Origin of the sequence: Cellulosimicrobium composti (assembly GCF_009711085.1) — a bacterium.
Classification (GTDB): Bacteria; Actinomycetota; Actinomycetes; order Actinomycetales; family Cellulomonadaceae; genus Cellulosimicrobium; species Cellulosimicrobium composti.
Genome location: NZ_WMKA01000032.1, coordinates 1 through 44,938 on the forward strand (window position 1 = coordinate 1; position 44,938 = coordinate 44,938).

General features: G+C 72.7%; 46 protein-coding genes. 21 read left to right on the forward strand and 25 right to left on the reverse strand.

Annotated elements, in window-relative coordinates; genetic code table 11:
* Positions 1–335 precede the first annotated feature (335 nt).
* Positions 336–677 (forward strand): hypothetical protein, encoded by a 342-nt coding sequence (locus tag GJV82_RS13055; RefSeq protein ID WP_155099531.1) that lies wholly within the window; start codon positions 336–338, stop codon positions 675–677.
* Positions 678–1,321: 644 nt separating this feature from the next.
* Positions 1,322–1,483 (forward strand): hypothetical protein, encoded by a 162-nt coding sequence (locus GJV82_RS13060; RefSeq protein WP_155099532.1) that lies wholly within the window; start codon positions 1,322–1,324, stop codon positions 1,481–1,483.
* 54 nt (positions 1,484–1,537) lie between these two features.
* Here the strand turns inward: GJV82_RS13060 and GJV82_RS13065 are convergent, their stop codons facing one another.
* Together GJV82_RS13065 and GJV82_RS13070 are read right to left on the reverse strand one after the other, a co-directional pair.
* Entirely contained in the window at positions 1,538–2,521 is a 984-nt protein-coding gene (locus tag GJV82_RS13065) for an ATP-dependent DNA ligase (RefSeq protein WP_155099533.1), read from the reverse strand.
* 21 nt (positions 2,522–2,542) lie between these two features.
* Entirely contained in the window at positions 2,543–2,764 is a 222-nt protein-coding gene (locus GJV82_RS13070) for a DUF2188 domain-containing protein (RefSeq protein ID WP_155099534.1), read from the reverse strand.
* A gap of 307 nt (positions 2,765–3,071) precedes the next feature.
* Here GJV82_RS13070 and GJV82_RS13075 point away from each other — a divergent pair, with 307 nt between their 5' ends.
* Positions 3,072–3,557 carry a GNAT family N-acetyltransferase gene (locus tag GJV82_RS13075; RefSeq protein WP_404812981.1) on the forward strand — a complete coding sequence of 162 codons (486 nt, stop codon included), beginning with the start codon at positions 3,072–3,074 and terminating at the stop codon, positions 3,555–3,557.
* A 33-nt stretch (positions 3,558–3,590) separates the two neighbouring features.
* Here the strand turns inward: GJV82_RS13075 and GJV82_RS13080 are convergent, their stop codons facing one another.
* Positions 3,591–4,160 carry a recombinase family protein gene (locus GJV82_RS13080; protein WP_155099536.1) on the reverse strand — a complete coding sequence of 190 codons (570 nt, stop codon included), beginning with the start codon at positions 4,158–4,160 and terminating at the stop codon, positions 3,591–3,593.
* A gap of 396 nt (positions 4,161–4,556) precedes the next feature.
* Between GJV82_RS13080 and GJV82_RS13085 the strand changes: the two genes are divergently transcribed.
* Together GJV82_RS13085 and GJV82_RS13090 are read left to right on the forward strand one after the other, a co-directional pair.
* Positions 4,557–5,027 carry an Hsp20/alpha crystallin family protein gene (locus GJV82_RS13085; protein ID WP_404812979.1) on the forward strand — a complete coding sequence of 157 codons (471 nt, stop codon included), beginning with the start codon at positions 4,557–4,559 and terminating at the stop codon, positions 5,025–5,027.
* A gap of 57 nt (positions 5,028–5,084) precedes the next feature.
* Complete coding sequence (locus GJV82_RS13090) at positions 5,085–7,682, forward strand: ATP-dependent Clp protease ATP-binding subunit (RefSeq protein ID WP_155099538.1); 2,598 nt, start codon at positions 5,085–5,087, stop codon at positions 7,680–7,682.
* Positions 7,683–7,837: 155 nt separating this feature from the next.
* On the opposite strand, the gene GJV82_RS13095 is transcribed toward GJV82_RS13090, so the two are convergent.
* Positions 7,838–8,305, reverse strand: coding sequence for a general stress protein (locus tag GJV82_RS13095; RefSeq protein WP_155099539.1), 468 nt, complete (start codon positions 8,303–8,305; stop codon positions 7,838–7,840).
* Between the two features lie 250 nt (positions 8,306–8,555).
* Here GJV82_RS13095 and GJV82_RS13100 point away from each other — a divergent pair, with 250 nt between their 5' ends.
* From GJV82_RS13100 to GJV82_RS13115, 4 genes are all read left to right on the forward strand, one after another.
* Positions 8,556–9,611 (forward strand): hypothetical protein, encoded by a 1,056-nt coding sequence (locus GJV82_RS13100; RefSeq protein WP_318657614.1) that lies wholly within the window; start codon positions 8,556–8,558, stop codon positions 9,609–9,611.
* 316 nt (positions 9,612–9,927) lie between these two features.
* Positions 9,928–10,527: a recombinase family protein gene (locus GJV82_RS13105; RefSeq protein ID WP_155099540.1), complete on the forward strand. Its 600-nt coding sequence runs from the start codon at positions 9,928–9,930 to the stop codon at positions 10,525–10,527.
* A 29-nt stretch (positions 10,528–10,556) separates the two neighbouring features.
* On the forward strand, positions 10,557–11,753 hold the full coding sequence (locus GJV82_RS13110; protein ID WP_155099541.1) for an XRE family transcriptional regulator: 1,197 nt from the start codon (positions 10,557–10,559) through the stop codon (positions 11,751–11,753).
* Between the two features lie 4 nt (positions 11,754–11,757).
* Complete coding sequence (locus GJV82_RS13115; protein WP_155099542.1) at positions 11,758–12,228, forward strand: DUF4411 family protein; 471 nt, start codon at positions 11,758–11,760, stop codon at positions 12,226–12,228.
* Here GJV82_RS13115 and GJV82_RS13120 read toward each other — a convergent pair.
* Entirely contained in the window at positions 12,197–12,865 is a 669-nt protein-coding gene (locus GJV82_RS13120; protein WP_155099543.1) for a recombinase family protein, read from the reverse strand. The two genes, GJV82_RS13115 and GJV82_RS13120, sit on opposite strands and share 32 nt — an antisense overlap.
* Before the next feature lie 512 nt (positions 12,866–13,377).
* Here GJV82_RS13120 and GJV82_RS13125 point away from each other — a divergent pair.
* Positions 13,378–13,929: a hypothetical protein gene (locus GJV82_RS13125; protein ID WP_155099544.1), complete on the forward strand. Its 552-nt coding sequence runs from the start codon at positions 13,378–13,380 to the stop codon at positions 13,927–13,929.
* 377 nt (positions 13,930–14,306) lie between these two features.
* A complete protein-coding gene (locus tag GJV82_RS13130) occupies positions 14,307–14,747 on the forward strand; it encodes a hypothetical protein (protein WP_155099545.1) in 441 nt (146 codons plus the stop codon).
* A 30-nt stretch (positions 14,748–14,777) separates the two neighbouring features.
* On the opposite strand, the gene GJV82_RS13135 is transcribed toward GJV82_RS13130, so the two are convergent.
* Positions 14,778–16,070 (reverse strand): IS30 family transposase, encoded by a 1,293-nt coding sequence (locus tag GJV82_RS13135; protein WP_225873335.1) that lies wholly within the window; start codon positions 16,068–16,070, stop codon positions 14,778–14,780.
* Positions 16,071–16,232: 162 nt separating this feature from the next.
* Between GJV82_RS13135 and GJV82_RS13140 the strand changes: the two genes are divergently transcribed.
* Positions 16,233–16,493 carry a hypothetical protein gene (locus GJV82_RS13140; protein ID WP_155099546.1) on the forward strand — a complete coding sequence of 87 codons (261 nt, stop codon included), beginning with the start codon at positions 16,233–16,235 and terminating at the stop codon, positions 16,491–16,493.
* A 215-nt stretch (positions 16,494–16,708) separates the two neighbouring features.
* On the opposite strand, the gene GJV82_RS13145 is transcribed toward GJV82_RS13140, so the two are convergent.
* Positions 16,709–17,383: a TetR family transcriptional regulator gene (locus tag GJV82_RS13145; RefSeq protein WP_318657616.1), complete on the reverse strand. Its 675-nt coding sequence runs from the start codon at positions 17,381–17,383 to the stop codon at positions 16,709–16,711.
* Positions 17,384–17,386: 3 nt separating this feature from the next.
* On the opposite strand from GJV82_RS13145, the gene GJV82_RS13150 reads away from it, so the two are divergent.
* The 4 genes from GJV82_RS13150 to GJV82_RS13165 all read left to right on the forward strand — a co-directional run bounded on the left by GJV82_RS13150 (position 17,387) and on the right by GJV82_RS13165 (position 19,945).
* Complete coding sequence (locus GJV82_RS13150) at positions 17,387–18,337, forward strand: aldo/keto reductase (RefSeq protein ID WP_155099547.1); 951 nt, start codon at positions 17,387–17,389, stop codon at positions 18,335–18,337.
* Between the two features lie 287 nt (positions 18,338–18,624).
* A complete protein-coding gene (locus GJV82_RS13155) occupies positions 18,625–18,990 on the forward strand; it encodes an ArsR/SmtB family transcription factor (RefSeq protein ID WP_085951391.1) in 366 nt (121 codons plus the stop codon).
* Positions 18,984–19,595, forward strand: coding sequence for a cadmium resistance transporter (locus GJV82_RS13160; protein ID WP_318657617.1), 612 nt, complete (start codon positions 18,984–18,986; stop codon positions 19,593–19,595). Before GJV82_RS13155 ends, GJV82_RS13160 begins: the two co-directional genes overlap by 7 nt.
* Positions 19,596–19,633: 38 nt before the next feature.
* Positions 19,634–19,945 carry a DF family (seleno)protein gene (locus GJV82_RS13165; RefSeq protein WP_024841848.1) on the forward strand — a complete coding sequence of 104 codons (312 nt, stop codon included), beginning with the start codon at positions 19,634–19,636 and terminating at the stop codon, positions 19,943–19,945.
* A 15-nt stretch (positions 19,946–19,960) separates the two neighbouring features.
* On the opposite strand, the gene GJV82_RS13170 is transcribed toward GJV82_RS13165, so the two are convergent.
* The 14 genes from GJV82_RS13170 to GJV82_RS13235 form a co-directional block, all read right to left on the reverse strand.
* Positions 19,961–22,030 (reverse strand): alpha/beta-hydrolase family protein, encoded by a 2,070-nt coding sequence (locus GJV82_RS13170; RefSeq protein ID WP_155099548.1) that lies wholly within the window; start codon positions 22,028–22,030, stop codon positions 19,961–19,963.
* Between the two features lie 81 nt (positions 22,031–22,111).
* Positions 22,112–23,323, reverse strand: coding sequence for an acetyl-CoA C-acetyltransferase (locus GJV82_RS13175; protein ID WP_318657618.1), 1,212 nt, complete (start codon positions 23,321–23,323; stop codon positions 22,112–22,114).
* Positions 23,320–24,471, reverse strand: coding sequence for an alpha/beta fold hydrolase (locus GJV82_RS13180; protein ID WP_318657619.1), 1,152 nt, complete (start codon positions 24,469–24,471; stop codon positions 23,320–23,322). Before GJV82_RS13180 ends, GJV82_RS13175 begins: the two co-directional genes overlap by 4 nt.
* Positions 24,468–25,166, reverse strand: coding sequence for a CoA transferase subunit B (locus GJV82_RS13185; RefSeq protein WP_155099549.1), 699 nt, complete (start codon positions 25,164–25,166; stop codon positions 24,468–24,470). The genes GJV82_RS13180 and GJV82_RS13185 overlap by 4 nt, the downstream gene beginning before the upstream one ends.
* 3 nt (positions 25,167–25,169) lie before the next feature.
* Complete coding sequence (locus GJV82_RS13190; RefSeq protein WP_115942224.1) at positions 25,170–26,054, reverse strand: CoA transferase subunit A; 885 nt, start codon at positions 26,052–26,054, stop codon at positions 25,170–25,172.
* Positions 26,051–27,142 (reverse strand): alpha/beta fold hydrolase, encoded by a 1,092-nt coding sequence (locus GJV82_RS13195; protein ID WP_318657620.1) that lies wholly within the window; start codon positions 27,140–27,142, stop codon positions 26,051–26,053. Before GJV82_RS13195 ends, GJV82_RS13190 begins: the two co-directional genes overlap by 4 nt.
* Positions 27,109–27,867 carry a 3-hydroxybutyrate dehydrogenase gene (locus GJV82_RS13200; RefSeq protein ID WP_024841076.1) on the reverse strand — a complete coding sequence of 253 codons (759 nt, stop codon included), beginning with the start codon at positions 27,865–27,867 and terminating at the stop codon, positions 27,109–27,111. Before GJV82_RS13200 ends, GJV82_RS13195 begins: the two co-directional genes overlap by 34 nt.
* On the reverse strand, positions 27,864–28,544 hold the full coding sequence (locus tag GJV82_RS13205; RefSeq protein WP_115942225.1) for a TetR/AcrR family transcriptional regulator: 681 nt from the start codon (positions 28,542–28,544) through the stop codon (positions 27,864–27,866). Before GJV82_RS13205 ends, GJV82_RS13200 begins: the two co-directional genes overlap by 4 nt.
* Positions 28,541–30,163 (reverse strand): class I adenylate-forming enzyme family protein, encoded by a 1,623-nt coding sequence (locus GJV82_RS13210; protein WP_155099550.1) that lies wholly within the window; start codon positions 30,161–30,163, stop codon positions 28,541–28,543. The genes GJV82_RS13205 and GJV82_RS13210 overlap by 4 nt, the downstream gene beginning before the upstream one ends.
* On the reverse strand, positions 30,160–31,317 hold the full coding sequence (locus tag GJV82_RS13215; RefSeq protein WP_155099551.1) for a branched-chain amino acid ABC transporter permease: 1,158 nt from the start codon (positions 31,315–31,317) through the stop codon (positions 30,160–30,162). Before GJV82_RS13215 ends, GJV82_RS13210 begins: the two co-directional genes overlap by 4 nt.
* Positions 31,314–32,189 (reverse strand): branched-chain amino acid ABC transporter permease, encoded by an 876-nt coding sequence (locus GJV82_RS13220; RefSeq protein ID WP_024841080.1) that lies wholly within the window; start codon positions 32,187–32,189, stop codon positions 31,314–31,316. Before GJV82_RS13220 ends, GJV82_RS13215 begins: the two co-directional genes overlap by 4 nt.
* Positions 32,186–32,965, reverse strand: coding sequence for an ABC transporter ATP-binding protein (locus GJV82_RS13225; protein ID WP_155099552.1), 780 nt, complete (start codon positions 32,963–32,965; stop codon positions 32,186–32,188). The genes GJV82_RS13220 and GJV82_RS13225 overlap by 4 nt, the downstream gene beginning before the upstream one ends.
* The gene (locus GJV82_RS13230) at positions 32,962–33,738 is read right to left on the reverse strand and encodes an ABC transporter ATP-binding protein (RefSeq protein ID WP_318657621.1); all 777 of its coding nucleotides are present in this window, start codon (positions 33,736–33,738) and stop codon (positions 32,962–32,964) included. Before GJV82_RS13230 ends, GJV82_RS13225 begins: the two co-directional genes overlap by 4 nt.
* Before the next feature lies 1 nt (position 33,739).
* Positions 33,740–34,963: a substrate-binding domain-containing protein gene (locus GJV82_RS13235; protein WP_024841083.1), complete on the reverse strand. Its 1,224-nt coding sequence runs from the start codon at positions 34,961–34,963 to the stop codon at positions 33,740–33,742.
* Between the two features lie 269 nt (positions 34,964–35,232).
* Between GJV82_RS13235 and GJV82_RS13240 the strand changes: the two genes are divergently transcribed.
* A complete protein-coding gene (locus GJV82_RS13240; protein ID WP_225873332.1) occupies positions 35,233–36,711 on the forward strand; it encodes an extracellular catalytic domain type 1 short-chain-length polyhydroxyalkanoate depolymerase in 1,479 nt (492 codons plus the stop codon).
* 12 nt (positions 36,712–36,723) lie between these two features.
* Here the strand turns inward: GJV82_RS13240 and nhaA are convergent, their stop codons facing one another.
* From nhaA to GJV82_RS13260, 3 genes are all read right to left on the reverse strand, one after another.
* On the reverse strand, positions 36,724–38,046 hold the full coding sequence (gene nhaA / locus GJV82_RS13250) for a Na+/H+ antiporter NhaA (RefSeq protein WP_155099553.1): 1,323 nt from the start codon (positions 38,044–38,046) through the stop codon (positions 36,724–36,726).
* Positions 38,047–38,252: 206 nt separating this feature from the next.
* Entirely contained in the window at positions 38,253–38,807 is a 555-nt protein-coding gene (locus GJV82_RS13255) for a DUF1697 domain-containing protein (protein WP_318657623.1), read from the reverse strand.
* Positions 38,804–40,255 carry an amidase gene (locus GJV82_RS13260; protein ID WP_155099554.1) on the reverse strand — a complete coding sequence of 484 codons (1,452 nt, stop codon included), beginning with the start codon at positions 40,253–40,255 and terminating at the stop codon, positions 38,804–38,806. Before GJV82_RS13260 ends, GJV82_RS13255 begins: the two co-directional genes overlap by 4 nt.
* A 208-nt stretch (positions 40,256–40,463) precedes the next feature.
* On the opposite strand from GJV82_RS13260, the gene GJV82_RS13265 reads away from it, so the two are divergent.
* From GJV82_RS13265 to GJV82_RS13275, 4 genes are all read left to right on the forward strand, one after another.
* Positions 40,464–41,081 carry a PadR family transcriptional regulator gene (locus GJV82_RS13265; protein WP_155099555.1) on the forward strand — a complete coding sequence of 206 codons (618 nt, stop codon included), beginning with the start codon at positions 40,464–40,466 and terminating at the stop codon, positions 41,079–41,081.
* Complete coding sequence (locus GJV82_RS20505; protein WP_318657624.1) at positions 41,078–42,019, forward strand: MFS transporter; 942 nt, start codon at positions 41,078–41,080, stop codon at positions 42,017–42,019. The genes GJV82_RS13265 and GJV82_RS20505 overlap by 4 nt, the downstream gene beginning before the upstream one ends.
* 56 nt (positions 42,020–42,075) lie before the next feature.
* Positions 42,076–42,720 carry an MFS transporter gene (locus GJV82_RS20510; protein WP_263971410.1) on the forward strand — a complete coding sequence of 215 codons (645 nt, stop codon included), beginning with the start codon at positions 42,076–42,078 and terminating at the stop codon, positions 42,718–42,720.
* 259 nt (positions 42,721–42,979) lie between these two features.
* Positions 42,980–44,341 carry a PhoH family protein gene (locus GJV82_RS13275; RefSeq protein ID WP_318657625.1) on the forward strand — a complete coding sequence of 454 codons (1,362 nt, stop codon included), beginning with the start codon at positions 42,980–42,982 and terminating at the stop codon, positions 44,339–44,341.
* Here GJV82_RS13275 and GJV82_RS13280 read toward each other — a convergent pair.
* Positions 44,338–44,938 (reverse strand): FUSC family protein (locus tag GJV82_RS13280; protein WP_196217248.1); only part of this gene is annotated, 601 nt, incomplete at its 5' end. The two genes, GJV82_RS13275 and GJV82_RS13280, sit on opposite strands and share 4 nt — an antisense overlap.

A 44,938-nucleotide genomic window follows, 5' to 3' on the forward strand; every position in this document is an offset into this window, starting at 1 on the left:
CCTCGCCCGTCCCGTCGCGCGACTCGTCGAACTCCGGCTCGACGTGCACGGGGTTCTGCATCGCGTACAGCACCTCGTCACGAGTGACGCCGTGCTTGAACGCGCTGTCCCGCCACGTGATCGCCATGACAGAAGTGTAAAACAAAACCCCTAGTTCTGTCAAACAGAACCAGGGCGATCCATCGCGGTAGCGCCATCCCGAGTGGCGCGAGTAGCACTCACCGCGTCCACGGGAGCGGCGGCGTTACGCCCAGCCCGGCGCGAGGAGACCCGCGCCCGGCTCGTGCGCTCCCACCGGTCAGACACAGGTGATCCCGATGTGTTTGGGTGGGCCCGTGAGCACCTACGGGGAGCAGAAGAAGGCGTGGGCGCGTGAGTGGGCCCAGCTCCGGGCGCAGTATCTCGATGGGCGGCTCCCCGAAGTTCTGGCCAGCCCGGTCCCAGGTGATCCCGGCCTGTGGTGGTGGGAGTGTCCGGCCTGCCTCACCTACGGCCAGCCGACCATGTCTGAGGCGCAAGCGGCCAACGCGGGGCGAGGCCACGCGCAGACCCACGTCACCGACGAGGACTCCGAGTACCTGGAGGATCTGAAGGTCACACGCATGCCGCCCCAGCTGCTCACCGCCCACCAACGGCGACGTCGAGAACAGCTCGAACCCGGGCCCCCGGGGCGATGAGCTCCGCCACGCTACGTGGGCGCGCTTCCCGTTCTTGCAGGTCGGTGCGCCAGCCGACGCCGACACGCCGAGCAATGCGACACGCCGACGTGTTTGAGCCAACCCATGTCCGGTTTGGACTAGTTCTTGTGTGCGATGACGCTCGGCGCACCCGAGCTTTCGGCGTGGAATGACCCTGTCCGATCGTTCTCACAGGCTGTGGACTGACGTCCTACACACCCTGTGGACGACGGATTAAGTGTCGCGGAATTCCCGATTTGATCGGTGGGTATCCCTGTGGGCGGCACATTGGGGACGACGATTCTTGAGGGCTCGAACTTGCAGGTCTCGGGCCGATCGCTGGGTTGCTACCACGTGCGCACGGGTGAAGCTCGACCACGACATCTAGTGCGGTGGCACTGTGTCGACCACTAGGTACAGTGTGGTCACAGGAAAGGGCCGGAGGACTTCTGCCGCCGGTCCGATTCCTGTCACGGACGACGAAGGGCCGGCCAGGTTGCAGCCTGGTCCGACCCTGTCGTCCGCGATTCACGTCAACATCGAGACTCGTCGTTCACGGTTTCACGCGGTCATGCGTACAACGTCACCGTAGCAAACTTGCTCAGTGAACCGCGCGACGAGACTCCAAACAGATTGGAGCCCTCGTGGCCAAGACACCTACGGGCGAGAGCCGTCGCTCCCGCCCGGAGACTCCTCAGTCGAGTCTCCTGATCGTCCTGCTCGTGCTACTCATGTCGGGCGGGGTCCCCGCCGACGTCGCTGCCTGCGTGAGCGACACGCTCCCGCTGCTCGTCGCGAGCACCTAGCCGAACCGGCGAGCTGGGCACCGACTGAGGCGGTGCCCAGCAAGCCGGCTTGTCTCACACCGGTCTCGCCGCGGGCGGTAGGGCTTCCTCGAGCGGGACTTCGGGCCGGGCGCGCACGAAGCGGAGCGGGTGGCGCCACGACTTCCCGGACCAGGCGACGTCGGCGGAGACCTCGACGACGAACGGCTCGACGAGCGTCAGATCGATCGGCGCCGACCGCGCGTTGAACCTGCCGAACGTGCCGGGCGAGATTCGCGACGGCCACGGATGTTCCCCCGTCGGCCGGTGCAACAGTGGGACGAGCCGGCGCCGTGCGCCGGGGGTGAGCGGGGTCGTCCGCCCGACGATGCGCAGGTCACCATCGATCGGCAGGCCGGCGACGATCTCCTGAGGCTGGGACAGGGTGCCGGTCACCGCGGCGCACACGACGTCGACGGTCGCGCGGTGCTTCACCTTCAACCAGGACCGCTCTCCCCCGCGGTAGGGCTCGGCGCCGCCCTTGACGACCAGGCCCTCGACCCCGACCGCGGTGTACGTCTCGAACCACTCGCGCGCTTCGTCGACGTCGTCGGTCACGGGCGACAGGTTCAGCGGCGGCCGCCACGTCGCCGCGAGCTCGACGAGCAACGTCCGTCGGGCGTCGAACGGCTCGGCCCGCACGTCGCGGCCGTCGAGCTCGAGGACGTCGAACGCGACCAGGGACGCCGGCCGGGCACGGGCGGCGGCCGCGGCCGCGCGCGGGCCGCGTCCCATGCGCTCTTGCAGTACCTCGAACGCGAGCCGGCCGTCCTGCCAGACGACGAGCTCGCTGTCGAGGACGACGCCAGGGTCGAGCTGGGCTTCGAGTGCGGCGACGATCTCGGGGAACAGCGTGCTCAGGTCGGTCCCGCGTCGGGACCAGATGCGCGCGCCGTCGTCCCGGACCGCCGCGGTTGCGCGATAGCCGTCCCATTTCGGTTCGTAGCGGCAGCCGCCCTCGAGCGCGCTCGGCGCGGGGATCTGCTCGACGGCGCGCGCGAGGGCGACGTCGTACGGCATCGCCCTCGCGTCGGCCACGGCTCAGCCCGGGACGTTGCGCGGGTCGTGCCCGTGGGAGTCCTTCTGCGCGATCGTCCCGTCCAGGTTCTTGATCACGAGCTCAGCGCTCTCACGCTCGGCTGCCGCGCGCCCGGCGGCCACGGCATCGTCCTTCTTCGCGTGGTTCGACAACGGCTCACGCTCGCCCTGCCGGCGCACGTGCCACTGCTCGTCCTGGTGGTAGACCTCGATCGTCACGGCCACGGGGTACTCCTTCCGCTGGTGGTCAGACCACCGTGGAACGACCCCCCGGTTCTCGCACGTTCGCTGGCCGCCGCGTGAGTGCGAGACGCCGCGCCGTGCCGCCTATGGAGCCGTCGTTCCGGAAAGATCGGGCCCATGAACTGGACTGTCGTACCCCTGGACGCCCCCAACGGCACGACGAGGGCCGCGGGACTTTTCGCAAAACAGATCGACCACGTCGTGCGTTCCCGCATCGGGGTGCCGAGCCATCCCGCCCATCGCGAGCTCGCGGCCCACGTTCGAGGCGGAGCGGGAACGCCACCCGCACATCGAGTGGGTGTTGCCCGCGGACGTCTGGCTTGGCGTCGAGGACGGCGGCGCCCTCGTCGGCGCCGTGCACCTCGCCGTCCCGGTGGGACAGGCACTCGATATCGCCAGCAAGCCGGGTCACCCCATGGGCGCCGACCCCGCACGCTTCGCCAAGTACCTACGGCGCTGCGCCTTCGTTGACGAAATCGCCGTGCGAGAGACCCACCGGCGACAGGGCATAGCACTGGCACTCCTCGAGGCAGCCGAACGAAGAGGCGTCGAGGACACGGACCGTGAGCTGCACTCGATCGCGGCCTACGCCGGAAGTGAAGCCGCCGTCGCGCTGTTTCGCCGCGCGGGCTACAGCTGCGCACCTCCCGGCGCCCCCGTGCCCCGGGAGTATGCGAACGGGCTCATCACCTACTTTGACCCCCGCTACCAGGCGCTCGGGGGCTCCTACGTCTACAAGCATACCGAGAAGTTCCCCGGGGACTGGCGGCTCTAGCCGAGCGGTCCTGACGCGGGCCGCGGCCCGCGCTCACCCCTCGAGCGTCGCCAAGTGCCGATAGAGCGTGTCTCGCGAGACACCGAGCGCCCGGGCGACAGCAGCGCGGGACTGACCGCCGGCGAGGGCAACACGGGCGGCTTCGATGCGGTCGGGGGTCATGACGGTTGGCCGGCCGCCGACGCGGCCCCGGGCACGGGCGGCCGCGAGGCCGTCGAGGGTGCGTTCGCGCGCGAGGTCGGCCTCCATCTGCGCGACGGCGGCGAGCACGTGCACCATGAGTCGCCCGGCCGCGCTCGAGGTATCGAGCGTCTCCGACAGTGACCGGAGCGTGACGCCGCGCTCGTCGAGGTCGGCCACGAGGCGGGCGACGTGCGCGGCGGACCGGCCGAGCCGGTCGAGCTTCGTCACGACGAGGGCGTCCCCCTCGCGCAGCTGCGCGAGGACGCGGGCGAGCTCGGGACGGTCCTCGCGGCGCCCGGAGGCCTTCTCCACGACGACGTCGCGCACGTCGACCCCGCCGGGCCCGGTGAGCGCGTCGACCTGGGCGGTGAGGTTCTGCGCGGTGGTGGAGACCCGGGCGTACCCGTAGGTGTGTGCCATGGCGGTGACGGTAGCGAAAACCCCCGGGTCGCGTTCTGCGACAGCGGGGGTTTCCGGACACTAGTTCTGCGACATGTTCTCTCGGCGTGTCGCTGTGGCTTGCGCCGCTATATGGCGGGGTTCTGTCGGAGCTCAGTGGCGGCCTCCAAGCACGCGGGCAAGAGGACGCTGCGAGTGAGGCTCACGTTCCGCAAGCCGGTCCTTGAACGGGACACGTCTTTAAGCGCTGGACCGCGAAGCTCGAGGTTCGGTCTGAAGGGCCGGAGGGGCCACCTGTTAATTACGCCACTCAGTGGGGCGTCACCCGGCGAGCTCCGGTCGAGATGCGTGCTGCGGGGCGGTCGTGGTGCCATGGATGTCCGGCCGGGACTGTCCTGGCACCGGCACAGAGAGGTGATGATTGCGATGACCGTTCTCGATCCGTTCCGTGAGGTCGAGCGTCTGCTCGGCTCGGCGTTGCGTCAGAGCCCGTCCGCTGCGCTGATCCCGCTGGACCTGTACCGCTCCGGTGAGGAGTTTGTGGTCAAGATCGACCTGCCGGGCGTGGACCCGGGCTCGATCGACATCGACGTCGAGGACCGCACGCTGACGGTGCGTGCCGAGCGGCGCCCGCAGCAGGAGGGCGAGGCGCAGTGGCTGGTGCGGGAGCGCCCCGCGGGGACGTTCGCTCGCCAGCTGACGCTGGGTCAGGGCTTGGCGGTGGACCGCATCCAGGCCGACTACGCCGACGGTGTCCTGACGTTGACCATCCCGCTGGCGGAGGAGTCCAAGCCCCGCAAGATCCAGGTCTCCGCCTCCGGCGGGCAGAAGAGCATCGAGCAGGGCGGTCAGCAGGGTTCTGGTGAGGGGTCCGGCCATGCACAGTGACGTCGTCGTGGGCGCCGGTGCTGACCGGCGGCGCCCGTGGCAGGTTCGGAGGTAGCCATGACCAGTGGATTCGGGTTCGACTCCCCCTTCGATGACCTGATCAACCAGTTCTTCGGCGGACGGGACCCCTTCAGCTTGCTCGGCGCCCGCCAGACCACGGCGCCGTCGATGCAGCGGGTGGACCTGTCGCGGTCCTTGTCGGCGGAGGCGCGCGCTTTGATCTCGCGAGCAGCGGCGCAGGCGGCGCAGTGGGGCAACGGCGACGTCGACGCCGAGCATCTGCTGTGGGCGGCGACCCAGGAGCCTGCGACCCGGACGTTGCTCGAGCAGGCCGGGGTGGACGTCGCCGCGTTGGCCTCCCAGTTGGAGCAGGCGGTTCCGCACGGTGAGCCGGCAGCTCAGGGTGACGGGTTGTCGCTGACGCCGGCCGCGAAGCGGGCGCTGCTGGATGCGTACCGGCAGGCGCGGGGTGCGGGTTCGGCGTCGATCAACCCAGAGCACCTGCTGCTGGGGCTGGCCGCGAACACCGAGTCCGTGGCTGGGAGGGTGCTGGCCCGGGCGCTGCCGGACACGGACGCGGTTCGCCCGACCAGCCCGGCCGGCGCCGAGGGCCCGGCCCGGTCGGGCCGGGCGCAGTCGAGCACCCCGATGTTGGACGAGTACGGCCGGGACCTGACCGAGGCCGCTCGTGAGGGCCGCCTGGACCCGGTCGTGGGCCGGGACAGCGAGGTCGAGCAGACCCTGGAGGTGCTGTCCCGGCGCACGAAGAACAACCCGGTGCTCATCGGGGACCCGGGGGTGGGCAAGACGGCCATCGTCGAGGGCCTGGCCCAGCGGATCGTCAACGGCGACGTCCCGGACACCCTGAAGGACCGGCGGGTGATCGCCTTGGACCTGGCCGGGATGGTGGCGGGCAGCAAGTACCGCGGGGAGTTCGAGGAGCGCCTCAAGGGTGTCATCGATGAGGTCACGGCCGCCGAGCGGGAGGTGATCGTGTTCATCGACGAGCTCCACACGGTGGTCGGCGCGGGCGCCGCGGAAGGCTCGATGGACGCCGGCAACATGCTCAAGCCGGCCCTGGCGCGCGGTGAGCTGCAGGTCGTCGGGGCGACGACGGTCGATGAGTACCGCAAGCACATCGAGAAGGACCCGGCCTTGGAGCGCCGCTTCCAGCCGATCCTGGTGCCCGAGCCGTCGGTGGAGGACACGATCGCGATCCTGCGTGGCCTGCGCGACCGGTACGAGGCGCACCACCAGGTCCGGATCACGGACGAGGCGACCGTGGCCGCGGCCACGCTCTCGGACCGGTACATCACCAACCGGTTCCTGCCCGACAAGGCGATCGACCTGATCGACCAGGCCAGCGCCCGGGTCCGGCTCCGGGCCCGCACCGCCCCGCCCGACGTCCGGGACCTGGAGGAGAACGCCGCCCGGCTGCAGCGGGACAAGGACGCCGCCGTCGCGGCCGAGCACTACGAACGGGCCAACACCCTCAAGGCCGAGCTGGATGCCGCCCGCACCCGCCTGGAGGAAGCCCGCAGCCAGCGCGCCCCCGTGCCGGAGGTCACCGCCGAGGACATCGCCGAGGTCGTCTCGCGCACGACCGGTATCCCGGTCGCCCAGCTGACCGAGGAGGAGAAGGAGCGCCTGCTGCGGCTAGAGGAGACGCTGCACGGCCGGGTGGTGGGGCAGGAGGAGGCCGTGGAGGCGGTCGCCGAGGCGGTCCGGCGGGCCCGCGCGGGGCTGTCCGACCCCAACCGGCCCGTCGGCTCGTTCCTCTTTCTGGGCCCGACCGGCGTGGGCAAGACCGAGCTCGCCCGGGCGCTGGCCGAGGCCCTCTTCGGCGACGAGGGCCGGATGGTCCGGTTCGACATGAGCGAGTTCCAAGAACGCCACACCGTCTCCCGGCTGATGGGCGCCCCTCCGGGGTACGTCGGCTACGAGGAGGCCGGCCAGCTGACCGAGGCCGTCCGCCGCACCCCGTACACGGTGCTGCTGCTCGACGAGATCGAGAAGGCCCACCCCGACGTCTTCAACACCCTCCTGCAGCTCCTGGACGCCGGCCGGCTCACCGACGCCCAGGGCCGCACCGTGGACTTCTCGAACACGGTCGTGATCATGACCAGCAACGTGGGCGCCGAGCGCATCCTGGCGGCCACCCAGGCCGGCCGCTCCATGGAGGACCTGCGCGAGACCCTCATGAACCTGCTCGGGCAGTCCTTCCGGCCCGAGTTCCTCAACCGGATCGACGAGATCATCATCTTCCGCGGCCTGGACCGCACCCAGCTGCGCAAGATCACCACCCTGCTCCTGGAGCAGACGCGACGGCGGCTGCGCGCTCAGAACATCACCCTCGACATCACCGACCAGGCCCTGGACTGGCTCGCCAACCGCGGCTTCCAGCCGGAGTTTGGCGCCCGCCCGCTCCGGCGCACCATCCAGCGCGAGCTCGACAACCAGCTCTCTCGCCTTCTCCTGGCCGGCGACCTGAGCCCGGGTGACACCGTCACCGTCACCATCAGCGACGGACGGCTGCATTTCTCAACCACCCGGGGCACCGAGACCGACGGCGAACCGCCGCCCGGCCAGATGACGGGGTCGGAGATGAGCGCCGCCCACGAGACAGCACAGGACACCGGCGCCGGAGCCCCTTAGGAAACCGCGGGCTGACGTCCCGCTGCGGGGCGACAAGAGGCGCCCGGAAGGGCAGCTCCGCGGTGACTCGTACGAGAGGGACAGGCGCTCGGCGAGGGGCGAGAGCCGTTACCGGGCCCAGGGGAGGATCGCCGGGCCCAAGCGAGGAACGCCGCTCAGACGAGGTTCCCGAGTCGCTGCGCCTCCGCGAACTGCGTGCTCGCGACCTCGACGTGGTAGGTGCTCGCCTGGAGTGTGCTCACGCTGGTGAAGTCGCGCCGTCCACCGGTGGCCGCGTGGTCGATGAACCCGAAGATCGCGCCGAAGACGGCACCGATCAGGGCGCTGAGGAGGAGCATCCACAGCCAGAACCAGCCGCCGATGACGAAGATCGAGAACAGCAGACCGATGAGCAGGCCGAACCAGGCGCCTCCGGCGGCACCCCGCAGAGCCGCCTGAGCGTTCGTCTGCCGGCCGGTGACCTGTTCCACCGACCGCATGCCGGTCCCGACGATGCGGACGTTCTCCACAGGGAAACCGCGATCGGAGAGGAGATCGACAAGGCGCTGGGCGCCCGCGTAGTCGGGGAACTCCGCCAGTGTGCGGTAGTCCGCCTGGCCACTGGTCGCTGGGTTCTGGGTCATGGCGATCTCCAGGGAGCGGTCCGGCGCTGAGCCCGACCGATCGTACGCCCTTGGCCCGCGTCGTGCACCTCGTCAACAGGCCCACTGATCGCGTGCAGGGGCTACGGCACCGGCCCTCGGTGCTGGATGACCCTGATCGCACCTCGCCGCATCGATCTCCCCCGCGGTCATCGCGATCCCCGAGACTTGACCCGTGCCACATCCCGCTCAGCCGCCCGCCGCCCGCCCGCTCACGCTGCACCTCGGTGTCGTGCTCGAACCCCGCGCGGCCGAGCTCGTGCGCTCAGCACTCGAGACAACCCTGTCCGAGCGCCTGGCCGCCCGCTTTCCCGGGACCCGGTGGACGGTGTCCGTGGTCCACGAGGTCCTCACCCGGCCACCGGCCGGCCGCACCGAGCTCCTCGAGGAGACCCGGGACCGGATGCTCGACGCGGACTGGGACCTCGCCGTCGTCCTGACCGACTCCCCACTACGCGACGGGCACCGCACCCTCGCCGTCGTCACCAGCCCGGTGCACGGTGTCGGCCTGGTCTCCGTCCCGGCGCTAGGACCAGTGCGAGTGCAGCGGCGCGCGGAGGAGACCGTCGTCGGTGTCGTGACCACGCTGCTCGGCGCGGAGGCCGAAGGGCGCTCGCTAGATCGGCGGCTGCGTCAGCTTGCGGCCGACACCAAGGACCATCCGGGGGACAACGCGGTGGAGTTCGCGGCCCGCGTGCTCGGCGGGAACCTCTGGGTTCTGCTTGGGATGGTGCGAGCGAACCGGCCATGGCGCCTCGCCCTCCGACTGTCGCGCTCGCTCACGGTCGCCGCCGCCAGCGGCGTCGCGGCGCTCGTCACCTCCGACCTGTGGTCGCTGTCCGCCTCCTACGGGTCGCTCAGACTCACCGGCCTCGGGGTGCTGTCGGTCGGCGCCCTCACCCTCGCGCTCGTCCTCGGCGGCGGCCTGTGGGAACGCGCGCGGCACCGCCAGGAACGCGAGCAGGTGGTCCTCTTCAACCTCGCCACCCTCGCGACCGTCGTCATCGGCGTGCTGGTCTACTACCTCGCGCTGTTCGTCCTGGCATGGCTCGGCGCGCTGCTCCTCGTCTCGGAATCGGTGTATGCCACCTCGGTGGGCACGGCACTTGGCGCAGCGGAGTACGGGCGCCTTGCCTGGCTCACGGCGACGATCGCCACGGTCGGCGGCGCCCTCGGCGCGGGCCTGGAAGACTACGACGACGTGCGCGACGCCGCCTACACCCGCACCAGCGAGGCGGTCCAGCCGGTGGGCCGCGACACCAACCAGGACGGACCAACACACACCTGACCACGGCGGCTGAGCCCAGATTGGAGCCGTGCCCAGCCCGTCGCGACTCCCAACTCGCACCAGCCCCCTGCCCGATACCGCGCCAACGCGCCCTTTTCGCCGCGCGACGGCCCACATGCAATACCCGCTGGTCCGACCCTCACCCGGCTCTGAAGCGCGCGCCGTGCCATCCCGCAGCGATCGTCCCGTAAGACCAACCCCTACCGAGACACCCCGCGCCGTCACGACGCGTGAGCCGGCGCCTCGGATTCTCTGTCTCGCTAGACCCGCCCGCAAATATGCCCGATGAGGGCAGCTCATCTGCGACACTCCTGCCATGACTGCGACGCTCGTCGGCTACGCCCGGTGCTCGACCGCCGAGCAAGACCTCACCGCCCAACGGCAGGCCCTCGAGTCGATGGGCGTCGACCCGCGCCGCGTCTACGTCGACCAGGGCGTGACCGGCACCCACCGCGACCGCCCCGGCTTGCGCGAGGCCTTGGCCGCGACGCGGGCCGGGGACACACTCGTGGTAACCAAGCTCGACCGCCTCGCCCGCTCGATCCGCGACGCACGCGACATCGTCGACGAGCTCACCACCCACGGCGTCCGCCTCCAGATCGGAGGCACCGTCCACGACCCGAACGACCCCGTCGGCCGACTGCTGCTCAACGTCCTCGCGATGGTCGCCGAGTTCGAGGCCGACCTGATCCGTGCCCGCACCCGCGAAGGCATGGCCATCGCGAAGGCCAAGGGCAAGCTCAGGGGCCGTAGGCCCAAGCTCACCCCCGCCCAGGAGCGTCACCTCGTCGACCTTCACCGGGCCGGCAGCCATACCTCCGCCGAGATCGCCGAGCTCTTCGGCATCTCCCGGGCAACCGTCTATCGCGCAGTTGAGCGTCACGGTCGACTCACACAGCCCACTAGCGGCCGCTAACTCACCAACACATACGGGAGGATTCGCAGATGGCCAAGTCGATCCCCGCGCTCGTCGAGCCCTCCGTGCTGCGCTGGGCGCGAGAAACGATCGACCTGACGCCGGTGGCCGCTGCACGAAAACTCGGGATCCCCGAGGACCGCGTGGCAGCATGGGAATCCGGTGACGCGCAGCCGACGGTCGCACAACTGCGCAATGCGGCAAAGCTCTACCGACGGTCGCTGGGCGTCTTCTACCTCCCCGCCCCTCCGGAGGGCTTCGACACGCTCAGAGACTTCCGCCGACTCGACGGCGCAGCGGCAGGCCCATGGTCTCCTGCGCTTCACGCCGACTACAGGCGGGCTCACCTACAGCGGGAATACCTCCTTGAGCTCGCCGAGATTGACGACGTCGCACCGCCTTCAGCGTGGAGACTCTCGGCGCTACCTACCAACGACGAGCAGATCGCAGCAGTGGCGCGCGAGAACCTCCTTGCGCGCTCACCCCTTCCCCTCCCCCGCGGCGCAGGGACGACATACGAGCATCTCAATGCCTGGATCGCCGCTCTCGAGACAGCTGGCGTGCTCGTCATGGCCACGGCCGGTGGAAACGTAGCGACGACAGAGATGCGCGGCTTCTCGCTGTACTTCGATGAGGTCCCCGTCATCGTCGTCAACGGTGCCGACGCCGCCCGCGGACGTCTCTTCAGCCTCATCCACGAGTACGCACACCTGCTCCTTCACACAGAGGGCCTCTGCGACACCATCACGGACACTCGAGCCACCTCGCCAGATCGACAGCTTGAGGCGCGCTGCAACGCGATCGCGGCCGCCATCCTGATGCCGTCCGCGCTCGTCCTCGCCCGACCCGAAGTGATAGCTCGACAGGGCGACCCCGCCGGTTGGGACTACGACGCACTCGCTTCGGCCGCCCGACCCTTCGGCACCAGCGCAGAAGCGTTCCTTCGTCGACTGGTCACCCTGGGTCGCGTGGACCGCTCGTTCTACCGCGCACAGCGCGAGGCGTTCCTTGCCAGATACGAAGAGGAAGAAGCTCGATCGCGGCCCAAGGGCGGCAACTGGTACCGGAACACGGTTCGTGACCTCGGCAAGGGATACGTCCGGATCGTGGCTGATGCACACCGGCGCCGAGTCATCGACAGCTACACCGCCGCGACGTACCTGAACGCCAAGGTCGGCCAGATCCCACGGCTGGCCAACACCGCCGCACTGAGCGAAGCGGTCTAGAACCATGACTGGCTTCTACTCGTTCGACACCAGCACCCTCCTCAACGGGCAACGCGACTTGCTGCCGCCAACCACCTTCCCCGCTGTCTGGGAACGCATCGAGCAGATGATCGGGGCAGGCCGGATCCGAGCGATTGACCTCGTACGCGAAGAGCTCGCGGCACGAGAAGACGAGGTCCACGCGTGGTCCCGCGCGCAGCCCGACCTCTTCGTTGAGCTCACACACGAGGTGCAGCTCGCTGTGCGAAGCGTCCTGGCCCAACATCAGCGCCTCATCGGTATCGGTAGCGGGCGTAGCGGCGCAGACCCCTTCGTCATCGCCTTGGCGCTCGTACACGACGGTGTCGTCGTGACGGAGGAGAACCCGAGTCGCAATCTCGCCCGACCCAAGATCCCTGACGTCTGCCAAGCGATGGGAGTCCGGCAACTCAACCTCCTCGGTTTCATCCAGGAGCAAGGCTGGGTGTTTCGCTGATCGATGACGCGACCCGGTACCTTGCCCGTGGTGCGTTGACGGGTTGAGACCGCCTACTGGCCGGCCGCGAGGAACGCCCCATCGCGCGGTAGACGGTGGCGCGAGAGACGCCGAAGAGTTCGGCAATCTCGGCGGAGGTGTGGTTGCCGGCACGGTGGAGGTCGACGAGGTGTCGCTCCTGGGCGGGGGTGAGCTTGGGCTTGCGGCCCTTGAGCTTGCCCTTGGCCTTGGCAATGGCCATGCCTTCGCGGGTGCGGGCTCGGATGAGGTCGGCCTCGAACTCCGCGACCATCGCAAGCACGTTGAGCAGGAGTCGGCCGACGGGGTCGCTTGGGTCGTGCACCGTGGCGCCGATCTGGAGCCGGACGTCGTGGGTGGTGAGCTCGTCGACGATGTCGCGTGCGTCGCGGATCGAGCGGGCGAGGCGGTCGAGCTTGGTAACCACGAGCGTGTCCCCGGCCCTGGTCGCGGCGAGGGCCTCGCGGAGCCCCGGACGGTCGCGGTGGGTGCCGGTCACGCCCTGGTCCACGTAGACGCGGCGCGGGTCGACGCCCATCGTCTCGAGCGCTTGGCGTTGGGCGTTGAGGTCTTGTTCGGCGGTCGAGCAGCGTGCGTACCCGATGAGCGTCGCGGTCATGTTGTGAGTGTCGCAGATGAGCGGCCTTCACCGGGCACAATTCCGGGCGGGTCTACCGAGACGGCCTGGATCGCGGTGCCACCTCGGAGGGCGGCGGCGTGCAAGGTGTCTCGGTAGGGGATCCGTATGCGGACACCCGTTCGCGGGCAGAATGGCGACATGTCGAGCGCGGGGAGTGGCGATGGGTGAGCTGGCGGAACATGAGGAGCGTGCGATACGCGACTATGTGAACAGCCAGTCGCCGAAGGACGACCAGGCTGGCCTCGTTCAGCGGGTCGATTCCCGGCGAGTGCTTGGGCGGACCCACGAGATCTTCGACGTCCACTGCGCGAAGACGCGCTGGTGGGTGATCACGGATCCGACGAATCTCTACTTGCAGACCGACTTTCCGCAGGCAGAGCAGGCTCATCTTCCACGTCGGCCTCGGAGCGGTCATCGCCGAGCGCAGTCGCGGCGACGCTGAGGACGAACCGGTCTCTCCGCCGTGGCGTCGATACCGTGACGCGCTCAAGGTGATGGACAACGTCTCGGAAGCCGAGGACTTCCAGGCGGTGGGGATTAAGTGTCGCGACGCGCTCATCGCTCTGGGCAAGCAGTACCGAGACGCTGATTGGGTCGGCCAGATCGCGGAGCCCCCGAAGGCGGCGGACTTCAAGGGTTGGGGCGGGATCTACGCCGAGAGGCTCTCTGAAGGCCGACAGCGCAGCTACCTCAAGGCCATCGTCGACAAGACGTGGGACCTCACTGTCGGGCTGCAGCACGACTCAAATGCCACTCCTGACGATGCGGATCTGGTTCTCGAAGCAACGGGACACCTCATCTCGACACTGACCAGGCTCGTGAGGCGACACGACCAGGACCAGCCTGCTCGGTGCCCGCAGTGCGAGTCTTACCGGCTCGTCGACGACATCCAGGACGACGATGAAGGCGAAGGCTTCTACGAGTCGGTCGTGTGCTCTGCATGCGGCTGGCGCTCCGAGCGGGCTTTTACCTCGTGGAAGGAGCACTTCACCCCCGAGCGCGTAGAACGGATTGCCAACTACCTAGCGGGACCGGGGCTATAAGGGCGCGGGCGAGGGTCAGCCGCGCTCCGACCAGGGCCGATCTCGCTCTGCGCGTCGGCGCTCAATCCACCGCTTCAGCAGCGAGCCCAGCGTGGCGCCGACCACGGGCCCCGAGAATCCACGTCCACGTCTGCCCGGAGAGGGCTCGCATGGTCATCCAGCCGAGCAGGGCGCCTATCAGAGCGACCCATCCGACCATGAACGCGACCTCGCGACGGCTGCGAGCCATGCCGTCGAGCGTGACACAGGGCGTCGCACCTTGCCCCAGAAGCGTGAAACGGATGGGCCACCCCAGGGCCAGCATCCTCGCCCGCTCGCGCCAGACCTCGGTTGTGTGCACGCTCGGACGAGGTAGTCGACCAACGACGGGGGCGCCCATGCGGGAGGTGATCGCGCAGGAACAGCCGCGCTCACGCTGGTACTGGATCGGCCCCGTCTGCGGGTTCGCCGGGCTCGCCGGTGCGACTCACAGCCTGGCGGGCGGACGCACTGCGATGGTGCTCTTCATCGGGTTCTTCGCGGTGCTGCTCACTCTCATGCTCGTCGAGTTGTTCGCGCCAGTCGACCGGAGGCAGGTCATCGCGACTGACGAACGGCTCTTCGTCGGACGCTGGTGGCGGGTCGTGTCGATCGCGCGGCAGGACGTTCGAGCGGTTCGCGGCGACGTGCCTAATCGCCCGACGTGGTCCGACAGGGTCATCGTCGAGCATGTCGGCGGCGAACTGACGCTGGGCCGGTACGAGCAGCCGCCCGCGGTCGTGATCCAACGGTTGCAGGAATGGGCCGGGGTCGGTGAACGCCCCAACGGCCCAGCGTGATTGATCGACTCCAGACTTGGGAGACGTGCCCTAGGCATCTTCGATCGGCTCGGCCGGAGCGCAACCGAGTTCGACTGACTCAAGACTGAGATGCGGTGAGCTGCGAGCACCAGCGCCGATGACCTCCGACGTGTGGAGAGACCGAACGCTACCCAGCGGCGATCTCTGCGGCCTTAGCCGTCGAGCCGTCGCCACGAACAGTTCAGTTGGCGAGACCCAGTCCAGGACCCTGCGCGGTCGCTCGTTGAGAAGCTTCTGGATCCGCTCGAGCTCGTGGTCGGTCGTCTCGGCGAGGTTGGTGCGTCGTGGGAGGTACTGGCGTAGGAGGCGGTTGGTGTTCTCGTTGGTGCCGCGCTGCCACGGGCTGCGGGGGTCGCAGAAGTAGACCGGGGCGTCGATGAGCGCGCTGAGGAAGGCGTGGTCGGCCATCTCGCGTCCGCGGTCCCAGGTCAGGGACTTGCACATGCCGGGTGGCACGTTGAACAGCGCGCGGGCGACGGCGATGCTGACGTCCTTGGCCTTGATCCCGTCCGGCAGCGGAACGATCTTCAGGTAGCGGGTTGTGCGCTCGACGAGGGTCGCGACCGCGCTCGGTCGCTTGCCCATCACGAGGTCACCCTCCCAGTGGCCGGGCTCGAGCCGGTCCGTCACGGTGGCGGGGCGGTGATGGATCGAGACCATGTCGCGCAGGTGCCCGCGACCGTGCGAACGCTTCACGAGCCGGGATCGGCGCATCGTGCGACCAGACCGCAGCCGCCGGTGGGTGGCCTTCGGGAGGTTCCGCGACGCCGGCAGATAGACGGCGCGGTAGATCGTCTCGTGCGAGACCCACATGCCGGGCTCGTCGGGATGTTCGCGGCGCAGCCACGCCGCGATCTGCTGCGGGGACCAGTCCAGCTCGAGCCGCGAGAGCACTATCGCCCGCAGCCGCTCGTCGATCGCGAGACGCGGCGCCCGTGGCCGCCTGGCTTCGACGCGGGCGCGCTCGTCGGCGACCGTAGCGCGGTAGGCGGCGCGGCCGCCGTTGCGGGCGATCTCGCGCGAGATCGTCGACGCTGAACGGCCCAGCCCTTCGGCGACCCTCCGGGCAGAGAGACCAGCGGCGATCCCGCGCGAGATCTCTTCCCGCTCACCTGGGCTCAGGTGCCGCGGCGACCGTCTCGGCAGCACGGGTCGCACCCCGCCGTGACGGAGCAGGTACCGGCGCACGTGATGCTCCTGGAGGCCGGCGCGATCGGCGATCCGCCGTAGCGAATCGCCCTCGCCCCATGCTTGCCACACGACCTCCTGCACCGCTGCAGGCAGCGACGTCACGACACCCATCCCGACCTCCACGACCACGCATCATCCACCCTCGTGGTGCGTTGGTGGGTTGAGACCGCCAGGTGGCAAGTACCCCGTGTGCGCACCGGCGAGCACGCATCGTGGGCGGTTGCTACGTCAACCCATCCACAGGCGCGTACGCCTGCTACTCAGAAGGCAACGATGGAGATCGGGATTGGCATTGCCCTCGGACTGCTCCTTGGCGCGCTCGCCGGCACGCTGCAACCGCGCAAGCTCTCCTACTGGCAGACCCTGCTCTTCACTCTGCCGGGAGTGATCGTCGCGCTCGCGCTCTACTGGGCATTCGATGATGATCGGTATGCCTACGCGATCGCGTTCGCGGTGACGTTCGTCGCCGCAGCCGCCGCAGCGTACGCGGTAGCCCGGTCGCGTCAGAGGACCCGCCCAGACACGCGGTCCTGAGCTGACCCGCGACGAAGCGATGTGACCACGGCTCCGTCGCGTGGGCCTCTAGATCGCGCGGACAACGTCCCAACAGACTGTCGACTCCCTACAAGGTTGTCGGACACCGCAGAACCGACCGATTTTGAGGCGCACCAGAACCGGGTTCTGGAAGTTTCGAAACATCGTTCCTGTGCGTCGAATCAGCGCGCCCGCGCTGCGTCTGACTCAGGTCTTCAGCGGAGAGCCTGGAACGCGTCGTCGAGCAGCTCGGAGAGCGTGCGGGCCCGTTCCAGGGCCACCCACTCGCCGAACGCGGCGTCGAGACAGGCGAATGCCGCGTGGATCAGCGCGTGGGCGCGTAGCCGCCGAGTGGCTGCCAGGCCGCCGATCCGTTTGAGGACCTCCGGTTCGAACATCTGCCCCCAGGCCAGGTGCTTCTCCAGGTGGCGCGCCCGCAGCGAGGGCGAGCTCATCACGACCCGCATGGTGAGCATTCCGCGGTCGTTCTCGGCGTCGTCGACGAGCCGTTGCAGGGCTGCGCGCAGAGAGTCCCACGGCTGCTCGTCGGCCGGGCGGGCGGCGAGGTCGTCGGTGACCAGGCGCCCGTAGGGCATGGGGTCGCCGACGACGGCGTCCTCCTTGCTGGTGAAGTACCGGAAGAAGCTGCGGGGCGAGATGCCGACGGCCCTGGCGACGTCGTCCACGGTCGTCGCGTCGAACCCGTGCTCGTCGAACAGCCGAAGCGCGCTCTCGGCCACCTGGTCGCGCACCGCGTCCCGGGCCGCACCCCGCAGGTCCAGGCGCGGGGATCGCGTGGCTTCACTCATGTGTCCGAGCATACTGCGCCGCTTGTGGCAGTGGCTGCCACAACAGGCATACTGTGACGACAAGCGCTCGAGAGAGGACACGACATGCAGCAGCGCACACTCGGACGGCAGGGCCTGGCAGTCGGGCAGATCGGTTACGGCTCGATGGGGACCGCCATCGGCTATGGCCCGTCGGACGACCAGGAGTCGATCGCGGCCATCCGGCGGGCCCATGACCTCGGCGTCACCCACTTCGACACCGCCCGCATGTACGGCTGGGGCGAGGGCGAGAAGCTCCTCGGCACCGCGATCGCACCGTTCCGCGACGAGATCACCATCGCGACGAAGTTCGGCATCGAGACCGACACGACCGGCGCTTTCCTTCCCGACTCGCGGCCGGAGCACATCCGCAAGGTCGTCGATGACAGCCTGCGCAACCTCGGCGTCGACTCGATCGACCTGCTCTACCAGCACCTGCACGACCCTGACGTCCCCGTCGAAGAGGTCGTCGGGGTCATGCAGGAGTTCGTCGACGCCGGCAAGGTGAAGTACCTCGGCCTGTCCAACACCACGCCCGAGAACGTGCGCCGCGCGCACGCCGTGCACCCGATCACCGCCCTGCAGACGGAGTACTCGATCTTTGAACGCGGGGCCGAGGCGTTCTTCCCGGTTCTCGAAGAGCTCGGGATCGGCCTGGTCTCCTACTCACCCCTTGCCCGCGGCTTCCTCAGCGGCGTGGTCAAGCCCCGCGACCAGCACGCGGCCGACGACTTCCGCCAGTTCATCCCCTGGTGGGCGCCCGAGAACTTCGACGCCAACGTCGAGATCACCCACCGGCTCACCGAGCTCGCAGAGTCCAAGGGCGCCTCGCTGTCCCAACTGGCGCTCGCCTGGCTGCTCGCCCGCAAGGACTACATCGTGCCCATCCCCGGCTCGCGCAACCCCGACCGCGTCGCGCAGAACATCGCCGCGGCCGAGCTCGACCTCACCGCCGACGACCTCGCACGCATCGACCAGATCGCCCCGAACGGCGGCATCACCGGACCGACCGCCTGAGCGAGAGGCGGCCCGGCCCCAGCTACCCCGCATGGCGGCCCGGGGTCGTCCACGGTGGTGGTGCTTGTAGATCCACGACAAGCACCACCACCGTGTCAGAACTGACCGTTTGTCGGGCGTCCGAAAAGAGGGTTCTGCGACGTACGGCAAACGGTGGGTTCTGCGCACGGCCGCTCCGTAGGGGCGCGGCGCACAGGGACGCGGCGTGCTCGCGAGCCGCGCTGACGGCGTGCTGCGGCAACCCAGCGCGTTGATCGTCAGCGACCGGTTATTATCGCCCTGTGTCGATCATAGAACCTGAGGTGTGTGCCGCGACCACGGCCGATGTTGAGCCAGCGGTCGCGTTGTTTCGGTCGTTGGGTGACCCGGCGCGGTTGGCGATCGTGCGCCGGCTCGCGGTCGGGGAGGCGCGCGTCGCGGAGCTGACGGCTGATCTGGGGTTGGCGCAGTCGACGGTGTCCTCGCACGTGGCGTGCTTGAAGGACTGCGGCCTGGTGGCCGGGCGCATGGAGGGCCGGCGGGTGTTCTACTCGCTGGCCCGCCCGGAGCTGCTGGACATGCTCGCGGCCGCGGAGACGTTGCTCGCGGCGACGGGCAGCGCGGTCGCGCTGTGCCCGACGTACGGCGTGGACGGGCAGGTGTCGGCGTGCTGAGCACGATCGCGGCCGCAGTCGGGTTGTTCGTCGCGACCAACCTCGACGACATCGTGGTCCTGACGGTGTTGTTCGCGGTCGCTGCCCGGGGGACCTCGCGCCTGCGCGGATGGCAGATCGTGGCCGGTCAGTACCTCGGGCTGGTGACATTGATCGCGGTCAGCTTCCTCGCGGCCCTGGGGCTGACGATCGTGCCGGACGAGTGGGTGGGGCTGCTGGGTCTGATCCCGCTGGCGATCGGTGTCATGGCCCTGGTGCGCACCCTGCGGGGGCAAGACGACGATGACGAGGCCGAGTCCGCGCTCAAGGCCGTGGGGCTGTTCGGCGTCGCGGGCATCACGATCGCCAACGGTGGGGACAACATCGCGATCTACACCCCGGTGTTCCGCACCATCTCGACCACGGACGCCGTGGTCACGATCGTGGTGTTCCTCGTCCTGCTCGCGCTGTGGTGCCTGCTCGCGCGCGCGATCGGCACGAACGAGAAGGTGACCGAAGGGCTGGAGAAGGTCGAGCACTGGCTCGTGCCGGTGGTGTTCATCGGCCTCGGCGTGTTCATCCTCATCGAGTCCGGCACCCTGGCCCACATCGCCTCGCTGCTGTGAGCGCGGCAGCAACGGCGCCGGCGAGAGATGATGGACCGGTGAAGGTTGAGCTCCTGGTCGTCGACGCGTGTCCGAATGAGGCACCCGCCCGGGACGTGCTGCGCCGGGTCCTGGACCGGGTCGGGGTGAACGTGCCGATCGCGACCGTGGTCATCGCGGACGACGACCAGGCCCAGAGGTATGGCTTCCACGGGTCGCCGTCGTTCCACGTCGACGGGCAGGACGTGTTCCCCGTGCCCGGGGCTCGTCCTGGTGTGGCGTGCCGCGTCTATCCCACGAGCGCAGGTTTGCGCGGTGTTCCTGACGACGAGGCGCTTGCCGCGGCTGTCGCGGCCCGGGCCGCGCGCTGACTGAGCTCGACCGACCTACGGTGTCGGTGCGGGTTCGCGCGAGGCTGTCGGGTGGTGTGGGCGGTGTCGTCGCATCGCCCAGATCGTGAGCGGTGTCCCGATCGCCGCGGGCAGGAACCAGAACGACCAGGCGGGCAGCCGTTCCCACACCGGCAGGTGTGGTCCGTTGTCGACGTAGAACGCGGTCAGCATCGCGATGTACGCCAGACCCATCCACGCGATGTGCGCACCGTCGCTGCCGCCACGGCGCCGGTTGCGCCAGCCAAGCAGCACGGCGGCCAGGGCGACACCTCCGAGCACGGCCAGATGGACCGTGGCGGGCCAGCGGATCACCACCATGACGACCATCGACCCGAAGAGGGCGACGATCCCGCCGAGGAAGACTCGCCCTGCCGCGACGTGCCACCGCCCGCCCTTGCGCGCGAGCATCGCGACCAACCCCGCAAGGACCGACGTCACCCCCGCGGCGACGTGCACCAGCAGCGCAAGGTCGAACACCGGGCCCGCCTGCCAGAACGTGACGAACGGGTACCAGCGCACGTCGCCCAGGACGTCGGGCCCGCGCGGCTCGCGCAGCCAGTCGGGCTCCGACCACAGGGTCTCGGGACCCCACCACGTGACGCCGTCGGACGCGTGCTGGAGGTAGACGACGCGCGGCTCGTCCCACCGGGGCCCGGGACCCCACAGGTCGGCGACGCCGGGCGCGACCGGGTCGCCCCAGCGGACCTGGCGGCCGTCGTCCAGCACGGGGGCGTACTCGAGCGACCCGGGGTCGCGCGCGTCGGTGAGCCCGCGCCACAGGGGGGTGAAGCCGGGGGTCCCGGTGAACAGCGCGCCGTCGGAGCGGGCCTCGACGTCCTGCACGCCGCTGAACGCACCCTGCATGCCGAACGACCCGAGCGAGATGCCGAACGCGAGCAGGCGCGGGCGGTCGTCCTCGGGCAGCTCCGACCACCGGTCGTAGACGGCCTCGAACAGCGCCTTGCCCGCCGCGGGTGGCGTCGTGCGGTCTCCGACGAAGCTGATCCAGCTCGGCAGGTACGAGTACTGCATGCTCGCGATCGCCGTGTCGCCGCCGTGCATGAGCTCGACCGCCTCGACCATGCCGGGATCGACCCAGCCGGTGCCGGTGGTCGTCGCGACGACGAGGACGGACCGGTCCCACGCGTCGGTGCGGTCGAGCTCGTCGACGACGCGCGCGGCCGTCGCGTCGAGGTCGCCGTCGGGGTCGAGGCCCGCGTACGCGTGGATCGGCTCGCGCACGTCCGCGGGGTCGACGACGTCGCCCACCTGGGCGAACGCGCGCAGCTCGTCGAGGGTCGGCCCGGACACGACGAACTTCCGGCCCTCGGCGCCGAGCGACTCCCACGTCTCGGGCGACGCGGCCGAGCCGGACCGCTCGGGCTGCTGCGGCGGGGACAGCCGCGGGTCCATCTCGGCGTTCGCCGCGACGTAGATCGCGTTCAGCGCGTTCATCGCGCCCGACCAGACGACGCCGTTGAGCACGAGCACGACGACCACGGCGACGAGCACGCCGCTCACGAACCGCGCGAGCGGCGCGGGCACGACGTGCCCGACCAGCCGGGCCACCCAGCGCGCGACCCGGCGCAGCCCGCGCGCGGTCTGGAGCACGAGCAGGGCGACGGCCACGGCGACGGCCAGCGTGACGACCTCGCGGCCGGGGACGTCCTCGGACATGCCGAACAGGTGCCGCAGCTCGATCTGGCGCCGCGCCCCGAGCACGAGCGACAGCGGGACGAGCACGGCCGTCGCCCCGGCGAGCACCCACCACGCGACCCGGCTCGCGCGGGCCGTCCACCGGACCCGCAGACCGACCTTCACGGCGAACCACTCGACGAACGCGCCGACCGCGTACCCGCCGACGGCGCTCACGCCCGAGATCACGGCCTGGTAGTACCAGGCGCGCGGGATGAGCGACGGCGTGAGCGACAGGCAGAACCACAGCAGCGCGAGCACGAGCCCCGTGGCGGAGAACCGCCGCACCCACCGCCCCCACACGCCGTGCCGCGGGCGCTCGTCGTCGACGGGCTCGGAGGCTCGGGTCTCCGTCACGGTGGGCTGCATCTCGCGATCGTAGGTGGGTCCTCCCGAACCGTCCCGTCGAACGTCCGGGGCGCCGCCGGCCCACCCCGTCGCGGACGAGCCCTAGGCCTCCAGCAGCAGCGCCTCTCCCTGCCCGCCGCCCCCGCACAGCCCGACCGCGACGCGCCCGCCGCCGCGACGGGCGAGCTCGTGCGCGGCGTGGACGGCGAGGCGGGCGCCGGAGGCGCCGATGGGGTGGCCGAGCGAGATGCCGCCGCCGTGGACGTTGACGACGTCGGGCGAGACGCCGAGCACGCGCGTGGACACGGCGACGACGGTCGCGAAGGCTTCGTTGATCTCGACGAGGTCGAGGTCGTCGACCGTCCACCCGGCCCGGTCGAGGGCCTGGCGGATCGCACGTGCGGGCTGGGAGTGCAGCGACGTGTCCGGGCCGGCGACCTGGCCCCACGTGCGGACGGTCGCGAGCACGGGGGCGCCCGCGGACTCGGCGCGGGCGCGCGTGGTGAGCACGAGCGCGGCGGCGCCGTCGGAGATCTGCGACGCGTTGCCCGCGGTGATGGTGCCCTCGGGGTCGAACGCCGGACGCAGGCGCGCGAGGCCCTCGACGGTCGTGTCGGGGCGCACGCCCTCGTCGTCGCGGACCTCGTCGGGCTCGCCGCGGCGCTGCGGGACGCTCACGGGCGCGAGCTCGGCGTCGAACAGCCCGTCCTTCCACGCGGCGGCGGCGCGCTGGTGGGACGCGGCCGCGACGGCGTCCTGCTCCTCGCGCGAGACGAATACGTCGCCGACGTTGGTGCGCTCCGTCGAGACCCCCATGGAGGCGCGGTCGAACGCGTCGGTGAGCCCGTCGCTCGCGACGGCGTCGACGAGCGTCACGTCGCCGAACGTGAACCCGGCGCGCGAGCCGGGCAGGAGGTGCGGCGCGTTCGTCATGGACTCCTGGCCGCCGACGAGCACGACCTCGGCCTCACCGGAGCGGATCATGCGCGTGCCGTCGATGACGGCGGTGAGCCCGGACAGGCACACCTTGTTCACCGTCACGGCGGGCACGTCCCAGCCGACGCCGGCGCCCGCGGCGGTCTGTCGCGCGGGGTTCTGCCCGGCCCCGGCCTGGAGCACCTGGCCGAGCACGACCGCGTCGACGGCGTCCGCGCCGAGGCCGGAGCGCTCGATCGCGGCGCGCGCGGCGACGGCGCCGAGCTCGACGGCGGTCAGCGCGGCGAGCGAGCCCTTGAGCCGCCCCTGGGGCGTGCGGGCGGCGGCGACGACCACGACGTCGTCGGGGCGTGCGGGGGAGACGGGGGTGGTGCTCACGGCTGGACCTCCAGGGGTGCGGACGGCTCTGTCTGCGCGGGCGCCGGGGGTGTGGCGTCCGCTCGTGCGGTGGTCGTGCGGGCGACGGCGTCGTCCACGAGCCCGAGCAGGAGATCGAGGAACACGTCCGGCTCCTCGAGGTGGGGGCTGTGCCCGACGCCGGGCCGCACCTCCTCACGGTACCTGCCGCCCGCGGCGGCGTAGGCGTCGAGGACGGCGCGGGTCTGGGCGACCATCGGCTGCGGCGGGTGCGTCTCGTCGCCCGGCCACCCGGGGACGGCGCCGAGCGCGCCGAGCTGCGCGAGGTCGAACAGCGACGTGTCGGAGACGATCGCGTCGGCGTCGCCGCGCACCCACAGCACGGGCGCCGTCGCGCCGGACGTCGCGAACCCCGAGAGGTCGCAGTACTTCGCGCTGATCGCGTTGTTCATGCCGCGCGTGCCGGGCGCGACGCCGGGCCACGTGTCCGACGTCGTCCGGTCGCCCGGGTAGTTGTCGTCGCCGGTGCGGGTGGACAGGACGGAGTCGAGCAGCAGCTCTTCCAGGGCACCCAGCGGCTCGCCGAGCGAGGCCGGGTCGGCGACGTAGAACCGGCGCAGCACGTCGCGCGGCGACCCGGGGTCCTCGCTCCGGTCGCCCGCGGCGAGCGCCGCGACGAACGCCGGGTTGGCGGTCCCGCCGCCGGATCCCGCGACGTCGGGGGACAGCGGCGTGCCGTCGACGTCGCGCGTGCCGCCGAACCCGTACGGCGACATGGGCGCTTCGAGCAGGATCGCGTCGAACAGGTCGGGCCGGTCGGTCGCGAGCTGGAGCACGACGCCCGCCCCGGCGGAGTGCGCGACGGCGACGAGCGGGCGCGCGAGGTCGAGCGCGTCGAGCACGGCCGCGACGTCGTCGGCGAAGTCCCGCACGCCGCGCGTCGCGTCGACGGGCCGCACCTCGGCGTCGCCGTACCCGCGCAGGTCGACAGCGACGCCGCGCACGTCGGCGGGCAGCGCGCGCAGCAGCGGGTCGAAGAACGCCGACGACGAGCAGTTGCCGTGCACGAGGAGCACGGTCGCGCGCGCCGCGCCGTCGGGGGCGACCTCGCGCACGTGCTCGCGCCCGCGCGACGTCGTCACGTCGTGGCGCAGGACGTCGCGCGTCACGACGGCGTCCCGGCGGCTCGCGTGGACGGGCGGGCGTCGGCCACGTCGAGCGGCGCGTCGTCGAGCGCGACGGTGAGGTCGGGCTCGGTCGCGGCGCGCACGTCGTCGACGCTCACGCCGGGCGCGGTCTCGCGCAGCACGAGGCCGTCGGGCGTCACGTCGATCACCGCGAGGTCGGTGATGATCCGGTGCACGACCCCGCGTCCGGTGAGGGGCAGCGAGCACGAGCGCAGGATCTTGGGCGACCCGTCGCGCGCGACGTGCTCCATGAGGACGATCACGCGGCCCGCCCCGTGCACGAGGTCCATCGCGCCGCCGGGGCCCTTGACCATCTTGCCGGGGATCATCCAGTTGGCGAGGTCGCCCGTCTCGGAGACCTGCATGCCGCCGAGGATGGCGGCGTCGATCTTGCCGCCGCGGATCATGCCGAAGCTCAGCGCGGAGTCGAAGAACGCGGCGCCCGGCAGGACGGTGACGGTCTCCTTGCCGGCGTTGATGAGGTCGGGGTCCACGGCGTCCTCGGTCGGGTACGGCCCGACGCCGAGGATCCCGTTCTCCGACTGGAGCACGAGGTGCTTGTCCGCGGGCACGTAGTTGGGCACGAGCGTCGGCAGGCCGATGCCGAGGTTGACGTACCAGCCGTCCTGGAGCTCGCGTGCGGCGCGGGCGGCCATCTCGTCGCGGGTGAGCGCCATGTCTCAGCCCTCCTTCGTGCTGGTCGCGGTGCCCGACGACGCGGGCGCGGGCTGGTCGGTCGCGGCGGCGGGGCGCACGGTGCGGCGCTCGATGCGCTTGGGCGCGTCGGGGCCGACCTCGACGACGCGGTGCACGAACACGCCGGGCAGGTGCACCTCGTCGGGGTCGATCTCGCCGGGCTCGACGAGCTCCTCGACCTGCGCGACGCACACGCGGCCCGCCATCGCGGCGAGGGGCGAGAAGTTGCGGGCCGAGCGGTGGAACACGAGGTTGCCGTGCCGGTCGCCGCGCAGCGCGTGCACGAGCGCGAAGTCCGTCGTGATGGCGTCCTCGAGCACGAACTCGGCCTCCTCCGCGTAGGACCCGTCGCGGCCGCGCGGCCCGACGCCGAACGTGCGCACCTCCTTGGGCGCGCTCGCCTGCGCGACGCCGCCCGCGCCGTCGTACCGCTGGGGCAGGCCGCCCTCGGCGACCTGCGTGCCGACGCCCGTGCGGGTCCAGAACCCGGCGATGCCCGCGCCGCCGGCGCGCAGCTTCTCGGCGAGCGTGCCCTGGGGCGTGAGCTCGAGCTCGAGCTCGCCCGAGAGGAACTGGCGCTCGAACTCCTTGTTCTCCCCGACGTACGAGCTCGTCATCCTCCGGATGCGCCCCGCGCCCAGCAGGACCCCGAGACCCCAGTCGTCGACGCCGCAGTTGTTGCTCACCACCCACAGGTCGCGCGTGCCCTGGGCGAGCAGCGCCTCGATGAGGGCGATCGGGTTGCCGCACAGGCCGAACCCGCCGACGGCGAGCGACGCGCCGTCGGGCACGTCCGCCACCGCCTCGGCCGCGGACGCGACCACCTTGTCCAGCCCGGTCCCTCGTGGGGACGCGATCGTGGGGCTCATGCCGTGACCTCCTCGTCACTCGCGGGTCCCGGTGCGCCGCTCGTGACGGCGTCCAGGGCTCGCAGGGTCTCGCCCGCGACGGCCTCGACGCCGGGCGGGCTCATGATGATCGTGTAGTGATTGATACCCGCTACGTCGCGGGTGCGCAGCCCCGGCAGCCGCTCGCGCCACGCGGCGAGGTGCTCGGGGGAGTAGAGCGCCTCGGGCTCGTCGAGCAGGCCGCGCGGCGCGCGCAGCAGGACGAGCGGCACGTCGAGCGGGTGCTCGCCCGTGAGCGCCTCGGCGAGCGGGCCGCCCTCGTAGAGCTCGAGCGAGTCGGCGGACACCGCCGCCGCGGACGACGCCGGGCGCAGGGCCGGGGCCTCGCCGACGAGGTCGTAGTCGACGTAGCCCGCGACGACGTCGCCCCACGGCTCGTCCCACGCGCTCGCGAACGCGGGGTGCGCGCGCCAGAACGCGCGGTACTCCTCGCGGTCGGCGAACGTGCGCGCGAGGCGCTCGACCGCGGGGCCGAGCAGCGCGCGCAGCACCTCGTCGTGCGTCGCGTCGGGCGCGAGCCCGGTGGGCGGCGGGAGCGGGACGCCGCCGTCGACGAGCACGAGCCGCGCCACGCGGCCCGGGTGGCGGTGCGCGAGCACGACGGACACGAACGCGCCCATCGAGTGCCCGAGCGCGACGACGCTCTCGATCCCCAGCGCGTCGAGCACCGCCGCGAGGTCGTCGGCGTGCGCGCCCATGCCGTACGGGCCGGGCAGCGCGTTGCTCCGCCCGCGGCCGCGCAGGTCGGGTGCGACGACGCGCACGCCCGGCAGCGCCGCGACGACGGCCGGCCACGCGCGGTGCGACGCCGTGATGCCGTGCACGGCCAGGACGGTGGGGACGGCACCCGGCGCCGGGCGTGCGCCGCCGGGCCGGGCGGCCGGCTCGGGGGCGTGCGGGCCGACCGGGTCCCACACGCCGACGCGCAGCCTCCCGCCCGCGACGGGCACGTCGAGCGTCGCGTACGTGTGGGTCGCGGCGGTGACGTCGCGCGCGGTCGCCGTCGTGCCCGCGCTCACCGCGCGCTCCAGCCGCCGTCGATCGTCCACGACGCCCCGGAGACCATCGACGCGTCCGGGCCGGTGAGCCAGCCGACGAGCGACGCGACCTCCTCGGGCTCGACGAGCCGCTTGACCGCGGACTCGGCGAGGAGCACGGTCGCGAGCACCTCCGACTCGGGGATGCCGTGCACGCGCGCCTGGTCCGCGATCTGCTTCTCGACCAGGGGCGTGCGCACGTACCCGGGGTTGACGCACACGCTCGTCACGCCGTGCGGGCCGCCCTCGAGCGCCGTCACCTTGGACAGGCCCTCCAGCCCGTGCTTCGCGGACACGTACGCCGACTTGAACGGGGACGCGACGAGCCCGTGCACCGACGAGACGTTGACGACGCGACCGAAGCCCCGCGCGTACATGCCCGGCAGCGCGGCGCGCACGAGCAGGAACGGCGCCTCGAGCATGATCGCGTGCAGCAGGCGGAAGTCGTCGGGCCGGAACTCCTCGATGGGGCTCACGCGCTGCACGCCCGCGTTGTTGACGAGCACGTCCACGTCGAGCGTGAGGTCGTCGAGCGCGCGCGTGTCGGCGAGGTCGACGACCCACGCCTCGCCGCCGAGCTCGTCGGCGAGGCGCTTCGCGCCGTCCGGGTCGACGTCGGCGACCGTGACGTGCGCGCCGCGCGCGGCGAGCTCGCGCGCGCACGCGGCGCCGATGCCGCTCGCGCCGCCCGTGACGAGCGCGCGGCGCCCGGCGAGGGTGGGGGTGGGGGCGGTCATCGCTCGTCTCCTTCGGTCGGGGACGCGGGCACGGGCCCGGTCCGGGGCGCGGCGAGCGCGCGCTCGATGAACTGCATGGTCTGCTCGAAGACGTGGGGCGGGACCTCGGCGGCCGCGGTGTCGTACGACGGCGGCTCGGCGCCCTCGTCCCACCGCCCGCCCCACAGGACCCAGCGCATGCCGACGATCTCGCCGATGCCCATGAGCGCCCACGCGGCGACCTCCGGGTCGACGTCGGGACCCACCTCGCCGTTCGCGCGCGCCTTGTCGAGCCCCGTCATGTACCCCTCGACGATGCGCGAGTAGTGGCGGCGCAGCGCGCCGGGCGAGACGAACTCGGCCTGGCGCACGATCCGGTACAGCGCCGGGTGCTCGGCGGTGAAGCGGAAGAACGCCTCGAAGCCCGCGCGCTCGGCGTCCAGGCGCGTCGTGGCCTGCGAGCTCGCCTCGATCATCGCGTGCCGCACGCGCCGGTTGAGGTCGTCGACGAGCTCGTCGAACACGTCGATCTTCGACTCGAAGTACAGGTAGAACGTGCCCTGGCCGACGCCCGCGGACTCCGTGATCTTCACGATCGACGCCTCGTGGTACCCGACCTCGGCGAACACCTGCTCGGCAGCGGCGAGGATCTTCGCGCGCGTGCGGTTGCCGCGGGCGGTGCGGGGCTGGGTGCTCATGAGTCCTCCGGGACGGTCACGCGCTCGACGAGCGAGCGGCGCGACACCTTGTGCAGCGACGTGCGGGGCAGGGACGGGACGAGGTCGAAGCGGCGCGGGACCTTGAAGTGCGCGAGCTCGCGGCGGCAGAACGCCTCGAGGTCCTCGGCGTCGGTGGGGAAGCCCGGGCGCGGCACGACGAACGCCGCGCCGACCTCGCCCCACCGGTCGTCGGGGACGCCCACGACCGCGACGTCCGCGACGACCGGGTGGCGGCGCAGCACGGCCTCGACCTCCGACGGCGTGACGTTCTCGCCGCCGACGATGAACACGTCCTTGAGACGGTCGACCACGCGGTAGTAGCCGTCCGCGTCGCGCTCGACGAGGTCGCCCGTGCGCAGCCAGCCGTCGTGCAGGACGGCAGCCGTCGCGGCCGCGTCGCGGAAGTACCCGGCGAACACGCCCGGCCCGCGGACCAGGAGCTCGCCCGCCGCGGGACCGTCGAGGTGCCGCCCCGTCACGGGGTCGGCGACCGCGACCTCGACGTGCGGGTACGGCGTGCCGGCCGACCCGATGCGCTCGCGTGCCTGGTCGTCGGGCAGGCACAGCACGTTGGGGCCCGCCTCGGTGAGCCCGTACCCCTGCGAGAGGGCGACGCCGCGCCGGTGCCACGTGCGCAGCAGCGGCTCGGGCATCGGCGCGCCCCCGACCACCGCGTGCCGCAGCGACGACAGGTCGGCGTCCGCGAAGCCGGGGTGCTCGGCGAGGAGCAGGTAGTTCGTCGGGACGCCCATCATCGTCGTCACGCGGCGCTCCGCGACGAGCTGGAGCACGCGCTCGGGCTCGAACGTGCGCTCCAGGACGACCGTCGCGCCGGTCCACCACGCGAGCAGGGGCTGGATGTTCCAGCCGCCCGCGTGGAACTGCGGCAGCACGCTCAGCACGACGTCGTGGCTCGTGAGCTCGACGGTGCGCGAGAGGGACAGGTTGGTCCAGAAGCAGTTGGCGTGCGTGAGCAGCGCGCCCTTGGCCGCGCCCTGCGTGCCGGACGTGAACACGAGCAGCAGCGGGTCGTCGTCGCGCACGGGCCGGCGCTCGGGCACGGGCGCCGTCCCCGTCCCCGTCCCCGTCCCCGTGACCGCCGTGCCGGCGGTGCCGTGCGTGACCCGCGGCCGACGCGAGGGCGGCGGCACGTGCGCCTCGACGCCGCTGCGCCCGAGCTCGGTCCGCCGGGGCGGCAGCACGAGGCGGTCCAGCGCCGCGTCGGCGAGCGCCGAGAACTCCTGCTCGACGAGGACGAGCGCCGGGTCGGCCTGCTCGAGCTGCGCCGCGAGCTCCCCGGGCGACAGGCGCCAGGACAGCGGCGCGAGCACGAGCCCGGCCTGCGCGCACGCGAAGAACAGCACGACCTGGTCGGCGCTGTTGCCCGTCACCGTGGCCACGCGGTCGCCGACGCCGTACCCCGCGTCCCGGAACGCCGCCGCCAGGGCGCTCGCGCGCTCGTGCAGGTCGCGGTAGCGCAGGGTCACGCCGCGGTCGTCGACCGCGACGCGCTCGGGCGTCGCGAGCGCGCGGTCGCGCGTCCAGCGCCCGAGCGTGTGCAGGCCGTCGTGCGCGCCGGTGAGGTGCGTCGTCGTCATGCCACCTCCTCGAGGCGCTCGCGGGCTCCCTCCCGATCCTCCCGCGGGCGGCGGCGCGCGGCGAGGCGCGACGCGGCGCCCGCGATGCCCCCGGGCAGGAACATCACGACGAGGACGAACAGGGTCCCGAGCAGGAACAGCGGCTCGCTGAGCGGCACGCGGAGCACCGCGGGCAGGTCCGCGACGGCCGCGGAGCTCGCGAGCGTCCCGAGCCGCTGGTCGAGGATCGTGTAGAGCACGCCGCCGACGATCGCGCCCCACCGGGACCCGACGCCGCCGAGCACGACCATGACGAGCAGCGTGAGCGTGAAGTCGGCCGACGTCGCGCGCGGCACGGCCCCGGACTGGAGCAGGAGGTACGCCATGCCGACGACCGTCGCGAGGGTCGCGGCGAGGACGAACACGAGGAGCTTGACGAGGTACGGGCGCCCGCCGATCACGCGCACGCGGACCTCGTTCTCGCGCGTCGCCGCGGCGACGTGGCCGGCGCGCGAGCGCTCGACCCACAGCACGACGAGGTAGACGACGACGAGCACGCCGAGCGCGAGCCAGTAGAGGTTGCGCGTGTTGAGCACGCCCACGAGCGCGTCGGGGACGTTCGCAGTCGCGAGCGCGAGTCCCTCCTCGCCGCCCGTGGCGCCGCCGGGGTTGCGGCGCACGAGCACGTTGCCCGCCTGCGCGAACGCGAGCGTGACCATCGCGAACGAGATCCCCGTGACCCGCAGCGAGATCGCGCCGACGACGTGCGCGAGCACGATCCCGCCGACGAGCACGAGCGCCGCAGCGGGCAGCAGCGGGATCTCGGTCGTGTCGAGCACGATCGCGAGCCCGTAGACGCCTGCCGCGAAGTAGAGCGCGTGGCCGAAGCTCAGCAGCCCCGCGACGCCGAACAGCAGGTGGTAGCTCAGCGCGAGCGCGCCGATGAGCCAGCACAGCGCCATCATCTGCAGCGCCCCGGGCGTGTACGTGGGGCCGGGCAGGACGCCCGGCACGTGGATCGCGAGCAGGGGGAGGCACGCGAGGAGCACGACGAGCGCGAGGCCGGCGACCGTGCGGACGATCGTGCCCGACGGCGCCCGGCGGACGGTGCGCTCGGCGCGCGGCGCGTCGTCGGCCGGGGTGGCCGGGGCCGGGGGAGCGGTCTGGGTGGTCATGCGGCTGCCCTCCCGAGGAGGCCGGTGGGACGGACGAGGAGCACGAGCGCGAGCAGGAGCACGACGATGAGGTCGCCGTAGCCGAGGTAGTAGTTCGCGAACTGCTGCAGGACCGCGACGAGCACGGACGCCACGGCCGCGCCGGTCAGCGAGCCGAGCCCGCCGATGACGGTGACGATGAACGCGAAGATGAGGAGCGACCCGCCGAGGTGCGGCGAGACGTACCCGAAGTACTGCGACGCGAGCACGCCGCCGAGGCCCGCGGCGGCGCCGCCGACGGCGAACACGAGCGTGAACGCCTTGCGCACGTCGATGCCGAGCGCGGTGACCATCGACCGGTTCTCGACGCCCGCGCGGATGATGAGCCCGTAGCGCGTGCGCCGGAGGAACAGCACGATCGCGCCGAGCACGAGCGCGGCCGCCGCGATCGCGACGAACCGGTCGTTGGGCACGGGCGCGCCCGCGAGGTCGGTCGTGCCCTTGAGCCACGCGGGCCCGGAGATGAACTCCGGGTCGGAGCCCCACATGCCCTCGAACAGCGCGACGGACGCGAGCGAGAGGCCGACGGTGACGAGCACCTGCTCGATGTGCCGCTCGTACAGCGGGCGGATGAGCAGGAGCTCGGTGAGCGCGGCCGCGGCCGCGCCGACCACCGCCCCGGCGAGCAGCGAGAGCGCGAAGACGCCCCACGAGTCCGCGCCGAGCGTGCGCGCGACGAACCAGCCGCCGAACGCGCCGAGCGTGAGGAACGAGCCGTGCGCGAAGTTCAGCACGCCCATGAGCCCGTAGATGAGCGACAGCCCGGACGCGACGAGGAAGTACAGCGCCCCGAGGCCGAGCCCCGTGACGAGGAGGAGGACGATCGTGCTCACCGGGACACCGCCCCTTCGGCCGTTCGGTGGTCGACCTCGGCGTGCACGCCGAGCAGCTGCTGGACGCGGTCCTGGTCGTCGAGGAGCGCGCGCGCAGGGCCGGTGTGCACGACGCGGCCCGCGTCGACGACGACGACGCGCTCCGCGAGCCGCTCGACGACCTCGAGGTTCTGCTCGACGAGCAGGATCGGGACCGTGCGCGCCGCCTCCGCGAGCGCGTCGGCCACCTCGCCGACGATGCGCGGCGCGAGGCCCTTGGTGGGCTCGTCGACGAGGAGGAGCCGGTTGGCGTTGAGCAGGGCGCGCGCGAGCGACACCATCTGCTGCTGCCCGCCCGAGAGCGTGCCGGCCCTCTGCGCCGCGCGCTGCACGAGGTCCGGGAACAGCTCCGCGACGAGCTCGCGCCGCGGGTGGGCGTCGCGCTCCGCGAGCCGCAGGTTCTCCGCGACCGTGAGCCCGGCGAACACCTCCCGGTCCTCGGGCACGTACCCGACGCCGCGGCGCACGATCCGGTCCGTGCGCTCGCCGTCGACGCGCTCGCCCGCGAGCAGCACCTCGCCGCGGCGCTCGATCAGGCCGAGCACGGCCTTGAGCGTCGACGTCTTGCCGACGCCGTTGCGCCCCAGGACGGCCGTGACGCCGGTGGCCGGGACCGAGAAGGTGACGTCCTCGACGACCTGCTGACCCGCGATGCGCGCGGACAGCCCGCGCACGTCGAGGACGGGCACGTCGGGCGTCGCCCCGGTGCGGTCGGTGTCGTTCCTCCCGGCGCTCATGCCGCCTCTCCTGCCGTGATGCCGAGGTACGCGCTCTGCACCGTCGGGTCCGCCATGACCGCGTCGGGGGTGTCGCACGCGAGCAGCTCGCCGTGGTGCATGACGGCGACGCGGTCGGCGAGCCCCAGCACGACGTGCATGTGGTGCTCGACCATGAGGACCGTGCACCCCGTGGCGTGCAGGTCCCGGATGACCTCGACGAGGCCCGGGACGTCGGCCGACGACACGCCCGCCATGGGCTCGTCGAGCAGCACGACGCTCGGTTCCGTCGCGAGGAGCACCGCGATCTCGAGCTTGCGCTTGTCCCCGTGGGACAGGTCGCCCGCGGCGGCCTCCGCGCGGTGCGTGAGGCCCACGGTCTCCAGGTGCCGGTCGGCCTCCCGCGTCGCGGCGTCGCCGCGACGCGGGAAGCGCAGCACGGACAGGGCGCCGCCGAGGCGGCCCTGCGCGGCGAGCCGCACGTTCTCCCGGACGCTCAGGCGCGGGAACAGGCTCGACGTCTGGAAGGTGCGGCCGAGTCCGGCGCGGGCGCGCGCGGCCACCGAGGTAGTCGTGACGTCCGCGCCCTCGAGGAGCACCGACCCGCTCGTCGGGCGGTGGATCCCCGAGACCAGGTTGAAGAGCGTCGTCTTGCCCGCGCCGTTGGGACCGATCACCCCGAGCATCTCGCCCCGCCCGACGGCGAGGCTCACGCCCTGGAGGATGCGCGCCCCGCCGATCTGCAGGCCGAGGTCGCGGACCTCGAGCGCGGGGGTGGTGTGCGGCTCGCCCACGTCAGCCCGCCTCGGCCGGCGCGACGTCCTCGCCCGGCACCTCGGCGACGAGCTCCGGCACCCACGCGTCGCCGTCGGCCACGAGCCTGACCTGGTACATGGGCTGGACGAGCGCGTGGTCGGACGCGCGGACGGTCGTGGTGCCCTTGGGGCCTTCGAAGGTCCAGCCCTCGAGCGCGTCGACCATGGCGTCGACGTCGTCGCCGCCCTCCTCGATCGCGTGGACGATCATCTGCGCCGCGACGAACCCGTCGGGCGTGAACAGGTCCGCCTGCTTGCCCGCTGCCTCGACGGACGCGAGCATCGCGGCCTCGACCTCGGTGCCGGCCGCGCCCGGGAAGTAGTGGTTGAGGAAGTCGACCTTGCTCGCGGCGGCGCCGTACGCGCCGTACGTCGCGACGTCGCCGAGCCCGGTGACGACCGTCGTCGAGTCGAGCACGCCCTGCTGGTCGAGGCCCTGCCACATCGCGCCGGACGTGGCGCCCGCCCACGCGACGAACACGAGGTCCGGAGCGGCGTCGACGATCTGGTGCGCGAACGGCGTGAACTCCGTCGCGTCCTCGGGCACGAGCACGCTGCTGACGTTCGCGCCCTGCGCGCCGAGGACCGCCTCGACGGCCGCGAGGTTGCCCTGCCCGAACGCGTTGTCCTGCGCGAACACGACGACCTCGGCGCCCTGCGGGTCGAGGAACGTGCCCGCTGTCGCGACGTCCTGGAGGGACTGGCGGCCCGAGCGGAACGTGTAGTCGTTGATGCCGGTCAGCGCGTCGACCGCGGCCGGGCCGGAGATGTAGAGGACCTTGTTCTGCTCGGCCTGCTCGGCCAGCTTGAGCGCGACGCCCGAGACGACGGTGCCGCCGAGGATCTGGTAGCCCTTGCCGATGAGGTCCTTCGCCTGGCCCACGGCCTTGTCGGGGTCGCCGCCGTCGTCGTGGAAGGTGACGTTGATCGGGCGGCCGTCGACCTCGCCGGTGCCGCCCGTCGCGTGGTCGAGGCCGGCCTGGAAGCCCTCGTAGTAGGCCTCGCCGTACGCGGCGAGGGGGCCGGTCTTGGAGTAGATGATGCCGACGTCGACCGGCTCGGCGCTGGCGCTCGACGCGCCGTCGGTCGCCTGGCTCGCGTCGCCGCCCGTCGCGTCGGTCGGCGCGCACGCGGCGAGCACGAGGCTCGCCACCGCGAGCGTGGCGACGGCGAGTGCCGGCCGGTGGGACTTCTTCGTCCGCATGACTTCGCCCTTCGTTGGGTGGTCCTGGGGGAGCGCCGCTCAAACATGAGAGGCGATTCAGGTTGCGGGAATCATGGACGCGCGGCGGTCGCGGTGTCAACCCGGTGCCGCGTCGGCGGGGTCGCGACGCGAGGACCGTGCGCGGCACGAGATGTTGACAGGTGATTCAGGTCACACGTAACGTCCGGTCCGCCCGGGTCCGGCGCGCGACGGAGCGCGCGGGCCGCGCTCCGCGCGGCCGGTGACCCGACCGCGACGTGGAGGTACAGATGGTCCGGCACTCCCTCGCGCGGCGCGCCCGCCGCGCCGCCCTCGCCCTCGGCACCGCGGCCGCCGTCCTGCTCGCCCCGCTCGTGACGGCGCCCGCGGCCTCGGCCGCCGGCGCGTGGTCCCAGCGGACGGCGGGCGGCATGACGGTCGAGCTCTACCGCCCGACGACGGCTCCCGCCCTGCCCGGCGGACGCGCGCTCATGGTCTCGCTGCACGGCTGCGTCCAGACGTCGCAGGTGCTGAAGAACGCGGGGAACTGGGCCGCGACCGCGGACGAGCACGGGATGGTCGTCGCGATCCCCGCCGCGCCGAACGGCGGCGTCCTGCTCGGGTGCTGGGACTACTACGACACGAACCACAGCCGCACGAACCCCGCGCGGCACGACGACAACCTGCTCGACCTCGTCTCGGCGCTGCTCGCGGACCCGTCCCTCGGCATCGACCCGGACCAGGTGTACGTGAGCGGGCTGTCGTCGGGCGGCGGCCAGGCCATGGTCATGGGGTGCCTCGCACCCGACGTGTTCGCCGGCGTCGGGATCGCCGCGGGGCCCACGGTCGGCACGACGTCGGGCCAGATCGGGAGCGTCGCGACGTCGCTCGCCCAGGCGCGCTCGACGTGCCGCACCTTCGCCGGGTCCCACGCCGCGGGCTTCGACACGCAGGTGACGTCCGTCGTGTTCGGCAGCGCCGACACGACCGTCGCGACCGGGTACGGGACGCTCAACGCCCAGGTCATGGCGGACCTCTACGGCGCCACGACGACGTCGTCGTTCTCGCTCGCCGGGCTCGCGGGGACCAACACCGCCGGCTCGGGCTCGCTCTGGTCCGACGCCGACGGCCCGCGCGTCTCGCTGATCCGGAACACGGGGCTCGCGCACGCGTGGCCCGCGGGCGGCGGCCCCGGCGGGTCGTACGTCTCGACGAACAGCGTCGACTACCCGGCGTACCTCACCGACTTCCTCTTCGAGAACAACCGGCGCGTCGACCGCGACCCGGACCCCGACCCGGACGTCACGGCGCCGTCGGTCACGATCACGTCGCCGGCGGACGGCGCGACGGTCGCCGGGACCGCGCGCGTCGAGGTCGCGGCGTCCGACGACCGCGGCGTGGACCGCGTCGAGCTCAGCGTCGACGGCGCCGCGCTCGCCACGCTGCGGACCGCGCCGTACGCGCACGACTGGGACACGACGGCGCTGCCCGCCGGCTCGCACGTGCTCGCGGCGCGCGCGGTCGACGCGGCGGGCAACGCGGCCACGACGCAGGTCACGGTGACGGTCGAGTCGCCGACCGGGCCGTGGTGCGGGACGGCGACCAACGCGCAGCACCAGGCGGCCGGCCGCGCGGTCTCCTACGGCGTGAACCCGTACAACCCGTACTACGCCGTGGGCTCGCTCGCGTACCTCGGGCTCGGCGACGCGACGGTCACGACGCTGCGCGAGGTCGTGCCGGGACGGTTCGAGGTCGCCGCCGCCTGCTGACGCGGGCGGCGGTCAGTGCTCGAGGCGGTCCTTCTCGTCGCCGATGAGGTCGGTCACGTCGTCGGGCAGGTCGTCGAGGTTCATGTCGTTCGTGCGTGCGCGCCGGGCGTCCCAGCGCAGCGCGACGCCGGCGAGCGCGGCGGCGATCGTCGACGCGGCGAGGACGGCGATCTTCGCGCCGTCGGTGTGCGTCGAGTCGGGGAAGGACAGCTCCGTGATGAGGAGGGACACGGTGAACCCGATGCCGCCGAGGAGGCCGACGGGGAAGAGGTCGCGCACCCCGATGCCCGGCGCGAGCCGCAGCGGCGTGAGCCGCGTGACGAGCGCCGTCGTGCCGAGCACGCCGGCGAGCTTGCCCACGACGAGGCCGAGCACGATCGCGAGGACGACGGGCTGGCCGAGCACCTCGGTCCCGCCGCCCACGAACGTGACGCCCGCGGCGAAGAACGCGAAGACGGGCAGGGCCACGCCCTGCGAGAAGGGGCGCAGGGTGTGCTCGAAGCGGTGCGTGCGCGACTCCGCCTCGCCGTGCACCGCGATCGCCGGGACGGTGAAGCCGAGCAGGACGCCCGCGATGGTCGCGTGCACGCCGGACTCGTGCACGAGCACCCACGCGACGACGGCGACGGGGAGCAGGAGCCACCACCGCGTGCGGCGCGCGCGCACGAGGACCGCGAACAGCGCGACCGCGACGAGCGCGAGGCCGAGCAGGCCCACGCGCAGGTCGGCGGTGTAGAAGACGGCGATGACGACGATCGCGAGCAGGTCGTCCACGACGGCGAGCGTGAGGAGGAACGTGCGGATCGCGACGGGCAGGCCGCGGCCGAACACGGCGAGCACGGCGAGCGCGAACGCGATGTCCGTGGCCGTGGGGATCGCCCAGCCGTGCAGCGCGCCGTCGTCGCCGGCGAGCAGGACGACGGCCGCGAAGATCAGCGCCGGGACCGCCATGCCGCCGACGGCGGCGAGCATCGGCACCCCGGCCTGCCGCGGGCTGCGCAGGCTGCCCGCGACGAACTCCTGCTTGAGCTCGACGCCGACGACGAAGAAGAAGATCGCGAGCAGGCCGTCGGCCGCCCACGCCCCGAGGGTGAGGTCCAGGTGCAGCGGCAGCGGGCCGAGCGAGGCCGGCCCGACGACCGTCTCGGACAGCGCGGTGTACGCGTCGCGCCACGGCGAGTTCGCCCAGAGGAGCGCGAGCGCGGCCGCGCCGATGAGCAGCGCGCCGCCCGTGGTCTCACGGCTCACCCATCGGCGCAGCCTGGCGCGCCACGAGGACGCGGGCGCGGCGGACGGGGCGGCCGACGGGCCGGAGGGCAGGGGGGCGTGGGTCATCGTGCTCCTGGGGTCGCGGACGTGTCGCACGGTCCGCGCACGCGAGCCGTGGCCGACCAGACTTCCCGGCACACCGTCCTCGATCCTACGCGGTGGGTACCTCTCGCGACCGACGTGCCCGGATGACGATCCTCCGCGCGGACGGCGTCACCCGCATCGCGCACGCGGCAGGTGCAGGGCGTGCGGCGCGTCACGCCTCCGGTCGGTCAGTCGGGCGTCTCCTCCGCGAGGGCGAGGAGGCGGGTGACGGTGTTCCAGTTGCGTCCGGTCACCGGGGTCCCGGCGGCCTTCGACAGGACCGGCGTCGTGAGCCTCGAGCGGCCGATGCCGTCGGGGTAGGCGACGTACAGGACGCCGTTCGCGACCGCCGCGCGCTCCGTGCCGTCGCGACCCTCGAGCGCGGCGGCGGCGTCCGGGGCGACCGGGTGCTCGCCGACGAGCACCTGGAGGGCCGCGGGACGCTCCTCGGCGTCGTCGGGGAGGGGGTTGCCGCGCACGATCTTGCGCAGGCGCTCGGCCGTGAGCACGGCGACCGCCGTGTCGACGTCGAAGCGCTCGGCGACGCCCCGGCGCACGAGGCGCGCGACGTCGTCGGGCGACGACGCCCCCGACGTCCCCGGCGCGACGACGAGGTTCCCGCTGTTGACGACCGTGCGGGCGCGCGCGAGGCCGAGGTCGCCCGCGAGGTCGCGGAGCGCGGTCGACGGGACCTTGCGCCCGCCGACGTTCACCGCGAACAGCAGCGCGACGTACGCGGTCACGGGAGCACCGGCCGGCGGTCGGACCAGGGTGCGGCCTCCTCGAGGCGCGCCGCGAGGTCGAGGAGCAGCGCGTCGTCGCCGTGGTCGGCGCCGAGCATGACGCCGACGGGGACGGTGCGCTGCGCGTGCCCGGGGTCGGCGACGCGCGCCTCGCCGAGCGGCAGCGAGATCGCCGGCCGGCCGGTGAGGTTCCACACGCTCGTCCAGGGCGTGAAGGCGGTCTGCGCCGCGAAGTCGCCCGCCGGGTCGTCGTCGAGGCGCTGGCTCCCGACGAGCGCGGGCGGCTGGGCGAGCGTGGGGGACAGCACGACGTCGACGCCCTCCCACGCGACGGCGACGTCGCGCGCGAGCCGCTGGACCTCGGCCAGCGCCGTCGCGTACGCGAGCCCGCTCACGGCGCGGCCCCGCTCGCGCAGCCAGCGGGTGAGGGGGACGAGCAGGTGCTCGCGGTCGGGCGGGACCGGCGCCTGGAGCGCGCCGACCGACCACAGGGCCGCGAACGCGTCCCACCGCTCGGCCGCGAAGGGCGGCGGGATCTCGACGACGTCGTGCCCGAGCTCGCCCAGCAGGGCCGCGGTGGCGCGCGCGACGCCGGCGCACGCGGGGTGGACGGGCGCGTCCGCGGCGATCACCGGGTCGAGCAGCAGCCCGACGCGCAGCGGTCGCCCCGACGGTGCCGCACGCCGGCGTGCGGTGAACGTGTCGCCCGGCCAGGGGTGCGCGAGCACGTCGAGGAACGCCGCGGCGTCGCGCACCGTGCGCGTGAGGACGCCGTGCGTCGCGAGGCCTGCGCCGTCGACCCCGTACGGACCGGGGCTCACGAGGCCGCGCGAGGGCTTGAGCCCCACGAGCCCGCACGCGCTCGCCGGGATCCGCAGGGACCCGCCGCCGTCGCTGCCGTGGGCCACGGGCACGACGCGCGCCGCGACCGCGGCGGCCGCGCCGCCGCTCGACCCGCCCGCGGACCGCGCGAGGTCCCACGGCGTGCGGGCGGTCGGCCCGACGTCGGGCTCGGTGTAGCACGGCAGGCCGAGCTCCGGCGTCGAGGTCTTGCCGACCATGACCGTGCCCGCGGTGCGCAGGAGCGTGACGACCCCGTCGTCGTCCGGCGGGAGGAACGGGTCGATCGCGGCGGACCCGGCGCGCATCGGCACGCCCGCGACCGTCGTGAGGTCCTTGACCGGGCACGGGACGCCGAGGAACGGGGGCAGGGCGCCGGGCTCGTCGACGGTCCCGTCGCGGCGCGCGGCGACGAGGGCGGCCTCCGCGGCGAGGGCCTGCGTCCGCGCGAGGTCCGGCGCCAGCGTGGTGAACGCGCCGACCGCCGCGCCGGCGTGCTCGGCGGCGTCGAGCGTGGCGTCGAGGACGTCGGCGGGGGACGCGTCGCCCGCGCGCAGCGAGCGCGCCAGGGCCGTCGCGTCGAGGTCGAGGAGCTCGGAGACGCTCATGGGCGACGACGCTACGCCCGCCCGCCGCTCGTGTCCCGTCCGCCGTCGGGCTGGACGCCCGGGACGTCGACACGGCGCAGCCGCGCGCGTATATTCCGATCGGAATATTCCGTGCGGGCCGATCGCGACCCGTCTCCCCGGACCGCCATGACCGGGCCGCCGACGCGGCCCCGGCGGCGCCGGGCACCCGAGCCCGGAGAGGAGGACCGTGCCCGCACCACGACTGAGCCCCGCGGCCACCCTCGTGCTCGCCGTGCTCCGCGAGGAGCCGATGCACCCCTACGAGATCCTCGTGCGGCTGCGCAAGCGGCGCGACGACCGGCTCGTGCGGCTCAACCCCGGCGCCGTCTACCACGCGGTCGACCGCCTCGAGCGCGACGGGCTCGTCGAGCGCGCGGGCGTCGACCGCGACGGCAACCGCCCCGAGCGCACCGTCTACGCGATCACCCCCGCGGGGGTCGCGGCGCACGAGGCGCGCACGCGCGAGCTCGTGCGCGACACCCCGCCCGAGCACCCGTCGTTCCCCGTCGGCCTCGCGCTCGTGCACGACCTCCCGCTCGACGACGCGCTCGCCCTGCTGCGCGAGCGCCGGGCCGCGCTCGCCGCGGCCGTCGCCGGGCAGCGCGAGCGCCTCGACGCCGTGGTCGCGCGCGGTCTCCCGCGTCGTCTCGTGCTCGACGCGTACTACGAGCTCCACCAGACCGACGCCGAGATCGCCTGGCTCGACGCGACGATCGCCGACCTCGGGTCGGGCGCGCTGAGCTGGACCGACGAGCCTGCGCCCGCCTTCCGCCACCGCACGACCCCACCTCAGGAGACCTCGTGACCACTCCCGCCCCGGGCGGCGCCGCCGCGGCACCGGCCACCGCGAGCTCGGGCTCGCGCGTCGTGCCCCTCGTCGACCTCCACGGCCGCAGCGCCTGGAGCATCCTGCCGCCGCTGATCCTCGGCTTCTTCATGATCATGGTCGACACCACGATCGTGAACATCGCCGTCCCCACGCTCCAGACCGAGCTCGACGCGTCGCTCGTCGCGGTGGGCTGGGTGAACAGCGCGTACCTGCTGTCCTACGCCGTGCTGCTCCTGCTCGCGGGCCGCCTGGGCGACCGGTACGGCCCCAAGCCGGTGTTCGTCGTCGGGCTCGCGGTGTTCACGCTCGCGTCCGCGTGGTGCGGCCTCTCCGGCTCGATCGGCATGCTCGTCGCGGCCCGCGTCGTGCAGGGCGTCGGCGCCGCGCTCATGACGCCGCAGACGATGGCGATGATCACGCGCGTCTTCCCGCCCCGGCAGCGCGGCGCGGCGATGGGCCTGTGGGGCGCCACGGCGGGCGTCGCGACCATCGCCGGGCCGCTGCTCGGCGGCCTGTTCGTCGAGTCGTGGGGCTGGGAGTGGATCTTCTTCGTCAACGTCCCGGTCGGGGTCGTCGCGCTCTGGCTCGCGCTCGTGCGGCTCCCGCGCCTCGCGACGAACAAGCGCACGTTCGACGTCGTCGGGGTCGTCCTGTCGGTCGTCGGTCTCTTCGCGCTCGTGTTCGGTCTGCAGGAGGGCGAGACGTACGCGTGGGGGACCATCGCGGGGCCCGTCACGGTGTGGGGCGTGATCGGCGCGGGCGTGCTCGTCCTCGTGGGCTTCGTGCTGTGGCAGCGCCGGCTCGGCGACGGCGCGCTGCTGCCGCTGCGGCTGTTCCGCTCGCGCAACTTCTCGCTCGCGAACGTCGCGGGCATGTCCGTGTCGTTCGCGATGATCGGCATCTTCTCCCGCTGACGATCTTCCTGCAGTCCATCCTCGGCCTGTCACCCCTGCACGCCGCGCTCGTCAACCTGCCGGGGTCGCTCGTGTCCGGGATCGTCGCGCCGCTCGCCGGCCGCCTGTCCGACCGCGTGCCCGCCAAGTGGGTCGTGGCGACCGGGTTCGGCGTCCTCGCGGTCGCGATCGGCTGGCTGGCCGCGGTCGTCCGCCCCGAGGTGCCGGTCGTCACGGTCGTGCTCCCCATGACGCTCTTCGGCATCGGCACGGGCTGCGTGTTCTCGCCGCTCGCGAACCTCGCGACCTCCGGGCTCGACCAGCGCACCGCGGGCGCGGGCGCCGGCGCGTTCAACACCACGCGCCAGGTGGGCGGCGTGATCGGGTCGGCCGCGATCGTCGCGACGCTCACCGCGCGGCTCGCGGTCGAGCTCCCCGCGGCCGCGCGGCAGGCCGCCGCGTCGCTCCCCGAGCAGGTGCGCGGGCCGTTCGTCGAGGGCTTCTCCGGGGCGGGCTCGCTCCAGGCCGGCGCGGGCGGGTCGTTCGACCTCCCGGCCGGCGTGCCCGACGACGTCGCGCGCCAGGTGGGCGAGGCCGCGACGGCCGCGTTCCACCAGGGGTTCGCGACCGCCGTCGGGCAGACCCTCGCCGTGACCGCGGCCGTGCTCGTCCTCGGGTTCGTGTGCGCGGTCGCGATGTCGGCGCGGCACGTCGAGCACTGACCGCGGGACGGGGACGTGAACGCCGGGTTAAACCTCGCCCGGCGGGCGTGTCTGGGCTGGTGACCCGAATCACACGGGCGTAGTTTCGAGGGGACGGACGGCACCACCGCCGTCCTCCGGGAGGCCAGCCGATGGGGTTCACGCTCCGCTCAGGAGGGCCGGCACCGGCGCTGCTGAGCCGTGGCACCCACGGCCCGACGGCCGGTCGCCCGCCTCGCCCAGAGAGAGAACGGCGCCCGCGCGCCGGAGGGGAGCCCTCGTGGTCCGCACCTCACCCACCCCCACCCCGCACGACGGCGGGGGCGACGCCCGCCGGACGTTCGTCGTCGACACCTCGGTCCTGCTGAGCGACCCGCGCGCCATCGGGCGGTTCGCCGAGCACGACGTCGTCCTCCCGGTCGTCGTCATCACCGAGCTGGAGGCGAAGCGTCACCACGCGGAGCTCGGGTACTTCGCCCGCAGCGCGCTGCGGATGCTCGACGACCTGCGCGTCAGGCACGGCCGCCTCGACGCGCCCATCCCGGTGGGCGACGCCGGCGGGACCCTGCGCGTCGAGCTCAACCACTCGGACCCGAGCGTCCTCCCGGCGGGGTTCCGCCTCGGCGACGACGACTCCCGGATCCTGTCCGTCGCGGCGAACCTCGCCGCGGAGGGCCACGACGTGACCGTGGTCTCCAAGGACCTGCCGATGCGGGTCAAGGCGTCGGCGGTCGGGCTGCGCGCGGAGGAGTACCGGCACGAGCTCGCGGTGGACTCGGGGTGGACGGGGATGGGCGAGATCTCGTTCACCGACGCCGAGGCCGCGGCGCTGTGGGAGCACGAGTCGGTCGAGCTCGCGAGCCTCGACCCCGCCGTCGTCGAGGCCGCGGGACCGCTGCACTGCCACACGGGGCTCGTCGTGCACTCGCCGCGCGGGTCCGCGCTGGGCCGCGTCACGGCGGACAAGCACGTGCAGCTCGTGCGGGGGGACCGCGAGCTGTTCGGGCTGCACGGCCGCTCCGCCGAGCAGCGCGTCGCGATCGACCTCCTGCTCGACGAGAGCGTCGGGATCGTCTCGCTCGGCGGCCGCGCGGGCACCGGCAAGTCGGCGCTCGCGCTGTGCGCGGGCCTCGAGGCCGTCATGGAGCGCCGCCAGCACCGCAAGGTCGTCGTGTTCCGGCCGCTGTACGCGGTGGGCGGGCAGGAGCTCGGCTACCTGCCCGGCTCGGAGTCCGAGAAGATGAACCCGTGGGCGCAGGCGGTCTACGACACGCTCGGCGCGCTCGTCTCGCCCCAGGTGCTCGACGAGGTGATCGACCGCGAGATGCTCGAGGTGCTGCCCCTGACCCACATCCGGGGGCGCTCGCTGCACGACGCGTTCGTCATCGTCGACGAGGCGCAGTCGCTCGAGCGCAACGTGCTGCTCACCGTGCTGTCGCGCATCGGGCAGTCGTCGCGCGTGGTCCTCACGCACGACGTCGCGCAGCGCGACAACCTCCGCGTGGGGCGGCACGACGGCGTCGCCGCGGTCATCGAGGCGCTCAAGGGCCACCCGCTCTTCGCGCACGTGACGCTCACGCGCTCCGAGCGCTCGCCCGTCGCGGCGCTCGTCACGGAGATGCTGGAGTCGATCGAGGTCTAGCCGAGCGGCGCGGCGGCCGGGGCGTCCGGCCGCCGCGCGCGCGGGTGGACGAGGACGACGGCGAGGACGCCGACGACGGCGCCCAGGACGGTGTCCAGCGCGCGGTCGAGCGCGAGCGCCGACGGGTCGGCGGGGTGCGCGAGCGACGTCATGAGCAGCGCCATCGGCGCGATGGTGAGCATCGCGACCCCGTAGTGGCGCCCCACGATCGTCTCCGTCACGGTCTGGAGCACGACGACGACGGCGGCCGTCCCCCAGAAGCCGAGCGGCGCGGCGAGCAGCGGCCAGGCGACGAGCGCGCCCGCGACCGTCCCGGCGCCGCGCTGGAGCGCGCGCACGACGGCGTGGCGCGCCGAGTCGCCCTGGAGCACGGCGGTCGAGCCCATGGTCGCCCACGCGGCGTGCCCGAGCCCCGCGACGGCGGCGACCGCACCCGCGACCACCCCGGCCACGCCCACGCGCGCCGTGGGGAGCCGCCAGGGGCCCGACGCCCCCGACCGCGCGTGCGCGCGCAGGGTCGTGCGGGCCGCGGGCGCGGCGTCCGTGCGTGGCGCACCCGTCGCGTCGAGCGCGCGCTCGACCGCGTCGAGCTCCCGG

What these genes read in the sequence shown, in the direction of transcription:
- GJV82_RS13200 (WP_024841076.1), bottom strand. Translation starts at nt 27,867, where the DNA reads ATGACCGCCCCCACCCCCACCCTCGCCGGGCGCCGCGCGCTCGTCACG.
- GJV82_RS13210 (WP_155099550.1), bottom strand. Translation starts at nt 30,163, where the DNA reads ATGACGACGACGCACCTCACCGGCGCGCACGACGGCCTGCACACGCTC.
- GJV82_RS13225 (WP_155099552.1), bottom strand. Translation starts at nt 32,965, where the DNA reads ATGAGCGCCGGGAGGAACGACACCGACCGCACCGGGGCGACGCCCGAC.
- GJV82_RS13205 (WP_115942225.1), bottom strand. Translation starts at nt 28,544, where the DNA reads ATGAGCACCCAGCCCCGCACCGCCCGCGGCAACCGCACGCGCGCGAAG.
- GJV82_RS13235 (WP_024841083.1), bottom strand. Translation starts at nt 34,963, where the DNA reads ATGCGGACGAAGAAGTCCCACCGGCCGGCACTCGCCGTCGCCACGCTC.
- GJV82_RS13140 (WP_155099546.1), top strand. Translation starts at nt 16,233, where the DNA reads ATGGAGATCGGGATTGGCATTGCCCTCGGACTGCTCCTTGGCGCGCTC.
- GJV82_RS13185 (WP_155099549.1), bottom strand. Translation starts at nt 25,166, where the DNA reads ATGGCGCTCACCCGCGACGAGATGGCCGCCCGCGCCGCACGCGAGCTC.
- GJV82_RS13170 (WP_155099548.1), bottom strand. Translation starts at nt 22,030, where the DNA reads ATGCAGCCCACCGTGACGGAGACCCGAGCCTCCGAGCCCGTCGACGAC.
- GJV82_RS13090 (WP_155099538.1), top strand. Translation starts at nt 5,085, where the DNA reads ATGACCAGTGGATTCGGGTTCGACTCCCCCTTCGATGACCTGATCAAC.
- GJV82_RS13110 (WP_155099541.1), top strand. Translation starts at nt 10,557, where the DNA reads ATGGCCAAGTCGATCCCCGCGCTCGTCGAGCCCTCCGTGCTGCGCTGG.
- GJV82_RS13135 (WP_225873335.1), bottom strand. Translation starts at nt 16,070, where the DNA reads ATGGGTGTCGTGACGTCGCTGCCTGCAGCGGTGCAGGAGGTCGTGTGG.
- nhaA (WP_155099553.1), bottom strand. Translation starts at nt 38,046, where the DNA reads ATGACCCACGCCCCCCTGCCCTCCGGCCCGTCGGCCGCCCCGTCCGCC.
- GJV82_RS13215 (WP_155099551.1), bottom strand. Translation starts at nt 31,317, where the DNA reads ATGACCACCCAGACCGCTCCCCCGGCCCCGGCCACCCCGGCCGACGAC.
- GJV82_RS13095 (WP_155099539.1), bottom strand. Translation starts at nt 8,305, where the DNA reads ATGACCCAGAACCCAGCGACCAGTGGCCAGGCGGACTACCGCACACTG.
- GJV82_RS13150 (WP_155099547.1), top strand. Translation starts at nt 17,387, where the DNA reads ATGCAGCAGCGCACACTCGGACGGCAGGGCCTGGCAGTCGGGCAGATC.
- GJV82_RS13240 (WP_225873332.1), top strand. Translation starts at nt 35,233, where the DNA reads ATGGTCCGGCACTCCCTCGCGCGGCGCGCCCGCCGCGCCGCCCTCGCC.
- GJV82_RS13115 (WP_155099542.1), top strand. Translation starts at nt 11,758, where the DNA reads ATGACTGGCTTCTACTCGTTCGACACCAGCACCCTCCTCAACGGGCAA.
- GJV82_RS13080 (WP_155099536.1), bottom strand. Translation starts at nt 4,160, where the DNA reads ATGGCACACACCTACGGGTACGCCCGGGTCTCCACCACCGCGCAGAAC.
- GJV82_RS13130 (WP_155099545.1), top strand. Translation starts at nt 14,307, where the DNA reads ATGCGGGAGGTGATCGCGCAGGAACAGCCGCGCTCACGCTGGTACTGG.
- GJV82_RS13105 (WP_155099540.1), top strand. Translation starts at nt 9,928, where the DNA reads ATGACTGCGACGCTCGTCGGCTACGCCCGGTGCTCGACCGCCGAGCAA.
- GJV82_RS13120 (WP_155099543.1), bottom strand. Translation starts at nt 12,865, where the DNA reads ATGACCGCGACGCTCATCGGGTACGCACGCTGCTCGACCGCCGAACAA.
- GJV82_RS13190 (WP_115942224.1), bottom strand. Translation starts at nt 26,054, where the DNA reads ATGAGCCCCACGATCGCGTCCCCACGAGGGACCGGGCTGGACAAGGTG.
- GJV82_RS13260 (WP_155099554.1), bottom strand. Translation starts at nt 40,255, where the DNA reads ATGAGCGTCTCCGAGCTCCTCGACCTCGACGCGACGGCCCTGGCGCGC.
- GJV82_RS13065 (WP_155099533.1), bottom strand. Translation starts at nt 2,521, where the DNA reads ATGCCGTACGACGTCGCCCTCGCGCGCGCCGTCGAGCAGATCCCCGCG.
- GJV82_RS13085 (WP_404812979.1), top strand. Translation starts at nt 4,557, where the DNA reads ATGATTGCGATGACCGTTCTCGATCCGTTCCGTGAGGTCGAGCGTCTG.